A 52,688-nucleotide genomic window follows, 5' to 3' on the forward strand; every position below is an offset into this window, starting at 1 on the left:
ATCACGAACCTCCGCACCGATACGCACGATGCCACGCTCATCCAGATCGGCCAGAACCTCCTCCGAGATATTCGGGATATCGCGGGTGATCTCCTCGGCACCGAGCTTGGTGTCGCGAGCATCGACTTCGTGCTCCTCGATGTGGATCGAGGTCAGGACGTCCTCTTCCACGAGGCGCTGCGAGAGAATGATCGCGTCCTCGTAGTTGTAACCCTCCCAAGGCATCACCGCGACCAGCAGGTTCTTACCGAGCGCCATCTCACCGTTCTCGGTACTGGGCCCGTCGGCGAGCACCTGGCCCTGCTCCACCCGCTGATCCTCGTCCACGATCGGACGCTGATTCGCGCAGGTGCCCTGATTCGTCCGGCTGAACTTGTGCATCCGATACGAACGCCGGGTGCCGTCGTCGTGCATGACGGTGACGAAATCGGCCGAAACCTCTTCCACCACACCGGGTTTCTCGTTCACCACGACATCGCCGGCATCGATCGCCGCACGCAGCTCCATACCGGTGCCGACCAGCGGCGCCTCCGAACGAATCAGCGGCACAGCCTGTTTCTGCATATTCGCGCCCATCAGCGCGCGGTTCGCGTCGTCGTGCTCGAGGAACGGGATCATCGCCGTGGCGACCGACACCATCTGGCGCGGTGAGACATCCATATAGTCGGCCAACACCGGATCCACCAGCTCGACCTCGGAATCCTTGCGGCGCACCGCGACTCGCGACGAAATGAAACGGCCGTCGGCATCGAGCGGCTCGTTCGCCTGCGCGACGATATGCCTGTCCTCCTGATCGGCGGACAGGTAATCGATCTGCTCGGTCACCCTGCCGTCGACGACCCTGCGATACGGCGTCTCGATGAACCCGAACGGATTGACCCGCGCGTACACCGACAGATAGCCGATCAGACCGATATTCGGGCCCTCGGGCGTCTCGATCGGGCACATCCGGCCGTAGTGGCTGTAGTGCACGTCGCGAACCTCGAGACCGGCACGTTCGCGGGTCAGACCGCCCGGACCCAACGCCGACAGGCGACGTTTCTGGGTCAGGCTGGCGAGCGGATTGCGCTCGTCCAGGAACGTCGAGGACTGCGAGGTGCCGAAGAACTCCCGGATCGCAGCCACGACCGGACGGATGTTCATCAGCGTCTGCGGGGTTATCGCCTCGACGTCCTGTGTGGTCATGCGCTCGCGCACCACGCGTTCCATCCGGGACAGACCGAGGCGCACCTGGTTCTGGATCAGCTCACCGATGGTCCGCAACCGCCGATTGCCGAAATGGTCGATATCGTCGACCTCGATCGGCACCTCCTCCCCACCGGGCGCGGTCATCGCCCTATCGCCCGCGTGCAGACGCAGCAGATATTCGATGATCGCGGCGATGTCCTGCTCGGTGAGCACCCGATCGGCGGGATCGGCCGGCTGGATGCCGAGTTTCCTGGTGATCTTGTGCCGGCCGACGCGAGCCAGGTCGTACCGCTTGTCTTTGAAGAACAGATTCTCCAGCAGGACCTGCGCGGACTCCTTCGTGGGCGGCTCACCCGGGCGCAGCTTGCGGTGGATGTCCAGCAGCGCCTCGTCGGTGCCCGCCGTATTGTCCTTCTCCAGCGAGGTCATCATGATCTCGGAGAAGCCGAAACGCTCGGTGATCCGCTCGGCGCTCCAGCCGAGCGCCTTGAGCAGCACCGTCACCGGTTGACGGCGTTTGCGGTCGATGCGCACCCCGATGGTGTCGCGTTTGTCGATATCGAATTCCAGCCACGCGCCGCGGCTCGGGATGACGCGGGCACTGTGCAGCGTCTTCTCGGTGGTCTTGTCGACGGACTCGTCGAAGTACACACCGGGCGAACGCACCAGCTGCGAGACGATCACCCGCTCGGTTCCGTTGACGACGAAAGTGCCGCGATCGGTCATCATCGGGAAATCACCCATGAAAACCGTTTGGGACTTGATCTCACCGGTGTTGTTGTTGATGAACTCCGCGGTGACGAACAACGGGGCCGAGTAGGTCAGATCCTTGTCTTTACATTCCTCGACCGAGGCTTTGACGTCCTCGAAACGGGGATCGGACAGGGACAGCGACATCGTCGCGGCGAAGTCCTCGATCGGGCTGAGCTCCTCGAGCGCCTCCTCCAGGCCGCCCAGGACCGGATCACCCGCGGCGCCGGCCCGTTCCCGCCACGACCGCCCACCGATCAGCCAGTCGAACGACTCGGTCTGAACGGCCAGCAGATCCGGAATCGCCAGGGGTTCACGGAGTTTGGCGAACGAAACCCGCTCGGGCGCACCCGGAATGCGGGCAGCCGGCCCTGCGGTATCGACCTCGGTCTGACTCGAGACTGCCAAGATACGTCCTTCCAGCACCTCGCGACGACACGCCTGCACGCGAGCGTCGCGGTAGTAGCCGTCCTGTGGGTTGCATTCCTCATGGCGCACCGTGCCGGATACCGACCTAACCTGACTCGACACCAACAGGCGGAAAGCGACACGCAGACAGCGCCACTTTCCGCAGTTAATTCACTTTCGAGAGCTGGACAGTATGCGCCCCGGCGCGAAGTCCAAAATTACACCCGAATCGACGAGATGTCGAGGGCAGAAACATACAGACACCACAATCCGTGTGCCTTTCCCCTTTCAATAGTGACACCCGGAGAGACGCCGCGTCAAGAAGATTCGGATTTATTTCCCAAACGAGGTTGCGGTATCTCGACGGACTCGGCGGCGGACCGTGATTCCAGGGCCGGAGAATCCCGGTCGGCCGCATCGTCCTGCGCCGCGGCCGGTTGCGGCTCGGCGGCCTCGGACTCCGCGGTTTCCTGCCCCGGCGTCGAACGTTCCAGGAAACGCAGCAGCTCGACCGGGAAGGGCAGCACCAGCGTCGAATTCTTCTCCGCCGCAACCTCTACCACCGTCTGCAGCAGTCGCAGTTGTAACGCCGCGGGGGCGGCCGCCATCGTCCGGCCCGCGTCGGCCAGCTTCTGCGACGCCTGCAGTTCGCCTTCCGCGGTGATGACGCGGGCCCGGCGTTCGCGTTCGGCCTCGGCCTGACGGGACATCGAGCGTTTCATCGATTCGGGCAGGGCGACATCCTTGATCTCCACCCGATCGATGTGCACGCCCCAGGACAGCGCCGGGCTGTCGATCATGAGCTCGAGACCTCGATTGAGGTGCTCCCGGTTGGACAGTAGATCGTCCAGATCGCTCTTGCCGATGATCGACCGCAGCGAGGTCTGCGCCACCTGCGCGATGGCGAACAGGTAGTCCTGCACGTCCACCACGGCCTGCACCGGATCCATCACCCGGAAATACACCACCGCGTCCACCCGGACGGTGACGTTGTCGCGGGTGATGCCCTCCTGCCCCGGCACCGGCATGGTGACGATCTGCACTGGCACCTTGCGCATCCGATCGACCATCGGAATCAGCACCCGCAACCCGGGCTCGCGCACCTCACGCACCCGCCCGAACCGGAACACCACCCCCCGCTCGAACTGCTCGACCACCCGCAGACTCGCACCGAACGCGATCCCGGTCAGCACCACTCCCGCCCCCACCACGAAGCCGAAGATGCCCAAGATATCCATATCGCACCGCCACGCGAATCGCCCGGCACACGGAAAACCGGGCCCTGCATCGATCATGGCACCGGCACGGCGCGCTTGCGAGCATGATGTGCGGGCGCATCGAGCGTGCTGTCGCATCCAGTCACACCGAAAAGCCTTGTGGCAACACACTGCCGGACGTGCTCGCCGAACGCGAATACGCCACCGGAAGCCACGTCCGGGAAATCCCGCTCACCGGCCGTATCGAACGGCAGAATATGGCGATGCGATCATTTGCCCGCGTGATGCTTGCCGCCGCCTCCGGATTGCTCCTCGTGACGCCCGGCCCCGCCGTGGCCGCCCCCGCCGGGAATGTCTCGCACACCCGGGTGCCCACCCTTTCCGCCGAGCCGGACGGTGTGCGAGCCCCGTTCGCCGAACTCGCCGACGGGAACACCGGCGCGGTGCGCTGGTCGCGGCAGCCGAACACCCGGGCCCCGATGGGCAGCATCACCAAGGTGATGACCGCGCTGGTCGTCCTCGAGGCAGGCGACCTGGACCGGGCCGTCACCGTGCCGCGGGCGATCATCGCCTACGACCGCAAGTACGACGGCAGCACCGCGGGCCTGGTCCCCGGCGAGGTGCTCACTGCCAGACAATTGCTGTACGCCATGATGCTCCCCTCCGGCTGCGATGCCGCCTACGCCCTGGCCGAGTCGTACGGCCCGGGCCAGGCCGCCTTCATCGCCGAGATGAACGCCACCGCGGCGCGCCTGGGCCTGGCGAACACCCATTTCACCGACCCCAGCGGCCTGCCCGCACCCACCGGCTACTCCACCTATTCCACCCCGGCGGACCTGGTGAAGCTCGGCCTGCGCGCCATGTCCCAGCCGGTATTCCGCGACATCGTCAAAACGCAGACCTACCACCAGCCCGCCGGTCCCGCCAACCGCGACCACGTCTGGCGCACAACGAATCCGCTGCTGCGCGACTACCCCGGCACCGTCGGCATCAAGACCGGCTCCACCGACGCCGCGGGCACCTGCCTGCTGTTCGAAACCGTCCGTGCGGGCCAACCCCTCATCGGCGTCGTCCTGCACAGCTCCCCCACCAGCGACGCCGCGGCCGAGGCCGACGCCCGGCACATGCTCGACTGGGGCTTCGGCCCGATCCTGAGCCTCATCCCGATCCCCTGACGCCCCGAAGCCATTCGGCGATGGCGGCGAAGTCGGCATCCAGCAGCCCGGCCGCGCCGTCGACCCGATGGAGCAGCGCCCGGCCGGGATGATTACCGCGAACCCATATTTCGTCGTGGTGCCTGATCTCGTCATCGATCCAGATGAACGGACGACCGGCGGCCAGCTCTACCAAAGTCCTTGTCTTCCAATGCAACCCGTCATCGTAATAGTCTCCTTCGGGATATTCCGGCAAGGTCACCACCGGCAACCGCGGCAGTCCGAGAATCGGCGAGATGACCAGATTCGCATCCTCGGCCCACCCGGTAGCCCAGATCAATTCACACCCCAACGCCAATATTCGCTCCCCGAGGATGCGGCTGACCCGAGACAGCGCAGGGTTGTCCGGTCGCTGCCACGCTGACCAATCCACCTGTACCGCAGTCGAATCGGCCGCACCGTAGGGAAGCACCGTTCCGTCGACGTCCAGGAACAGCAACGCTCGATTCACGCCGATGGCCACCAGACCAGTCTGCGGCCACCCAGGCCGCAGCGGAAGCCGACGAGGTCGTTCACCGTCGGCACGCTGATGTACCCTTCCGAAATGGGGCCACGGTGGTTGGTTCGTTTCATGTGCGCCGCGACACTCGCGGCCGCCGTCTCGGTGGCCATGCCCGCACGGCAAGCGTCCGCGGTGGCGTGCCCCGACGTCGAGGTGGTCTTCGCCAGGGGCACCGCCGACCTCCCACCGGATTTCGGCGCGGTCGGAGTCTCGTTCATCGCCGCGCTGCGCGCCCGGGTCCCGGGGCGGTCGATCGCCGCCTACCCGGTCGACTATCCGGCGAGCAGCAACTTCAGCGATCGGCCGGCCTTCGTGCGGACGGTTGTGGACGGTATCCGAAATGCGCAGGGGCACATGGAGTCGACGGCCGCGAATTGCCCACGGACGCGGATCGTGCTCGGCGGCTATTCGCAAGGTGCGGTCGTCTCCGGTTTCGCCACGATGGCGAGCCTGCCCGCGGGCATACCGTCCCAGTTCGCCCGATACGAGTCGAACATGCCCGCGCCGATGCCGCCCGAGATCGCCGGGCACATCGCGGCGGTCGTGTTGTTCGGCAAGCCCTCGGACCGATTCATGCGGGACGTGGGCGCGCCGCCCATCGTCGTCGGCCCGCTCTATGCCGGGAAGACCGCCGAATACTGCGTCCCCGGCGACACGGTGTGCGACGGCTCCCCATTCCCCGGCCAGCCCAATGCGTTACACGCGCTCTACAGCGTCAACGGCATGACTCCGGCCGCGGCGGGTTTCGTGGCGAGCCGACTCTGACCGCACCCTTCCCCGGGGAGAGGTTCCTTCGCGACCGATTCGACATGTTTGCTGGATAGTTGCCATGTATCATGGTCGATCAGCGGGGGTGTGGGGTCTGGTCCCCCCGCGATTTCTACCTTTCGTCGTGAATCAGTTCTGCCGCAACGGGATACCAGGATCGAAAGGGGAAGTTCATGTCCACAGCTCGCCCGGATCAGTTCCGCCTGCTTTCTCCCGATCAGGAAGCCGACGCGCTCGCGGTGGCGAATGATCTGCTCACTGGTGACACCACCAGAGTTCCCGCCTATCTGGCCGAGGACATCGCCGCCGTCCGCACCGGAGCCCGGTTCCAACAGGTGCAGATACCCGGTGACGAAGGCGTTCTACTCGATGCCCTGGCCGCCTGGCCGTCCACCGGTGGCCCGCATCCGCTGATCGTGCTGCCCGCCGGTCTGGATCCGACAGGCTGGAAGATGTACTCCGGGGCGATCGTCAGGCTGCTCATGCGCCGCTATGCCGTGGTCGCCTACACCGAACGCGGCTTGCCCGGTTCCGACGGCGAGCTGACCGTGGCCGGGCCCGAAGACGTCAAGGACGCCAGGCGGGTGATCGACTGGGCGCTGGCGAACCCGGACCTCGGCGCGGACCCGGACCGGATCGGCATGGCCGGGATCTCCTACGGCTCGGGCATCAGCCAACTGGTCGCCCAGGCCGACCAGCGGGTCAAAGCCGTTGTCGCCCTGAGTACCTGGGCGGACCTGGGGCAAGCGCTCTACGACAACCGCACCCGCCACATCATGGCCGCGGAAGCACTGGGCGCCATCAGCGAGCACCCCAGTGCCGAACTGGAGAAGGTTCTCCAGGACTTCCGCGCCAACAGCAACATCGACGGGGTACTGAAATACGCGGAACTACGATCCCCGGCACACATCCCGGCCATCGAGCGCCGCCCGGTACCCACCTTCCTCACCAGCTACTGGCACGAAACCATCTTCCCCCAGAACCAGCTGCTGAACTACTTCGCCGAACTCCCCGGACCCAAGCGCCTGGACCTGGCGATCGGCGATCACGGCTCGGTGGAGATCCCGGGAGTGCTGTTCGGCATACCCACCCGCACCACCGAGGCCGCCTACGACTGGCTCGACCACTTCGTGTGCGGCGTGGACAACGGCATCGACGCCGACGGCGCCGTACATGCCGAGACCATGCACAACTTCACCATGACCAGCTTCCCCGACCTGGCGTCCTGGGCCGCACCGGCGCGCACCTTCCACCTCGCCGCACCCAACGGTGAATCCCCCGACGGCACACTGGTTCCCGAACCGCCGAAGAACTTCCGGCAGACGATCAGGACAGGCGATCCGCGCGTGCGCGCCGTGAACCAACTGATCATCGACGGCTTCCGGGAACGGCTCCTGATACCCGTGCGCCAGAAACTGGCCGACGTCGACCGATCCACGGCCGCGGTGTGGGCAACCGGTCCATTTCCGGAACCTCACCACATCACCGGCATCCCACGGGTCCACCTGACCGTGACGCCGTCGGCCAACGCCGCCACCGTCGTCGCCTACCTCTTCGACTCGAGCCCCACGGGCAATATGCAGATCATCACGCACGCCGCGCTGACCATCAACAACCCCGACCCGGCGCACCCCACCCCGATCGAACTGCGCCTGCAAGCCACCGACTACCGGATCCAGAAGGAGCACAGACTCACCCTCATCCTCGCCGCCGAGGATCCCCTCTACGCCGGGGAATCCGTGCCCAACAGCACGATCACCCTCACCGAACCGGCCAACCTCGACATCCCCATGGCCCCCTGAGCCCCGGCAGCCCGACGACGCCGGAGACCCTCGGGGTCTCCGGCGTTCGGCACGGTCCTGCCGCTGACCGCGCGAGATCGCTTACCGTGAGCGCACCCGAAGCCGAGAGGACCTCGAAATGATCGACCACGTCTACATCTCGGTGAGTGACATCGACCGGTCACGCGCCTTCTATGTCGCTGCGCTGCAACCGCTCGGATGGAAAGAACTCGGTGCCTACGACTCGAGCACGGGCCCGGCGAACGTCCCCGATCTGTTCGGGCTCGGTGATCGATCCTATGGGTCGGGCGAGATCGCCGGCGCCAGCATCTGGCTGCGTCAGCGCCGACCGGGTGAGACCGGGCTCTATCTCGGTCTCGTCGCCGACAGCCCGGCCGAAGTCGACGCCGCCTATGCCGCCGCGCTGGCCGCCGGCGGGCGGGACGACGGCGGGGCGGGCCCGCGGCCGCACTTCGGCCCCGGTTACTACGCCGCGAACGTCACCGACTTCGATGGGAACCGACTCGAGTTCGTCAACAAGAGCTGGAACCCGAAGCGTCCGGCCTGAGCTGTCGCGGTGGGACGAGGCGACGGTTCACGGAACGACGACCCGCACCAGCCCCGGTGAGCCCCAAGCACTTCCGTGTGGCAGGAAAGGGGACGAGTCGGTCTATAAGCCGGATTCAGGGTCGAATATATCCTGACCTGCCACTCAACCCCCATTTGTCCCGTGACTGTCCCGTGACAGCTCGGTCACTCCTTCGCAGCGGCCTTGCGCGCCTTCCGTTTCAGACCCTCATCCACGATCGTATTCGTCTTGGCAGCATTGCCCGGCCACAGGCGCGCGTAGCGCGTCAAGGTCTCTTCCGCACTCGCGTGCCCCATCCGCTCCATCACCACGCGCACGTCCTCGCCCCCATAGATCAGCAGACTGGCGTAGTAGTGGCGCAACTCGTGGAACCGAAGATTCGGCAGACCCCCCGCCGTGCGTATCCGGTCCCATCTCCACCCGAAAGTCGAACGCCGCCAAGCCAATCCAGACGGGTCACGAAATAATGTCTCGCTCGTCGACTGCACCGGGAACGCCTTCAGGTGCCGATCAATGGCCGCCTGCACCTCAGTCCCGATCGGTATCCGGCGCCGAGCCTTCTTCGTCTTCAACGGCCCGAACTTCCGCACCGACGCGCCCATGATCATCTGCTCGGTGACATGGATCTCCCCGTCACGAATGTTCTTCACCCGCAAGCCCATCAGCTCACCGCGCCGCATACCGGTGCCGGCCGCGACGATGATGACTTCGCGCAGGATGTTGTAGGAGTCGTTCGAGGCGACATCGTAGAGACGCCAGAGGTCTTCGTCTGTGGGGAGGGCGTCGGGATCCACGGGCGCGACTTCCACCTCACGCATGGGTGGTTTGACGCCTTTCATCGGATTCTTCGGAATCAGGCTCGCGTCCACTGCGGCAGTGAGGATGGTGGCGAGCATGTTCCGGCGGGTGCTGGCGGTGGAGACGGCCAGGGGGCCGTCTGCCCATTCCCGATCGTTCACCAGGTCGTGAACCCAGCTCTCGAGCATCTCTTTCGTCAGGTCCAGCAGTTTCGTGTCTCCGAGCCAGCTGTCCTTGATATCGACGTTCACCAGGGCGTTGTAGCCCCACATCGTGCCGTCCGCGACACCTACTCGTTTAGCTGTCCAGCGTTCGGCGAATTCGCTGAGTGTGGTGGAGTCGTTGGGGTTGACCCATCGCCGCTCGCGTATCGCTGAATCTTGCTGGTTGCGAAAGTATTCTGCGGTTCCCGGCTCGTTCACCGATCCGAGTTTGCGGAACGATTTGGAGTGTTCCTCGCCGTCTGGACCGATGTACCTAACCACGTAGCGGGTGGTCTTCTTGCCGGATTGCGCTGTGCGGGTCTTCTTCTGAATGTGACTCACGGGGCGGCCTACGTGATGATCATGGCGTCGACGACGTTCACCAACGCGGCGACACAGTGAGACGGGAGGGCTTGGGCACGTTCGGGGATGAGGTCGACAAGGCTGGACTGTGAATCGACTTGCAGACCAAGTGGCGTAGGGGTTTTTCGTCCGGACGGATATGCGCGCTCTTTCTGTATCCGGCTGTCACTCTTACTCATTGACGGGCCCCTGCAGCGTGAGCATGGCGTCCACGGTGGAGAGTACGGCCGCAACGCATTGCGGGGGTAGGTCGCGGGCGCGGTCGGGGATGAGGTCCACGAGGGTCGGACGGGTCTCCACTTCCAGGCCCAGCGATTCGGCGACTGCGAGAAGGACGGTGCGTTGGGGCACATGTAACGCCTGGGCGATCGCGGCGATAGACGCAGGGTCGGGGAACGCCAATAACGGTTTCGTTGCGATCTGTTGCCAGCGGGCTGCTCCTAGCTTGCCGCCTGTATCACGGGCGAGCGCCACATAGGAGCGTCCGCCTTTTGTCGTGCGGATTAACTCATCGAGCTTCAACAACCGCTCCGTTCTAATGCTGCTGGTAGGTGCCTACCATCCGGTTTTGCGCCACGTATCGGCACCTACCTGCTATCCGTCACACTAGCCGGATTATCAACGGTTATAAACTGCCTACCGACAGTTTGCCGATCCTGTACCAGCAGTTGACCTTTCCACTCGGAACGGGATAAATTCCACGGAAAGATGCCCTTTAATAGCGGAAGGTCATCGGACACAACGGAACGCGTGAGGGGAGGCAGGGTCGATGAGGCTGCGCTCACCGGAGACCCTCCGAGCATTGATGCACCAATCCGGTCTCTCGACCCGCGAGCTAGCGACGGCCGCGCAATGCCATAACAGCTTCATCGATCATTTGCTGCACGGCCGCCGGGACAGCTGCGCGTCACCGTTGGCGACGAAACTTGCTGAGGCCGTGGATGTCCCGGTCTCGGTGTTGTTCGCGGAGGAGGCGGACAAGATGGTCAGGAGCGGAAATTGACTGCGGCGGTGGCGAAGTGGATGACTCCGGCCGAAGTGGCTGCGGCGTGGCGGATCACGCCGAGGGAGGTGCAGCGGATGGCATCGCGCGGGGAGATCGCGCATATGCGGATCGGGAAGCGGATCCGGATCTCAGCGGACACGATGGAGTCGTACGAGCGGACGCATATGCGGAGGGCGCGGTCGCGGCTGCCGGGGCTGTAACCTCCGTGCATGGGTTTACCGCAGGGGCAGCAGAAGATCCTGGACGAGATCGCGGATGTGGTTCGTCAGCAGAAGGCCCTGAAGGACAAGCGCGATGCCCTGATCCTGAAGGCCGTGGAGGCAAAGATCCCTCGGGTAAGGATCGCTGAGACCGCGGAATTGTCTGAGCCGATGATCTACAAGATTCGCAGGGATGAACTGGAGAAACGCGACTCCGGACTTGCAGAGTAGCTATAATCAGTTATAGTTGTGAAGGGCTGGAGGACACCACTCCACCAGCCTCATCACGTAACCAAATTGCTGATGCGGAAGACGGGAAATCGGCCGCACCGGCGCTAGTCAGGCTATCAACGTGCCTACCGTGGGCGCAACACCACCGCCCTGGTCACGCAAGCACCGATAGGTCCACTGCCTACCGCCAGTAGGTCCGCGCTGCCCTCTTCCCATCTGGGAAGGGATAATTTCATGAAGTGGCTGACCAGCAAAGAAACTGCTGGGCGGATGGGTATCCACCCGATGACGCTGGCACGCTGGCGCACCGAGGGCAAGGGTCCGAAGTACCAGAAACTCGGGAACGCGAAGGCCAGCAGGGTCCGGTATCTCGAGAACGAGGTTGACCGGTATCTGCGCAACCCTGACGCGTATGGCTCGCCCAAGCCACAGGTGGAGGCGTCGTGAACTCCCCTGCGACGCCGGAAGATCTGGACATGCTGGTGGTGCGGGCCGCTGTGCTGCACGAACTTCATCGTGAGGTCGACGCCGAGAAGTCGAGGGTCAAAGCCGAACTGTCGCTGGCGATGTCGCGCGGTTCGAAGCTCACCGGCCACGACCCACGTACCGGTCGCTCGCTCGGCTCGGTGAGCAAGTCCGACCCCGATCCCATTGCGCGGGTGAACGATCCCGAGGTGTTCGAACAGTGGGTTCGTGAGCAGTACACGGCCCGGCTGGAGAAGCAGTTGGTATTCGGGCCGCCGGAAGAGGTCGCCGCAGTACTGCTCGAGCACGCCCCGCACCTGGTCCACGAGGAGACGGTGATCCCGGACCATGTGCGCACGTCCGCACTCGCTGCCGCGCTGAAAGAGGTTGTGCCGGGTACCAAGCGGGAGACCCCGGGCGCAACCCTGTCGGTGAGCACGACCAAGACCAAGGCCGCCGTGCGGGAAGTGGTGCGCGAGCTGCTGGCCTCCGCGCCGTTCGAACTGCTCGCCCTGGAGGCAAAGGCGTGAGCGACCCGAAACCGACTGCGGCCGAAGCATTGTCCCGGGTGATGGAGGACGTGCAGGCGATCGAGAAGGCCGACCGGAACCAGGACCAGGGGTTCATGTTCCGGGGTATCGACGCGGTGCTCGACAAGGTCGGGCCGGTGCTGCGCAAACACGGCGTCGTGATCATCCCGAAGGCGCTGAACATCACCACCGAGCGGTACGTCACCGGCAGGGGCACCGCGATGCGGAACGCCACAGTCACGATGGGATACACCGTCTACGGCCCGGCCGGGGACACCATCGAGGGCTCGGCGTTCGGCGAGGCCGCCGACAGCGGCGACAAGGCCGTGAGCAAGGCGCAGTCCGTGGCCTACCGCGTGTTCCTGTTACAGGGGCTGACGATCCCCACTCGGCAGGCCGATCCGGACGCAAACTCACACGAGCGGGCCACCTACACCCAGGAGGCCCAGGACGCCCGAGACGACTTGACCGAGGCGTGCCAGGAACTCGGCATCAACCCGCGCCAGGCCATGCGCGACTTCGCGAAAGCCAATGGCGGCCTGGACATCCGCGCCGCCACCGACCCGGGCCCGATCCGCGCGCTCGCCGCGAAGTACCGGGAGCAGAACCCCTTCGCGCCCACCGAACCGACCGACGAACCGACCCAGGAGCAGGGAGCCACCGATGACCAACCCGCGTAAGGCCCGTGAGGTGTGGTCACCGGTCGCCATCGAACACCGGCTGGCCGAACTCGATCACGCCATCACCGCCGGTGTGGACGAGCTGGCCGACGCGTACGAGACGTTCGCGACGCTGAAGAACGAGCTGGAGAAAGCCACCGCCCGCGCGTATCTCGCCTACAAGGGTCCGGCCCACGAGAAGAAGTACGCCGCGATCGTCGCCACCGAGGAGTTGCGGGACCAGCTGACCGTGGCCGACATCGCCTACCACTACGCGAAGACGCGTTCGGAGGCACTGACAAACGGCAACCTGAAGGCCATCCAGTCCATGAGCGCGTCCATCCGATCTCAATACGAGATAGCCGGACGGGGCGCGGCGTGACCACCGCAGTCGAAGGCCGCCGCCTCGTGGAGACACGGTGCGGCGGCCGGTGCGAACGCTGCGGCACCGCCGGGTACACGGTCCACCACCGTCGCAAGCGATCCCAGGGCGGCAGCTGGGACGCGTCGAACCTGCTGGCGCTCTGTGGGTCCGGCACGACCGGATGCCATGGCTGGGTGGAGGCACACCCGAAAGCCGCGCACGAGCAAGGGTTCTGGCTGTACGAAGGCGAACCATCCGACGCCACGGCCGTGCGGCTGTGGGGCCGAGAGGTGCTGCTCGGCAACAACGGCCGCTACCTATCCCCCGCCGACAACTGAACTGACCGCCCCGGGTGCTCACCGCCCCGGGGCGGTTCCAACCGCCCAGAGAGGCAACCCCTCCCATGACCGCTCGACGGATTGAACCGTCACCAGGTGGTGCCCAGTGAGCATCGCAGCGACCACGTGGGCGCTGCACGACGCGCCCACCACCTCAGCACAGGAACTCGTGATCCTGTGGGCGATGGCCGATGTCGCGCACAGCGACGGCACAGCCTCATTCCAGAAGCAAGCCACCCTCGCCAAGTTCGGCCGCTGCGATGAACGCACCGTCCGCCGGCATCTGAAGACGCTGGAGGAGCGCGGCCTGATTCGGCGCGGTGATCAGCGGTTGGTGGCACACCTGCCCGGCGACAAGCGGCCGGTGGTGTGGGACCTGAACATGTCGATGCGGCGTGGGGATGACGAGCCCGAACCTGTGGATAACCCCCGGGCGCGGGCGGACAAATTGTCCCCCCGCGCCCGGACATCTGCGGGGGGACAACCCGAACGGCCGGACACGGATGTCCCCTCGCCGGGGGACACCGGTGACCGGTCGCGGGGGGACACCCGTGTCCGACAGAACCGTCCTGCTGAACCGTCCAATGAACCAAGAGAAGGGGGTTACGTTCCCGACGTACCTCACCAGGCGGCCACATCGGCTGTGGACAACTCCCCCGATGAACTCCCAACCCCGCACTGCCCCAAGCATCCCGGCGGCACCACCGAAGCGTGCGGGGCGTGCGGGGAACGCCGCCGCATCCGCAAGGACCACCAGACGCGCCAGGCCTGCGCCCGCGCCGCGGAGCACCGCGCGGAAGTCGTGGCCCGCAACACCACTGCCGCGCAGCAGATCGCCGCGTGCAACCGATGCGACCGGCACGGGTTCGTCGCGCCCGGTGTGGCCTGTGTGCACGATCCGGCAGTACTCGAGACCGCCCGCCGAGGATCAGCGGCCGTGCGCGCCGTCCTGGCGCAGGTGCAGACCCGCGTAGCCGACCGCAAGGCCGCCACGCCGTCCCTGCCGCCGTTGCCCGGGGCGGTCGCGGCATGAGCGCGGACCAGAGGCCCCTGCCGATCGAACCGCCCGGCAGCTATATCGGCCCGAAAGAGCAGGTGTTCGGCCCCAACGGGTCTCGCACCTGCCAGCTGTGCGACGAGTACGGCTGGGTGCTCGATCCCGAGGACCGGCTGGGGTGGGCGGTGAAGTGCCGCCACGACCCGCACCAGCTGTTGCCGGTCAAACCCGCCGATACCCACGAAGCCGCGCGCATGATGCGCGACGGCCGCCGCCGCGAGGAAGCACAACCTGGGTTCTACCAGCGCGCCGATCCCTCCCGAACCCGTTGGAGCCGTTCATGACCCGCCGCGCCCCAGACCAACAAATGACCCTCCTGGAGGTGAACGTGATGGCCGATGTCGTACCGCTGCACCAACCACGCTGGGAGCCCGACGAGCATCTGACCGAAGCCGCGATAGCGGGCCGCCTACGCCTAGGGGATCTGCCGCGCCCCGAACGGGCCTGGCTCATAGCGCAATTGACCCACGCGGGGCACACCACCGACACCATCGCGGACTGGTTGCGCTGCTCGAGGAGAACCGTCCAGAACGTGCGCTGCGAACCCGTCGCAGTGCTGACGATGCTGCTGCTGGCCGCGCAACGCGCCACCGACCAGGCCGAGCACCGCGCCCGCGCAGCCCAGGTCACCCCGGCCTCCGTGGTGGACCTGGCTCGGGAAGTGGAGCGGCTGAAGACCACCCGGGCCACGCTGATCGACCAGCTGGCCGAGATGCGCCGCCGATGCGACACCCCCTGTCCGCCACAGATCGTGATCATCCACCCGCCGCGCCGCCGAACCCGCCGCGGACCGGAGGTCACGCTGCCGCTGTTCGAGACCGGGGGCACACCGTGCGATATCTGACCGTGGACAGAGGCCCGAGCCGGTTCGTGCCCAAGGGCCGCAAGTACGCCCAGTACGAGCTACGCACCCGATATGCGGGCGCGCCGGGGTATGTGCCGTATGAGCCGATCCGAGACCACATCGAGGAACTCGCCGCGTTGGGGTTGCCGATGGCGTCGATCGCCCGCGACGCGGGATGTCTGCCCAACACCGTCCGCAACATCCGCGCGGGATTGTCTGCGACGGTCCGTATCCGGCAAGCGACCGCGATCAGAGCGGTCACGGTGCATCCGAACGAGCGGCAGCAGATCGTCCTGGCGGTCGGTGCGATGCGCAGGCTACAGGCGTTGCACGCGATCGGCTGGCCCTGGAAGGGAATCGCCGAGTACGCCCCCAATGTAGCGGCGGCGGTGATGTCCCAGATGACCCGGCCGCGGCAGGGCCGCACCGTCATCGCCTGGTGGACGTGGCTCGCGATCCACGATGCCTACGAACAACTTTCCGGCACCCCAGGTGACTCGGACCGAGCTCGCCGCGTCGCGACCGAGCATGGCTGGTGGGCACCGCTGGATTGGGAAGGTCTCGATATCGATGACCCACGGGTAGAACCCTCCGCCGCGCAGGCGCCGAAGACTACGACCCGAGATATCGCAAACGCCCGCCGCCAGCACGTGCGCGCACTGCTGGGCCTGAACCTGACTACGCAGCAGATAGCGGACCGGGTGGGGGTTTCGGAGAGACAGGCGATGCGGTATCTGGCGGAAGTCCGCCGAGAAGATGCCGCGTAACCGAATTTACTTTACACATATTTATGTGTAACATTTCGCCTGTACGACGGACTGAACCGTCACGACCCGGAAGGACCCGGAACATGGAGAACTGGCCGAATCTGAGCGATTGGGCACCACTCGACATCCGACTCGTCAAAGACGGCGGAGGCCAGATAGCAGTCACCGACCTGGACAATAATGTACTGATCGGCCCCTACCCCATGCGCAACCCCAAACGGATGCAACAGCTCACGGACTGGGTACGCGACTACGTGCTCGACAGCGCGCGATCCAACAACTGACGACAACGGCACGCGGCCACGAAGATGCGGTCGCGTGCCGCATTGACCATACACAGAACTACAGGTAATGTGCTGCCTGTCAGACGGATTGAACCGTCACACCGCCGGAAGGAACCGGAAATGAATTCCCCCGATGCGCTTGTGCGCGCAGATCCCCAGATCACAAACCCCGACGTGTACCAAGACGAAGCGCCGGACTACACGCGCCCCGATATCGCTGCCGCCGCCGTCCGCCGCCTCCTCGAATTCGTAGGGGCGTGGGGCGACGGAGTGATCGATGAAGCGGTCGTCGTCCGCCAGCAGACTGCCCCAGATGCGTTGGGCGGCGGCATGATCGAGATGCTCGGCATCCATCGCCTGTACGCCCGCGACATCGAGGGAATCGCCCGCCTGGTGCTCACGCACCTGGAAGCGACCGGCGAGGCCGCGACAGTCCAGTACGGCGTCCAGTGGACTGACCCGCACGGCATCGTCCACGTCGACCCGGCCAGCAGCCGCGACACCGCCATCGATTCGGCGCAATCCCTTCGCGCTGTGCAGGTTCGGCAGAACCGCACCCCCGACGCCCGCGTGAAGGTGTGCGCGGTCGGCCCGTGGCGCAACGCCTCCGACTGATCTGCACCGCACCCGTCGACCATGCGCCCAGCCGGAACCCGGCTGGGCGCACTCGGCAGGAAAGAAGCTCCCAGCCACCAACCCCGCCCAATCCATCCCATCGAACAGGAGCAATCCCGTTGACCGACAACACAACCGACGACCAGGACGCCCGCATGCGGCCGTTCGTGGACTGGCTGACCGAACTGCGCAAGGGCGCAGTGGCCGCCGAGCTGACCCAGAAACTGCATGAGCTGGTCGGTGCGGTCCAGGCCACCGGCAAGGACGGCACTATCCAGCTCACCATCAAGGTCGGCGTCCACAAGAAGACCAATGCCCTGATGGTCGATGACCGCGTGGCCGCGAAAGTGCCTGCGCCGGACCGCAAATCGTCCCTCTACTTCGTGGACAACGACGGCAACTTGGTCCGCAACGACCCGAATCAGCTGTCGTTCTCCAGCATCCGCGCCGTCGATTCCGACCAGACCCGAGAGGCCAAACGCGCATGACCACCCCGACATCCTCCACCGACGCGGCAGCGGTCATCGCCACCGCGCAGGACGTAGCCCGCTACGACCAGGACCTCTACCCCGACACGGACAAGATCCACGTCAACGTGACCCGCGACGGCGAACGCGTCGACGCCAAGTCGTATGAGCTGTACCTCGCCGAGCCCCGCCGACCGCGCGGCGATTCGACCGTCACCGATGTCGACAGCTTCGCGACGATGCTCCGGCAGAGCGACCACCAGGGCGCGTTCATCTTCGCCGACCAGCCGCACGCGACCCTCACCGCGGTCGTGAACTTCGAGAGCTGGCGCGATCACCGCGTGAAGCTGACTCTGGTGCTGTCGGACCAGTTCCAGCGGTGGCAGCTGATGAACGGGCAACTGCTCGGGCAGGAAGGGTTCGCCGAGTTCATCGAGGACAACCTGGCCGACATCACCGACCCGGCCGCCGCCGACATGCTGGAGATGGTCCAGAACATCGTGGCCACCACGAACATGGATTTCCAGTCGGGGTTCCGGATCGACTCGGGCAGCGTGCAATTCATGTTCGTGGAGAACACGGAGGCTCGCGCCGGTCGCGGCGGCGAACTCGAGGTGCCCAAGACATTCGACATCGCCATCCCCGTGTGGCGCGGCGGCCCACTGGTGCCGATGCGGGCGAGTCTGCGATATCGAGTCAACAAGACCGGTCTGCTGCTCGGCTTCAAAATCGCGCAGCTCGAGGAATACCAGCGGCAGGCGTTCGACTCCGCCGTCCACGATCTGATCGACTCCGTCGATCTGGACGAGCTGGGGCACGTACTCGTGAACGGCCCGGCCCCGGCCGCGATCACCCCGCTGTCCTGACCTGTTCTCCGGCGGCCCCTCCTCGTTGGGGCCGCCGGACCACACGAGAGCCAAACACCGTGAATCCGAACGATTTCAGCCGCCGGGTCACCGGCGGCGTGCAAGAACCCAACGCCCAATCGCGGCAGTTCGCACGCGGCTGCCGCGACACCTTCAACGCCCTGGTAGCGGAGGGATTCTCCGAACCCCAGGCCCTGCACATCATCGGCGTGATGATCAGCGCCAACGGTCGGCGGGGCGATACCCCGTGACCGATATCAGCGACCACCTGGACGCACTGCACGCGGACCCGTCCCCGGTGGCGCGCATCGTGTCCCGCCTCCTGGATGACGTGACCGGCCGCAACGGCTGGGACGGCGAATGGGAAGCGATGGACTCCGACACCCAGGCCGAGATCCTGACGGACTGGCAGCAGATCGTGAACGACGTCCTGGCCGAAGCCGACACCACCGTCTCCCCCACCGGCATGGTCCGCGTCTACGTCCACCCCTCCGGCGGTGACCGCGAGCGCATGGCCGCCGAGGTGCGGACCGTAATCGCCGCGCTGACACAGGCTTTCGTACCGGCCGCCGAATCGAACCCGTCGTGATCATCACGTTCTGGTTCGCGATCACCCTGACCATCATCTTCGTCGGCCTGGCGAGTCTCGGGCGACTCGTCACCGACACGTTCCTCGGCGACACCCTCCTACCCCTGATCGTCCTGGCGGCCGTCCTCGCGTTGGCCGTCTGGTCGGTGTTCGTCGGCTGGTTCGCCCTCCACTCCATCGGCGCCGTATCCGCGGTACGGATCACTCCCCTCGAAAGGAATCTCTGATGCTGGAACACCTGTTGCGGTACTGGTTCGGCCATCACCCGATCGGCACCCTCGAGCAGCATGTCCCCGTCTACCAGACCCCGATCCTGTTCGAGCAGCCATGGGGATGAACTCACCGAAAATGGTGGCGTACCTGCTGATCCCGGTCGTGTTCGCGGCCGGGGCAGCGGCAGCGCTGGCGAGCTGCACCAGCCTGAACCAGGACACGCACGCGAATTGCCTTGTGCTGTCCAGGGACCGGCTGATCGAAAAGGGCACGTCCGGTCAGAAGCGCGTCACGACCAGCTGCGGCACGTTCGCGGTGGAAGACAACATCACCAGCGGATTCAACTCCTACGACGTGTTCATGTCGCTGGAGCCCGGCCACCGCTACGACATCCGCACCGGCGGGTACCGACTCGGGCCGCTGTCCTCGTTCCCCACCGTCATCAAGGTGACCCCACGATGACCACCGAACCGCGCTGCCGATGCCTGCACACCGCACACCAGCACTCCGCGATCTTCGGTGTGTGCCGCGCACCCGCCGCGTACGCGGGCCTCGCCGGTATGGCCCCGATCACCGGCCGGATCTGCCTGTGCGGCGAATACGAGCCCGAGAGCGGTCCGCGTCTCGGCTGGCGGGAACGGATCGCGCGCATCTTCCGGCGGGTGATCCGGTGAGCCGCCCCCGTACGCCGGCCAAATTCCCGCGCATGAAGTGGCGGGGAGCGAAGCGCCGGTTCCGGCGCGGCGGGATCATCCTGGGCCGGGAGATTCGCGTTCGGCTCGCCCCGGATGAATGCGTGGTCGCGATCCGAGACGGGCAATGGCAGTGCCTCCGTACCGATCCCGCCCACACGGCCACCGAGCAGCACCAGACGTTCCCGGCTCGCCTGAACCTGGCCGGACAGCTCGGGAGCCGATCGTGACCGTCATCGAATTCAGACCGCGCCGCGGCCCCGGCCAACATCCGGACGACGTGAGCCCGTCCGGGCTGTGGTGGCTGTCGTTCGTCGACCCCTCCACGTCGGCACCGCTCGACCAGCAGCGGCCCGGCGGCAGCGGATTCCTCGGCGCCTGCATCGTGCACGGCCCCACGTTCATCGAGGCCGTGAAGAACTCGCACCTGATCGGCTGCAACCCTGGTGGCGCACTCATGGCCATCCCCACCAACCGGCCACCACACCGCCTGTGGATCGGCCGACTACTCACCGCGGCCGACATCGACCACCTGGAGGCGACCGAGGCCGGACTCACCGCCGGACAGACAGCCAATTATCTGGGCAGGGAACTCTGGACACGGAAGTACGGCTGAAGACCGAGAGGATACGACTGTGGGGACGATGCCGTTGGCATCGTCCCCACAGTCCAAGTCAATCGGCTGCTCTACCGCTGAGCTACAAGCCCTCGAAGTGGACCAGGTGGGATTCGAACCCACGACCTGCCGAACAGTGGATTACATGATTCGACTCGTTGAGCCGCAACCGTTTCCAGCCGCGCTCGGTAACCCTCCGTAACCCAGTATAGCGGAGTGTGTGCGCCCTGTCTTTCAGGTCTACCGCGACCTCCCCTGCACCCCGGGACCATTCAGCCCCCAGCGCGCACGCCATCGGTTTCCACGTCCGAAACCTCGTGCCAGCAACCACTGTTCTGGGTGGCCTCGATACCGAAAACCGTTCTGCTGGAGCACAATGCAGAGATGCTCGATCAACGCCAACTCTGCTCATGCCACGATCCGGAGACCGAAGTCCTCACAAGGCATGGGTGGCTCCCGTTCCCAGCGCTCACGATGGAGAATGAGCTGGCGACGGTAGATCCCGAATCCCGCGAGGTCACGTTCGAGCGGCCGCTTCGCGTCGTCGCCAAACGCTATACCGGCGATCTTTGCCGTGTGTCGAATACCTCGAAAGACTTTGCGGTCACGCCAGACCACCACATGCTCGTCCGGAAGTGGAACGAACGCTACCGCCGCCTCGATGACCGATACAGCTTCGTGAATATGGCCGACATTGGTTGGTACTCCGGCCTGATGGCAAGCGTCCACCAGGCTGGCGGCACGGAGAGCTACACCATACCTGGTATCCCCGGCTACAAGCGGGCCAGCCAGCGCGAAGACCTCACCGTCTCCATGCCAGCCTGTCTTCGGTTCCTCGGCATCTATCTCGCCGAAGGCACGATGATCAAGCCGACAGGTAAGTCTCCGAACAAGATACAAATCGCAGCGTTCAAGGATCGCGAGAAGACATTCGTGCGCGCGGTTCTCTCCGAGCTGGGCGTCCGCGCCTGCGAATTACGTGACCGCTTCACCTTCGAGAACGGCCGCATCTATCGGCACCTCGAGGGACTCGGATTGAAGGGCGTGCACGCGGCCGACAAGTTTGTTCCCCGGTTCGTCTTCGAGCAGTCGTCTGAGTCGATCGAAGAGCTTCTACGCGGGCATCGGGAAGGCGATGGATCGTTGCAGAACGACGCGTGGACCCATCACACGACCTCGCCGCAACTGGCCGATGACTTGCAGGAGTTGGCGTTCCTCGCTGGCTATAAGACCGGCCGTAGTGTGCGTGCGCCGCGCGTCGCCGTCATGCGGGATGGCCGAGAGGTTCGAGGCAAGCGACCTGAATACTCGGTGCGTGCACTCAAGGGGTCGCAATCGTCGATCGAGCGGAACAAGGAAGTTTCCAGCGGGGCGTACGACGGCATGGTCTACTCCGCCGAGGTATCGACGTTCCATACACTCGTCACCCGCCGAAACGGCCGCATACTGATCTCAGGGAGTTGCACCCACAACGCGCCAGCTCGATCGACCATGGGGCGGACGCCTCAGTAATAATCAGTCACGGCCAGCGCTTCCACTGGGCTTGCTAGTCAGGCGAAACGCTCTGCCGCTCTGCCGCTTTCGCTCAAGGCCTGACTTTGGTGTGCTGGACACTCTGTGTTGCGGCACAATCGCGGCCTGCTTCAGCGCAGCCTCCACCAGCGCCTGATACTGCTTCGGACGCTCTGACTCAGGCATCTGCGTCACGAACCGTTCAGCGGTAAGGAGATAACTCTGCACGAGGGGCTGCTCGAAGTAGTACCGCACTTGGTCCTGCGTTGAGGAATTCAACCGGATGAACGTCTGCGCGATATAGCCGCCCGTCGCCGTACCGACCGCCGCCACGATCGCCGCAGAGTACTTGGTCGCGGCCTGGTCCGCTGCCACCGCAATCCAGAACCCAGCGGCAACGATTCCCAACCCGATTATCATCGCCGCGATGCTGATCCAATGCGAGGTCGAGCCTTGCGTACGCGCCTGAGCGTCGTAGGCATCCATTTGTTTTCTGTTGGCTTGAATCAACCCCAAAAGATCATTCGGCCCGTGGATGTCCTTTATTGCTGACTCAAGCTCGGCCCTGGCCTGTATCAGCTCAATCTGACGGCGACGGATACTAGCCTCGACTTTCGCTATTGCTCCCACCCCGAGGGCGAGGCCGGCAAAACTGGGATAGACCCAGGTCATCCACACACTCCGGTGCGCTTCGCTGGGATACATTGTGGTGGCAACCACCACGATCGCAGCCATGCCGATACCACCGGCCAGCGTCAACGTGGACAACAGCCGCATCCGCATTTCAACGACCCACACCGGTTTTCGAGACCTACGCCTCATGCCCCTGGTAGAGCGACCCCGTCTCGGGACGGCAGGCTGTCGCGGACTGCTCGGTAAAGCCGTCACCGGTGAATCTTCGACCAAATCGTCACCAGATGCCTGGACCGTATCCATCGAAACCCCATATCCGAGATGATTCAACGCTGCGACGAACTCCTATACATCGCCATATCCTGCTGTGCGTTACGCCTCACTTCAGCCGCTGCACCTCGTCCTCTTACCGTTCATCAGGTGAAGATCACCGTTAGCTCTGCGTACAAGGTCAGTGCGTCCGATGACTGATGGGAAACGCCGCCGCGGCAACGCTTCCCCGGCTCCGGACACGATGGCAAAGCAGCAACGCTGCCTCGATCTGGCTGTCCGGGGCCTCACGTACGCGGAGATCGCCGAGGAAGAGGGTTACGCGGGTGAGTCGGGGGCACGCGCCGCTGTGCACGCTGCGTTGAAGCGGGCGGCCACGTCGGCGGCGGAGACGGTGCGGCCGTTGATGATCGCCCGCGCGGAACAGCTGTGGACGCACGGGTTCGGGGTGATGCTCGAGGGTCGTGACGAGCGGGATATCGACAAGTTCGTGAAGGGCGCCAGCGTCGCGGACAAGGCCCTGGCCCGCCTGGTGCGCCTGCACGGCTTGGACCAGGTGCCAGCGGTGCAGGTGACCGTAGAGGGTGCGCCGGATCTGGCGCAGCTGAAGCGGGAGTTCGCGGAGCTGCTGGACGGTGCCGGCGGGGATGTCGTGGACGGGGAGGTGGTCGACGGCGACGCGCCGGATGGTGAATGACGGTGCGCTGCCTACTGATTCGGGTGGGCGCGACCTGGGGGAAGTCTCCGGATTTTCGGGGGTAGACCGGGCGACTGCCTACCACAATCACCTATTGACTACACACATGTGAGTGTGTATTGTCAGTGGTGTTCGACGGATTCAGCCGTCACTTTCCCGGAAGGAACCGGACTATGCGCAACCCCAACAACACCCAGCGACAGCAGGGAACGTGGCTGTTCGACGCCCTGATCCTGATCGTCGCCGGGACCATTTCCATGCTGGTCGTGACCGGCCTGCTGCTGGCCTGGGCCGCCGTCGCCCTCTAGGCCACCCGCCCCCGAGACTCCCCGCGCGCTGGCCCCGCGCGGGGACACCGGCCGCCGGGCGTGCCTCCCATCCCCAGCCACGCCCGGCGGCCACCCATTCACCAAACCAGCACCCGCGCACCGCATCCCCGCGCCCGCCGACAGGAGTCCCATGACCATCATCAACGCCGGAAGCCACATCGCCCCCACCCAGCCGGACGAAGGCTGGACCAACACCCGCGAGAAAGCCGCCCAGTACGCGCGAGAGTGGTTCTGGGACCAGATAACCCGCGACGGCTTCACGGACATCGAGTTCGTGGACACCGGCCGGGAGGACGAGGGCCGCTGGGTGTTCGAGGTCAGACACAAGATCACCGGAGTCGTGGTCGAAATCGAACAGCACGGCATCGACAACCTGGACGCCTACCGCAAACGGCACCTGTTCACGCCGCGCGTCTACTGGAACGGCTCCAGCAGCGCCAACCCGCGCCTGGAGGACTTCGCCGCAGACGGTTTCGAACCCGTCATGACGTACCGCCGCACGGCCGCCGCGACCGAGAACACGGAGGCCCGGCGGTGACCGCGCCCCTGCACTGGGCCACCATCCGATACGACATCACGCCAACCAAGGACGTCTGCGACTGCCTGATCGGCCGCGACCACGACGCCGAGGATCGCGACCCGCGCGCCGAACTCATCGAGCGCCTGGCGCACGCGAACCCCGCGCCCGCGCAGCATCCGCAGGTGTTCTTGGTCGTCACCAGGACGCGCCCCGGCGTCACGAAGTGCACTACCGAATTCGTCTGCACCGCACAGGACGCCGCGTTCGAGCGGCAGGAACACCTCGTGCCGCGCACCCCCGCCGGATGGTGCGTGGACGTGGAGCTGTGGGCCACGTGGCCGCACAACCAGAGCGGCGACTACCAGGACGCGCTACTGATCCGCCACCTGTCCGGCACCAAACCGATCGAGGAAGGGAACGCCTGATGTCCACCTACACCGGCCGCCACCGCGCCACCGTCTCCATCTACCGCCGCGCCCTGTTCGCGGTGACGTTGCACCTGCGCGAATGGCTCACCCTCATCGCACCGACGATCCGCTACCTGTTCGAGCCCGCGTCCGGGATCCTGGCGTCGATCGTCCTGCTGTCGCTCCTGCCGACCCCAGCCGCGGAACTGCTGCACGCGTTCGCGGTCGGCGGGGCCGCGCTGATCCTGGCGTTGTCGGCAATCCTGACCCTGGACACGGCGATCCGATGAGCGTCACCGAGCCGACCGACACCTTGCTCACCTCGTGCGTACTCCCCGGCTGTCGTACGCCCGTCGCGCTGGTCGGCGATGCGTGCGACGGCTGCATTCAGGCGTTCGGGCCGATGCTCCGACACGACCCGGACGGCCAGCGGATGACCGCCGATGAAATCGCCGAGCGCGATCGTTCGATCCACAACGTCTACACCTGGCAAGCCCAGCAACGAAAGGCGAATCAGCTCACCCAGTCCGCAGAACAGCCGCGGCCGTGAACGCGCCCGCCGGCCAATTGCGCCTGGAGCTGTTCGACGCGCGTGACGCCGCGTTCCTCGAGCTGGTGCGCCCGGCGATGTCGGGGCCATGGCGGTGCCCGGCGTGCGACCGGACAGAGCAGCACGAGCAGGGGATAGCGAACAACCACGGCATCACCCGCCGATACCTGCGGCGCCTGCCGGATGGCGAGTGGGTCAACGATGGCGCACCGTATGGCCGGGCCTGGTGTCTGGGGTTGGAGTTGATCGCGAATCACGTTGCGGGCGGGCATGTCCCACATCCGCGTCAGCGAGATGTGTTGGGGCAGCCCAGACCGGATGTTCGGGCGATCTTCCGGGATCGCGTCAATCAGCTTGCGCGTACACACATATAGGTGTAGAGTCGTAGTTGTTCGAGGGAGAAGCCCTCACCCGCCGGAAGGAACCGGACATGCGCAGCACCATCTACAACCCCGCCCAGGCCGCCCGCGTCGCCGACGCCAAAGCGATCCGCCGCCGCGTCCGCGCCCTCCAGGCCCCCGCCCTGGCCCGCTTCAACAACGGCCCGCAGGTCGCCGCCGAACTCGCCACCGGCACCATCGCGACCATCGGCAACCACATGCTGCGGTTCGGCGCGGACAGCGAACTGTGCCGCCGGTACGCCTCGCAGGCGGGCAAGCGCGTGAAGGCCGCCTACATGGCGCGCACCGGCACCGCGCCGCGCAAGGTGTGGACCGTCCGCAACGGCCGCGCGATCGAGGTGTTCGCGTACGCGGCCGACGACGCGGCCGTGGCCGCGGGGTTCGCCTCCTACGCGCAGACCGCCCACCTGGTCGCCGCATAGCCACCCACCCCGGCCCCGCCACCACGGCGGGGCCGGACCGATCGACGGACCGAACCGTCACACCCGGAAGGAACCCCGATGCGCACGCACACCATTCGCCTCGCCGATCGCCAAGATGCGGTCGGCACTGTTCGCGGCGTCACGCCCGTCTTCTACGGGACGGCCAAGCACATTGGGATCGCGCCCGGCACCAACATGCTGATCTTGTACAACGCGGGCCGGGGCACCGCCTACCTGCGCGGGTGGCCGTACGGCGAACCGGCCGGGGATTACGCCGCGCGCATCCTCCACGGCGACGTGCTCGCCATCGGCAAGGACCGGTTCCGGGTGCACTGCCCCGAGAACTGGCCGCGCCGCGAACCCGACCTCCACCTCATCGCCACGACGGAACACGCCGTCACCTACCCGGAAGGAACCGGAATGCCGGACACCGACACGCAGGCACGGATCGCGATCACTGTGCGCCAGGAACCGCGCACGATCGAGGCCGCGCACCTGGATCTGCACGACTACCTGGACGAACTCCGCCTGGACGATTTGCGACGTCTGGTGGAGGCGACCGCGCACATGCCGGCGGAAGCGATCGTGCGTCCTCGTGACACCGGCGTGGATGTCCTGTGGGTCGCCAGCGTGACCAATACGATCCCGGCCGACCGGGGAGACGACGAGGAGACCGAAACCGCGGTGTTGGAGAGTGACGCTGCGTTGGCCGAGTTGCGGCAGCGGCTGGCCGGGGAGGGAGTCATTCCCTCCACCGATTGACGTACACACGTATATGTGTGTATTGTTGGTGTTGTTCGACGGATGAGCCGTCACCCGACCGGAAGGAACCGGCCATGCCTATCCACCTCACCCATTCCCAGGCCGCCATGTTCGCGGACGCTGCGGCCGAGTCCCCCGATTTCGTGGCGTGCGTCTGCTCGTGCGGCGGGGACGGCTGCCAGGCGTGCGGCGGAAGCGGGGAGGTGTGGGTGCACGTCGACGCGTTCGCGCGTCGGTGAGCTTGCGCGGGCCGCTGGCATGATGTCGGCGGCCCACCCCACTTGACGAAACACACACATGTGTGTATTGTAGTTCATGTCAGACGGATCAAGCCGTCACCCAACCGGAAGGAACCGGACCATGACCGCCACCATCGCCACCCCGATCCGCACCGCCGCCCAGCTGGTCGCCGAAGCTCTCGGCCTGGTCGACGACACCCGCATCCGCGTGGAGATCACCCGGGGTGCCAACTGGGACTTCGTGTGGTGCGAGGAGACCGGCCGTCCCGCCGCCGTCACGGTGTCCTGGTGCACCTGGGACGGAGACGAAGCGTCGTTCGCGCCCACCGACCGCACCGTCGCCGGTGACATCGCGGGCGGGTTCATCAACACCATCGCCGCGTCGGACCAGACCGACCCCTGCGAGACGATCACCGTGGAGGTGTCCCGCCAGTGGGTCCGCTACATCCACCCGAACATCGCGGACGCCCTGTGACGCCTACAGGGCTCCGCACCCGCCCCGCCTGGTGGCACGGAACCCCGTGCCACCATTGGGTCCACAACTGCCTACCAACCCGGCGGGCAGTCGCGGACGAGAGGGGCACCAGCGTGGCGGACCAGAAATACGATTTCGGGCGCGGGGGACGGATGCTCGTCTCCCGCGCCTATCTGGGCCTGCAACGCGACGAAATGGCCGCCGCCCTGCGCGTATCCCCCTCCAGCTATCAACGCTGGGAGAACGGCCAGGGCGGTATCCCGCAAGGCGTCTGGACCGAAGTCGAGAAACTGACCGAAGCGTTCGACCAGCGCGTGAACGATCTCCTCGAGCAGGCAGGCGGCGGAGCGCTGAAGGTGCGGATATGGCGCGGGAAGAAACCCGACGCACCGTTCCCGGGTATGTGGCACCGCATCGTCAGTGAGGCCATGCGGGAGAACCCGCAGATCGAACCCGTGTTCCCCGAGGACGACAAGGAGTGACGTGACCGCCGTCGCCGATCGCCTCGCACAGCTCATGGCGCACGCCGAAGGGCTCCCCCCGGAGCAGCGGCGCGCGTTCGAGGTGTGGGCGGCGCAGGAGACGGCGCGACGTACAGCGTTGCGGGCGTGCGCGAACGCGGCCGAGCTGGCGCACCGCATCGATCCCGCCTACGTGATCACTCCGGCCGTGCAGCTGATGGCCGAGCACATCGAACGCGCCGTCACCACACGCGGCGGCCGACTCCTCATCACCTGCCCGCCACAGGAGGGCAAGTCGACACTGGTGGCGGTGTGGACTGTGCTTCGGCAGCTACAGCGGCGGCCCGATTCCCGCATCCTGATCGCCTCCTACAGCGAGGATCTGGCGCGCCGGTCATCGCGGGAGGCCCGCAACGTCCTGATGTCCTACGGGACCGACGCACGGGATCCGCTGTCGGGTGTGCCGCTACCGGACCGGCTGGGCCTGGCCCTGGCCGAGGACCGTTGGGCCGCAGGGAACTGGCAGCTGAAGGGACACAAGGGCGGTGTGGTCGCGGTCGGTATGGGCGGCACCATCACCGGCCGCGCCTGCGATCTGCTGATCATCGACGACCCGCTGAAGGGCATGCAGGCCGCGGACTCCCCCACCGAACGCGCCAAGGTGATCACCGGGTTTCAAGGTGACCTGTCCACGCGTCTCGCCCCGGGTGCGCCGATCATCCTGATTCAAACCCGCTGGCACGAACAGGACCTGGCCGGGCACCTGCTCGAGGAGGACGCGAACCGGCCGCCCGAACACCGAGAGTGGTTGCACGTCAACATTCCCGCTGTCGCGACCGCTGGAGTACCGGACGCGCTGGACCGCCCGGAAGGCGTCCCGCTGGTGTCCGCGCGGGGCCGCACCGCCGAGGACTGGGACCGCACCCGCCGCGCGGTCGGCGAACGCGTCTGGGCCGCCCTGTATCTCGGCGTCCCGACCCCGGTCGGTGGCGCGTTGTTCGCGCCGGAGTGGTTCGACCGCTGGCGATTCGACCAGGCACCGACCATGTATCGACGGCTGGTCGCGATCGACCCTGCAGAAACCGGCACCGGCGATGAAGCGGGAATCATCGGCGCCGGAGTCGCTAGGGACGGCACGGTGGTTCTCGCGGACGACTGGTCCGGGCAGCTGTCGTCGGCCGAGTGGCCGCGCCGGGCCTGCCTGCTCGCGCTCACGACGGGCGCGGATGAGGTGGTGTTCGAGGCATACAACGCGCCCGCCACGTACGGGCAGCTGATCCGCCGCGCGTACAGCGATCTCGCGGCCGAAGCGCTCGATGCCGGCGGATTGGTGGATGGCGTTGTGGTGCCCCAGGATCGGCCGTTCCATGTGACGCCCTGGAAGGGCTCCGGTAATGCGCTGGTGCGCTCTGTGGGCCTGCGGAACGCGACCGCGGTTGGTCGGTGCCGGGTGGTCGGTCATCGGTTGGCGACGATGGAGGCGCACGCGATCCGCTGGCAGGAGGGGCAGCATCAGCCGGACCGGGTGGCCGCCGCGACGATCGCGTATGACGTGCTCAGTGGTGGGGATGGTGCGCAGATGTCCGCGCCGCGCCAGGGCGGTTGGGGCGATATCCCGTCAGGGTTCAACTCCTACCGTTGACAACGCACACATTGGTGTGTATTGTTGGTGTTGTTCGAGGGAATCAGCCCTCACCAACCGGATGGAGCCGGACAGCATGACCCACACCCTCACCTTCGCCACCGGCGGCACGATCACGACCACCGACGCCGAGGAGGCGGCCGAGATGGCCGACTACTACCGCGCCAAGGGCACCGCCGTCACCGTCACCACCAACTGACCACCCCGGGGCCGCCCACACCGGGCGGCCCCACCGCGACGGACCGAACCGTCACCAACCCGGAAGGAACCGGATTCTCATGAGCACCGAACAACTCCCCGCCGTCAACCACGCACTGCTGATCTTCGCTCTCCCGGAGCTGTCGGTCGGCGACGTGGTCACCTACCACGGGTCGATCCGCGCCCATCACGGCGACGAGTTCGTGATCACCGGCAACACCGGTGGCCGCCTGCGGATCCGCGACCGCGCCACGCAGGAAATCTCGATGAGCCAGGTTCGCCGCACATCGGTCCACCCGACCGGCGATGTCGTGGAACTGTGCGACGACTGCCACCACATCGCCGAGGACGCCTACGGCAACGGCCCGTCGTGCCGCAAGGTCAGCTGCCAGTGCCGCAAGCACGGCAGCAACCCCGACCCCACCCCGGCCGTCTCGATGGCCGGGCGGCTGCTGCTGCTCCAGATCAACCGCACCGCCAAGCAGGCTCAGGAGGGCGTCGAAAAGGCCGCGGAGACCCTCGCCAAGGGCCACGCCCACGTCGACGGAACGATGCAGCTGCATCGCGCATCGCACGCCGTCAGACTGTCGGCACTGTTCGAGCTGGCGTCGACCCTGCTGCGCGAATGCCCCGAGCTGGGTCTCACCCGCGATCTGACGCGCGCGGCCCTTCTCGGCAGCCTCGACATCGAACAGTTCGACAACTAGACCCCAGCGCGCGGGCGGCCCGCTTACCGCCGCCCGCGCCCAGTCCTGCAGGGTGTAGCGGTTTCACTCGTCCAACCGAATAATTCGCCGGGCGCCGTATCCGGCGCAACCGAGATGCGCCAAGGAGGACTCGTTGGACGTTGTTGCTGTTGGCGGCCTGGTGGTGGGCGTTGGCTCGCTCGGCGTCGCAGGGTGGGCATTGCGAGTTGCCATTCAATCCAAGCAAGAGAGCGGGAAGGCCAACCAGACGTCGGAACAGGCCCTCGGCGTCGCGAACGAAGCCAACACCATTGCCTACCGATCCGAGGCACGCGAGACCGAGCGGCATGACGTGGACTGGGGCTGGGACTGGGCGGGGCCTGGGTTCCTGGTTCTGACGAATACCGGTGATGATGAGGCCCGAGAGGTCCGCGCCGACATGACAGTGGATGGGGAAACGGTCACAGCTCGAGAGGATGCCGTTCCCGGTCGAGGCGGAGACTTGCGGTTCCGCTTCCCTCTCGCTGCCGCGCGTCGCGCCGATGAGGTTCGTAAGCGACAGGAATACGAGAGGGAAATTACGAGGCAGATAGAGAACCACAAGGAGGCTGAGAGGCAGGCGAAGGAGCGGTACGGCGTTACTCTCTCGGCACGCAACCCATTACAGGACGATTTCCAACGCCAAGCCCTCGCCACCGACGAACAAATGCATCGCTGGTCTCTGCGCGTCGTCTGGGTGAGCCCGCTAGGCCAGCCGCGAACGCACGAGGACGAGGGCTTTTGCGGTCTCAGCCCTCGTCGCGGTTAGCTCCCCGGAACTGCACGCCCAGCAACTACCGTCCGCGCCATGCCGCATGCCCTGACCTCCATTCTCACGCTCGCTGTGTTCGTGCTCTCCGCGGCTCGGTTGACGCGCATCGTCACCACGGACAGGATCGGGGAGCCGATCCGCAAGGCCATCGTGGACAAGTTCGGGAACGCCTCGATGATCACGTATCTGTCGTTCTGCCCGTGGTGTTTGGGCTGGTGGGTGTGCGCGGTGCTGGCGTGGCCTACTGCGGTCGTGGCTGGTTTGCCGTGGTGGTGGGGGTTCGGGTTGTGGCCTGCGGGTTCGTATCTGGTGGGTGTGCTGGCGCGGTGGGATTCTGACTGAAAACGCTTGACTGTACACACATTGGTGTGTAATGTGATTGGTGTTCGAGGGACAAGCCCTCACTCACCGGATGGAGCCGGATATGAGCACTCACACCCACTACCCGTTCTCGGCGCACGTCACCTACCCGGACGGCACCACCCAGGACCTTGACCGGTGGGGCGACTCCGCGACCTTCGCGATCGTCGGCCGCGACATGGTGGGCAAGCGCAACGGGGAGCCGTTCACTGTCGCCCAGATGTGCACCGGCACGCGGGAATTCGCGGAGCTGGCCGCCAAGCGCGATTGGCTGGATCGGTTCGGCGGTGAGTGGTCGGTGGTTCCGGTCACGCACACCAGCCCCGGCAACCTCTGCCACTGACCCACCCCGGCCGCCCCCAGTTGACGCGGGGCGGCCACCAGTTCGACGGATCGAGCCGTCACCCACCGGAAGGAACCGGAATGCCCACTCTCGCTGTCAATTTCCGCCAGCTTGCCACGCTCACCGACGACGGGCTCACCGTCACGGTCGTCCACAACGGCGAACCCACCACGCTGCTGATCCAGGGCATCACCCTGGACAATCTCGCGAATTTCGCTGCCGCCGAACACATGCGATAGCCCCACGCCGGGGCACCCTGCCCAGGTGCCCCGGCCCGCCTTCATCAGACGAAGGCCCGCCGTCAACAAAAGGAAATGAACTAGATTTGCCCACCACAGCCGCAACGATCGCGACCGGTGATGTGTTCCACGACTACCGCCGCTGGCTAGCGCCCGTAGACACCGATCTACTCCCCAGCTGAGCTGTCGAGCGCAATCCCGACTAGTTGACCGAACCTGCGCAGTGCGAGACGAAACCAACTGCGACGACGGGTAACCGATTCGTTGGCGGCGGGTGTTGCCGGAGTCGGGGGCCAATCCTGCGGGCCAACGTTGGATGGCTTCAGGCTGATATCTTGGGACCAGTCGAAGATCGGTTCCGGCGGCCCCCATTGTCTGAGATCGGCGAACAAGATTGGTCGAGTACCGAAGTTCACCATCTTGAATGTGATGAAACCGGAGAATGTTGCGTCACTGAACGAGGCAGGGCCGGAGAATACGGCGCGGTCGAACGAGGCAGTTAAGGTAAACCTAGCGCTGTCGAACGAAGCGTTGCCCAAGAACGTCACGTCGCGGAATCGGGCAGCACCGGAGAACGTCGCGTCGCGGAACTGGGCAGTGCCGGAGAATGCCGCGTGGCTGAACACGATGGTACCGGAGAACATCGCGCTTCTGAACGAGGCGGGATCGGAGAACATCGCTTCGCGGAACGAAACGGGGGAAAAAAACATCGCGCCGTCGAAATAGGCGCTGTCGGAGAACTTCGCGCCGTCAAACGAGGTGGTACCGGAGAACTCTGCCATGTTGAACAATGCGCGGCTGGAAAACGTCGCGTTGTCAAAATAGGCGGTGCGGAAGAACCTCGCACCCTCGAACCAGGCGGTGGAGAACATCGTCTGAGTGAACGCGACGCCGTGGGAAAACGTCGCGCCGGGGAACCGAGCACTGGCAGAGAACCTCGCGCCGCTGAACAGGGCGGTACTCGAAAACGTCGCGTCGTCAAACCAGGCGGTGCCGGAAAACGTCGCGTTATCGAACCGGGCGGCGCCTGAGAACCTCGCAGCGGTGAAGTTCACGTCTTCGAGGTAAGCGGCGCGGAAGTTGAAGTTGGATGTTGACCAACTGTATTCAGCGGTGGGCCGTAGGTGGTCGGCGATGACAGTGACGATGGTTTTGCGAACTTCGCTGTCGTTCTGCCGGTATTCGATGTGTTCTTCGGTCTCACCACGAACTCGGCCGTGGTCGACCCGCGGCGCTTTGATCACGAACTTGGTGCGACCGCTGGCTCCGTGCTCGGTCTTGTAAGGCAGTCGCAGATAGCCACACAGCACGTCGATGCACTGCTGACGGCGCAATCCACGAGATTCGTCGGCGACGCCAGCCATCGCGTAGACCCCGGCGATGCGGACCGCGACGTCAGTGTTGCCGAGTTGTGCTGCCGCAGCACCGAACCGCTCCACGAACCGACCTTGCTCAAGGTCGCGCTGGCGGCGGTAGGCAACGACCAGGGCCACGATGCCGCCGACCCCGGCCACCACGGTGAGCGAGAGTTTGGTGAGGTCGATCGGCGCGGCCCGGGCGGTGCTGGTGGCGATGAATCGATGCAGAACCCATTGCGCACCGAGCGCGATACCGAGACCGAGACAGAGGGCGGCGACGATGGCCGGGAACAGCCCGACTCCGCCCATGAACAGGCCCAGTAGCTTGCGTATCCGAGTGGGCCGGAGCACTGCAACCCAACGTGCGATCTGTGCGCCAGCGCGGCGCAGCCTCCCCATCATCGCTCGATTCTCACCCGAAAAGATCACCAGCGCATCATCATTCGTGCTCTCGTATCCGCGTTCGATCGCGCCCGGTCACCTGCGAGCCCCTGGGCCGAACTCCGGCCAGCCAAGCTGTACTGCGCGCGATTTCAGCAGCAGTTGCATCCGCGACTGGGTGACCCATTCCGCTGGGTCGTCCGGGTCGAGGCCAGCAGCGTGCAGGGCTTCGTAGTCGATGGATTCCATACCTATATGACGCTGGTTGGTTGCTGACGGTGCCGTAGGCGATGTGACTCGCCGGTGGTTGTCCTATCAGGGGTTCGCCGTCCGGCGACGGTAGGCAGCATCTAGGATTCGAAACTATGTTCGAGGCGTGGCCGGAGGAGTTCAGTCCGCCGCTGCGCCGCGCCGTGACCCCTCCGGTGCCGGTCGTGGTCGACCTCAGCAAAGCCATGCCGACCAGGCAGCCGGGCGGATTCGGCCGCGACAAAATCGCCATGAAGATCAAGGTCGGTGGCCTGGACCTCACCGGCCAGGTGCCGGGCCTGCTGCACGCCTGGGCGCGCGTGAACAACGGCAGCTGGCTCGGCCTGGTCGAAATGGTGCTGTGGACGAACAACGGCCACGGGCAACTCCCCGTGATGCAGTGGTGTCCGGCCCCCGCGCTGTCACCTCGGCCGTCTACCGGCTGAGTTCGCCGAGTACATCGAGGATCAGCCGCCGGGCCTGCGGGCCGTAGACCGCTGATTTTTTCAGTTCCTCGAACATCCGCGCGTACAGGTTGCACTCTGCGGGTTGGGTGACCTGGATAGCTGCGGTCGGTGTCTCCAACGCCACCATGTCGTCGTCGAAGATCCAGAACCCGGCCGATGCGACCGCTTCCCGCTCCACCATGAGCGGGATGATGCCGATGGAAATGTTCGGCAGCGCCATCAGCTCGAGGAGTCGCCCCAGTTGCCCGGCCTGCACCTCCGCCGACCCGAACCACGTGCGCAGCGCCTGTTCCTCCAACAGAGCTACGAATCGTTTCCCGCCGCGCTGGAGGATTCGTTGTCGTTCGGCGCGCACCGCTACGGCCTCGGCCACGTCGTTCGGTGTGCCCAGGAACCGGATCCAGAAGGACAGCATGGCCGCGGCGTACTCGGCCGTCTGGAACAGGCCGGGGATCACGTTGTGCTCGTAGATGCGGAACACCTTGGTCTGCTCGTACCGCTTTTGCGTGTGCGCGCCGAGCACTCGTTTCATTCCGGCGCGGCTCTGGCGCCGGAACTCTACGTACGCTTCATCGACCGTGCGGAGTGTGGCGACCAGATCCGGGATCTGATCTTCGGCGGAGCAGGCCCGACACCACAGCCGGATATCGCGGTCGGTCGGGGCCTGCACGCCGTTCTCGATTTTCGACACCCGGGCGAAGTGCCACTCGTTGGCGGCCCCGAGTTCGCGGACCGTGAGACCGGCGGCGTTGCGGAGTTCGCGTAGCCGCCGGCCGAGTGCACGTCGCGCTTCTTGTGCAGCGCTAGACGGGCTTGTAGTCACGGTGCGGGATTGCCAGCTTCCACACTGCGTCGAATGCTGTGCGGCACAGCGTGATGTCGTGCGGGTCGGTCGAGGTGGTCTTGTCGACTCCTAGACCGTCGCCGGAGTAGTGCAGGAATATCACCAGCCGATCATCGAGCAAATAGAAGTCGTTGCCGGGGATGGCGACTGATGACACGCGGTGGCGTGGCACCCATCTGATGTCTTCCCCGGCGTCGACCATCGGTTGAGCGATGCTGTGCGACCAACGTTGGTAGTCGCTCAGCGGCTCGGAGACGATGCGGGCGCGCCGCACGGAGCGTCCGGCAGCAACGTGGGCGCGGAGTGTGGCGCACCAGCCTTGCAGCCATTCGAGATCGTCGGGTTCACCGTTGGCCCACTTCGCCATGTACGGCAGTTCGGTGGCGGTGCCGTATGCGTCGCGGGTTTCGAGGTGAATCGAGGTGTTCCCGAATTCGGTGAGTAGCCGGTCGAATTCGTCGTCACTTATTGAGGTCAATGTCTCCCTGCCCGAAAAACGGAACCAGCCTGTCCGGGATCTCTACACACAGTTCGCCCTCGGGAATGTCCATCTGCGCGAGGGTTTCGGGATCTGTGACCGCCCAGCCCTGCACCACCCACGAGTCGCGGTCGGTGCGGTAGAGCGTCGGTGAGCCCGTTGGATTCGAGCCCGGGTCCTTGGCCACAAACGTTAGACGCATGGTCGATCCTCCACCTACGTTGTTGCGAGTTGTTGCGGACTATCGACCTCATCGTCTCGCGCGACTGGTAGGCAGTCAACCGGTCAGATCGCTCACATATTCGAGCGTACGTCCAGTGCAGCAGGACATCCCACCGTAGGCAGGCGTCACCGTCGCGCTGGACGGCTGTATTCGCAACATTTCGCAACAAGCTTCCGTCCCGGGACAAGCCGCTCATAGCGTGAGATTCGGCCCCACCGCCGGAAGCACCCCTCTCGGTCGCTGATTTGCCGCCAACACCACGCAGCGAAACAGCGAAGCCACCGGCGGCGGGTGCCCTCCAACAGACCGGACCCAAACGAGGCGGACTGCCAAATGAGCACAGGCGCAACGTCACCGGAAGCACTCGCCATTCGGTGTATTCGACCCGACCTGACCACGAACCGTGCTGCGGACGAACAAGCCATGAGCGAGATCGGCGCGCTACTCGGTTACACGGTCGGTGAAGTCGTGGTCATCACCCCGACCATCGAAGGGCCGCTCGTCACGGTCATGGACGCTCTAGCAGCGGCCGGTGCCGACACGGTGATCGTTCCCACGTGGGACCACCTGTACGGCATCGACCGCTACTTGCGGGACATCGTGGGCCTGATCAGCGTCGCCTCCGAACGCACCCGCCAGCGCGCGGGCCAACTCCCCGAACCGGAGGCGTCATCGTGAACGCCACAGAGGACGACTGGTGCGACTGGTGCGGCAAGGAGATCCCGGCACAGACCCGACGCCGCCGCAACGGCCGCGTGTTCTGCGGCGACCAATGTGTCGCCGCCTTCCGCATCAAGGCTGATCCGCCCACGGTCGTCGAGTTGCCCGACCGAATTCAGCGCGGATGAGTCCTAACCTGCCGCACCGCACGCCCGGCGCAACCCACATCCCTCACCCCATCCACCAAACCGCGGCACCATCTGCCGCGCTGCTGATCCGTGTCGCGCAGGGTCTCGACCAGTGGGCCGAGCGCGACCGGAATACCCAGGGGCAATCGAGATCCGAATAGCCCCAGCACAATTCAGGGAGGAAACAAATGAAGATCGTCACCAGCACCGTGCGCGCCGTAGTGGTCGCGACTCTCCTCGGTGGGTCCATGCTCGCCGGTACCGGGTCCGCGCACGCCGAGTTCCAATGCGTCATGGATTTCATGCCGGTCAGACCGTTCGTCGGCGTCGGGACGGTCAACGGCTCCGCGTGGGCATCCTGCGACCGACCACCCGAGCAGCACGAGATGAGGCTCGGGCTGGATTTCCGCGAGGGCGGCCAGTGGCAGGGCGTTCGACTGATCAGCGACCACCGGATCCCAGGCACCTCGCGCATGGCTTACGGCGTGAAGGTGGATCAATGTCGGCCGGGTTACTGGCGCATTGAGGCCGAAGTGGTCGGTACCATGCAGGGGCATCCGTTCGATTACCGGAAATTCTCGATGGCCAAGTCTGTGACCGCCGAAGAATGCGCCCGAGGAGGCCGCTAATGCCGTGGACGACAGGTAGTTACGCCGAGTCCGGTCGCCCCGCGACGGTGCGGTCACGCCTGTTCTGGTTGCGGCACAATCTCGGCACCGCCGCGATGAAGGTGCGTGAGGGATTGTCCGCGGATACCGGCGACGGCGAGTACCTGTGTCGGGACTGGGGCGTATGGGTGGTCCGGCCCTGCCACGGTTTCCGGTCGCGGCGTTGGATCAGCCTGCCGCTTCGCATGACCCGATCGATAGCCGCCGACGACAACGAAGCCGCTACCGAGTGGTTCATCGCCTCCGCCACCATCTGACAACCGACCCTCGACAACATGCCCCGGCCCGCGCGGTCGGGGCGTTTCGCGTCATAGGGCACACGGCCAGCTATCGATGATCCGATCTGGTGAGCGAGTACGCTCACCTAGTGGCTTTAGAGGTTGGTTCGCTGGTCAAGCTGGTAGCGGGTGGGGTTCATGTATTCCGCGTCGTAGAGGTTGACGTCGACGGCGATCCCGATCTCGGTCTGGTGGAGTACGTCGAGGAGACACCAGGCACCTACCCGTTCATTGCCCGGCTCTCCAGACTCGTACCAACCGACGAATAGGCCGCAATTCGTGGCCTGAGTGCTGCACCCACGCCGGATAGCGTGCGCGCACGATGGCACGGATCTTCTCACGACAGCGACCCGCGACCGGCCCGGACGATGCTCCGGAGCCGGTGGCGCTGTCGTCGCTGTCCGCGCTCACCGCCGCATCCACGCGCGTCCAGCCCGAACGGTGGGGCAAGGTCACCAAACCGCCCGCTGACACCGGCAAATGGCAGGCCGAAGCCTGGGACATGGTGGACGCGGTAGGCGAACTGTCGTACGCGCTGCTGTGGAAAACCGCGCTGCTCAGTCGTTTCCGGCTCGTCGCATCCGACATCGACCCGGAGACCGGCCGCCCAACCGGCAGCACCGACAACCCGGCCGCGAAGGACCTCGTGGCCCGCATCGCGGGCGGGGTCGCCGGCCAATCGCAGATGCTCGGCAGGCTGGCCCCGTTGATGACGATTCCCGGTGAAGGCTGGTTGGCGATCATCTACCCGCCCGGCGGTGTGGAGGAATGGCACATCCTGTCGAAGGATGAGATCAAGGTCCGCGGCGAGCGCATCGAGATCACCCGCGATGACGGCACCAAGTACGAAATGGATCCACGGGTTGACACGCTGTCGCGTATCTGGCGGCCGGACCCGCGCGTGTCGTATCTGGCGTGGTCGCCGGTCAAAGCCGCGTTGCCGATCCTGCGGCGGATCGTGCGCATGGAACAGAACATCGAGGGCGCAGGCAAGTCCCGCCAGGCCGGTAACGGCCTGCTGATCCTGCCGCGTGAGGTGTCGATGCCGGTGAAACCGGCCCCGACCGGTGCGCCCGATCCCGACGCCCCGAACCTGCCGCCGATCCCGCCTCCGCCGTCCCGTTTCGTCAGCGCGGACGAGATCCGGTCCGCGCTGCAAGAGGCGATGTCGACGGCGATCGAAAACCCGTCCAGCGCTGCGGCGTTGGTGCCGATCATCCTCACGGTGGCCGGGGAGTACGTCGACAAGATCAAGCACATCAAGTTCGACTCCGAGGTGTCGGAGAAGGCGCAGGCCGCGCAGGAGAAAGCGGTGCGCCGCCTCGCGATGACCCTGGACATGCCGCCGGAAGTCCTGCTCGGCCTGGCGGACCTGAACCACTGGTCGCTGTGGGGTGTGGAGGCCGAAGCGGTCCGGTGGCACGCGTCGCCGGAGATGGAAACGATCTGCGCCGCGCTGACCGAGCAACTGCTGGTGCCGATGCTGCCGGAAGCCGCGGGCAGGGTGGTCATCTGGTACGACACCAGCGATGTGGAGGCTGAGCCGGACCGGCTGGAGAAGGTCCGGAGCGGATACACCGATGGCATCGTGCGCGCCGAAACCTACTTGAAGGAACTCGGGCTGTCCGTCGAGGAAGACGGCTACGACCTCACCAGCGTCAACGGCTGGACATCGTGGGCCATGGACCAGGTACGCCGCACCCCGGAGATGCTGCCCGATCTCCTGCCCGTGCTGCGCGCCCTGGTCCCCGCGCTGTCCGTGCTGCCCGAACTGCCGATCCCCGGCAGCACCGCCCCCGCCCCGGCGGATGACGGCGCGCCGGAAACGATTGACGCACCCTCGATCCCGGACACCCAGGACAACGCGGCCCGCGCCGTGGTCCGCATGTGCGTGAACGAAGCCCTGCGCCGCGCCGGACAACGGCGCCGGTCCCGTTCGGACCACGCCCGCCTGCGGGACGTGTCCGCGATCGAAGTGCACCGCGTCCTCGGACCGTGCCACGACGGCGATGTGGAACGTCTGATCGACGGCTGGGACGAGCTGGTGGACGAGCACGTGTGCGCGTCGGCGGGTATCGACCGGGCACGGTTGCGGGCGTTGGTGTTCGCAATCTCCCGGGCCGCGCTCACCAGTGCGCGCGAACCGGTGTTGCCTGCGCAGTTGACCGCTGGGGTGCGGGTATGAAGCGCGGGGCGCTGACGTCGATCCTGTCCACCGAGAACGCGATCCGGGATCTCGCGCTCGCCTCCTATCGGCGGTGGGCCAACTATGCCCGCAATCTGGTGCTGCCGGTGCTCGGCGCGGCGACGGCCGGGACGATCGCCGAGCAGGTGCAAGACGACAGCGGGCAGCCGGTGATCCCGCCCGATGTCGCGGCGCTGGTTGCCGCGTATGCGTTGTGGGACAACGAACTCGATGAATCGTTCCTGCCCGGGTTCGGTGCGCTGCTGGACGGCCTGGTGGCCGCCGCGCTCACCGGCCACGGGCTCACCGAGTTCGAAACGACGGTCGACGGACAGCGGCGCACGGTCACCGCGGAGGAAGCAACTCACCTCGTGCCGCAGCTGATGAGTTGGCGGGCGTCGTATCTCGCTGCTGTCCGCGACCGCCTCACCGGCATGCCCGCCACCACGCAACGCGAGCTGTCCCGCACGATCGACCAGCACGCCGCGCAAGGCGCGACCGTGCGCGAGTTGCGGCAGCTGGCGGCTGAGGAGCTGACGGTGCGGCACGGTTCGCGGTGGGATCGCCGCGCGGACAACGTGGCTCGCACCGAAGCCACCGGGGCCCGCAACAGCGCGGTGCAGGCGGCAGCCGTGACGGTCCGAACCGTCACGGCGTCCACGCAACAGACAGCGGACAACCAGACCGACGAGTCGGGGCAGCCCGGACAGGGCGAGACCGGACAGTCCGCGAACCAGACCAGCCAGTCGGGGCAGCCCGGACAGGCACCCGCCGCGCGGTCCGGACAGTCCGCTATCCCCGAGTACGAGAAGGTGTGGCTGTCCCTGCACGACGGCCGCACCCGCCCGACCCACGCCGCAGCGAACGGACAACGCGTGCCGCTCGATGCCCAATTCCGTGTCGGCACAGCGGATCTCGCGTATCCCGGTGACCCGACCGGACCGCCGGGCGAGGTGTGCGGCTGCCGGTGCGCGATCCACGTTGTCCGCGTTGGCGATCCGCTGCCGATCCTCGAGAATGGAATCACCGCGTCAGCGGCACCCGAAGGAGTACAGATCATGGCCCGCACATTCGAGGCGTTGCTCATGCCGACCGGGGTCATCGGCCGCTCCGGCATGTCCATGCTCTCCCCCACCGTCAAACTCGTCGACACCGCGCTCCCCCTCGCCCTGAAGTGGCAGCGCGAAGACCTGCCCGCACACGACGGCGGACTGACCGTGGGCGCGATCGAGGCCCTGGAGATCCGGGACAACGGCCTGTACGCGACCGGAACCCTGCTGGACGGCCCAGACACCGAGGATGCGCTACAGCAGATCGCGGCGGGCGTGACCCGACCGTCCGCCGAGCTGGTGGTGCGGGAGGAAACCCTGACCGACGATCAAGGCACCGTTCTGACCCCGCAGGCCGCCGAAGAGGTGTGGATGGACGGCGGTATGGTCGTGATGCGGATGGATCAGGTCGAGATCGTCGGCGGCACACTCGTTTCCGTCCCCGAATTCCGCGACACGTCGATCACCGTGTCGGACGCGACGGACAGCGAAGCACCGGACCTCGCGTTGGTGGCCGCTGCGACCACGCGCCCGGACCTGTTCGACGCCAGCATGTTCGAGGACCCGCGCCTGTCCGAACCGACCCCGATCCACGTCACCCCGGACGGCCGCGTTCTCGGGCATATCGCCGCGTGGGAGTCGGTGCATCGGGCCGTGCGTGACCGGTGGGGCGGCCCGGTCCACCCGTTCCGCTCCAACAGCGGATACAGCGAGTTCCACCAGTCCAAGGCGTATCTGGAGCCGGACGGCCAGATCCTGCGCGTCGGCCGCCTCACAGTCGGTGGCGGACACGCCACACCGGGCCGTGGCGTGCAGGCAGCGATAGCGCACCACGACGATGTCTCTACATGCTGGGCGTACGTGCGCGCCGGAGAGGACGCACACGGAATCTGGGTCTCCGGCGTCGTCAATCCCCAGGCCGACCCAGCGATGGTGAAACAGGCTCTCACCGCGCCGATCTCGGGACACTGGGAACCGGTCGCCGGACATCCGGAACTGATCATCGCCCACTCCGTGAACAACCCCGGATTCGCGTTCCGCGCCGCGCGGGACCGCGACGGCGACCTCGCGATGGTCGCCAGTTTCGCTCCGCGCCAGTCCATCCCGCCGGTGAGCACGGCGCTGCTAGAGGACGTGGCGCGCCGCGCGGTCGCCGAATACGCGGAGCAGCAGGCCGGGCAGCAACGAGCAGCAGCCGCCCGCGAACTCGTCACCGCGGCGTCAGGGCGTCGGCGCCGGGTGTTGGCGGATGCGATCAGGGAATCGGAGGTGCGTCGTGGGGTGCGCGTGTAGAGGTAGCCGCCCGACCGGGCAGGCCACCCAGTACGAAGCGGTCGGGATGGATGGGACCCGCTATGGGCCGTTCCTGACGCAACTGGAAGCGAAGATCAAGCTCACCGAAATCGGCGGCGGAGTAGTCAAACCGATTACGAAGCCCGCGTAGATCAACCCAGAGCTGTATCGTGACTCAGACACATCGCCGACACTAATAACGAAAAAGCATAGGGGGCAGGTCGGTGGCTCGGTTTACGGTGGACAAGGAAGGCACCGCTTCAGACGCGGGAGGTAAGCAAGGTGGCCTCGGCAAGATCGACGAGGGTTTCGAGAAGAGTAGCGATCGGATTGCAGAATCTCAGCCGGACAAGAACGGTCGGTCGTGGACTGACATAATATCCCGATGGTCCGCTTATCTCGCTTTTGCGGTATTCTTTTTCGGCGCTGGTAGCTTCACTGATTTTAAAGACGCATTTCTACAAAAGAATCATACCGACCAGGCAGCACACCAGCATGACCTGGCAGTCTACTTCACGACTCTCAACAATAAGTGCTCGTCGGGGCCATTTCCGACCACCGCGTCAGGGCTACGCGGCGAAGCCAAGGAGCAGGACGCTCTCATAAACACATGGCTCAGCATTAACGACGATAAGCTCAGCAAGACCGAGAAAAACGACATGGGAACCGCGCTTGATCATTTAGTTGACGCCGAACAGAGCCTACTGTCTATGGCTACCGACCTAGACCAGAACAACATCGCCTCTTATAATATTCAGCTCGGCGAATACCGCCAAGATATTACAGCAATGAACGCGCTGGTCCGGCCACTCACACCAATTGGGGGAAGTCTTTCCATCTGCACTATTCCTCCCTACACCCTGCCCATAGAGTGATTTGTGCATAAAGGAGGATCTCAGTCGAGAATAGCACTATTGAAACGTGCGCCCGGCCGTGCCACGAACCGGGCGTCAACGTAATCGAAAATCAGGCGAGATACTTGTCGATCCAGCCCAGGCCGCCACGGTCCAGCCGGTGCATCGCCCGCGTCACCGACACGTACGCCAGCATGGCATCCGAGTCCGGGACAGTCTCCCACTCGCCATCGTCCCCGCGCTCTGGTTCGGGGAAGTCGTCCGCGATCTTCACCGCCGACCACTCACGGCCCTTGCTCTTGTGCGCGGTGGACACCACCACATCGGCGCGGCGTTCGTCGCTGAGCGAGTCCGCCGCCGCAATGATCGCGTCGACGCCGTGCGTGTCGATCAAGTCCACCAACGGTTTCAGGTCGCGCCCGGCCGCTTCGTCGGCGAATTCCTGTACCTCACCCCAGGATCCGAACACCCACAGTTCCGGGTGGCTGGTGCGGCGGCCGTCCTTCAGATCCCGCGCCGCTTCGGCGAGCCGTTTGATCGCGGCACCGCCACCGACCAGAGCGACCCGGATATCGGCGGCCAGGAGTTTCATCACCTGCCCCATCGCTTCGGCGTTGGTGCGGCACAGGATCGCGCCCGGCCGGTCCAACCGGGTGATCTCCGATGCGAGTTGCGGGTTACCGGTCAGGCGCAGCGGTGTGGACAGCAGGGACAGCCACTTGTTCGCCTCCTCGGCGATCTTCGGGCCGAACCGCCACGACTGGCTGAGGTACAGGTGCCGGTCGGCGGGCCACGTGTCCAGGGCATCGACCGCGCCACGCCACGCGTACAGCTGCTGCGCCGAATCACCCACAGCGATCTGCTGCGCGTGGTCCTGGTCCTGGACCAGCTGGGCGACAAGCGGGTTCGAGTCCTGGCACTCGTCCAGCATCACCACTTCGGCGGCCAACTCCGGTTTCCGCAGTGCCCAAATCTTGAGGTAGTGGTCGTGCTCGAAACGGAGCTTGCCGTGGATGCCGAGGATGTCACCCCATGCTTTCTGCGCCAACGGCAGAACCACGCGCTGAATCGCAATGTGGTCGTCCACCGACATGCCGGTCTGGCGCGGCACGTGATGGATACCGATCTGGTCGTCCGCCGAGTAGCAGAACCGCTGCACCGCCTCCAACGCAATCCGGGCCTGCTGCGCCGGGGCAACCCGCACCGCGCCCAAGTCCAACCACGAACGGATGCCGAGGAGTTCGGCGGCACGCTTGGCGGGCTGGCGCGGCCCGTTGAGCCGGTGCCGGTAGTTGCGGCCCACGGCGGCCATGGCGAGCCCGTGAGCTGTCTTGCACAGCACGTTGTCTGGGAACGATGCGGCAGCCTCATCGGCAATCGCCCGGTTGTACGCGATATAGATGGTCTTCTTACCGCCGGTCGCGGCGGCCACCATCTTCAGGGTGCTGGTCTTGCCGGTGCCTGCGCCCGCCTGAACGACGAGCGAATGACCTTCCACCGCAGCGTCGATGATCGCGGCCTGCTCGGGAGTGGGTGCGTAGCTGGGCATTCCGGTTCCTTCCGGGTGCGTGACGGCTTATTCCGTCGAACATCCACAACAATACACACAATGATGTGTATCGTCAAGATAGGGTATCCCCCGCGAAAACTATTGCGGGGGAACCAGATTCAGCGCTTGAAAGTAGAGAAATCGCCCTGCCAGATCACCGAACCCGCGGTGACCACCGCCGGGGTCAGCTCCGCTTTGCTCACCTTGTAGGCGTGTTTCACCGTCTGGCGCGACCCGGGCGGGATGGATCCCTGGACACCGGCGCCGTACCCCTCCGACAGTGAGGTGATCGTCTCGGCGGGCGTTCCGGCCGGGCCGTAGACGACACTCGGCGTCGACCAGTTGTAGCCCTCCCACACTGCGCCGGTGGTGTTGACGACCTGGAAGGTGATCACCGTGCCCGGCCCGTACCGGGTGTTCGCGTCGTCCACGGCCAAGATCGACGCTTCCAGCCCGGACCGGGATTTGCCGGTGTCCATCGGCGCGTACACCCCTGGTGCGCTGCTGGTGGTCGAGGCGACCGGCTGCGCCTGGGATTGGGTGGCGCTGGGCAGGATCGGTGTCGATTGGGCCGCCGGGCGGTCGTTGCTGCTGCACGCTGCGAGGCCGACCGCGACCACAGCGGCAGCGACGACAGCGATTGAACGAGCTACTCTCACGGACGTTTCCGCTCTGCATGGGCGGGGTACCCCTTAGTCCCCCACCGGTACAGGTGTGGATCGTACGGCGCGTGCACCCCCGGTCTATAGCTTTCCCGCCAGATACGGGGTATGGCTTCGGGCCTCCCGGCATCAGACCTTCGGGGTATGGCTGCGGGCCTCCCGGCATTGACCCATGTCATCTGGGAGGAACCCCAATGGAATTCGAGATGCCCGAGGATCTGACCGGGCTGTCCCTCGCCGAGCTGCGCGACCTGCTGGCCAAGGCTGAGGCCGCGTTCGACGCACTGACCGCCGGTGTCACCGAGGACGGCGCGACCGTCTCCGCCGCTGCTGTCGAGCAGATGCGGGACCTGAACTCGGCTGCTGATGCGATCAATACCCGCATCGGTGAGGTGGAGGCCGAGGACCAGGCCCGCGCGGATGAGGCTCGCGCGCTGATCCAGGCCCGTACCGAACGCGGCCAGACCGTCACCGAGCCCGAGGACACCGACACCGGTGAGGACGAGGGCCAGGAGGACAACGACACTGGCGACGCCGGTGACGTGGTGGCCGAAGCGGAGCAGGTTACGGCCGACGCCGCACAGGAGGCCCTCACCGCGTCGAATCGTCCTGCGGCGCGGTCGTTCCGCGGCCTGGGTGCGCGGCGCGGCAACAACAACGCTGGCGTGCCTCCGGCTGAGCAGGTCGGGTTCCGGATGCGTTCGCAGATCCCGGCGTTCAAGGACGGCGTGGTCGGGTTCAAGGAGATCGCCGCGTCGATCGACGCGATGGCGGTCGGTTCGCGTGTCCATGCCAACCGGGCACCGCACCGCAAGCGCGGCACCATGGTTCCGCTGTCACTGGCCACGATCGACCGCGGTTTCGGCCCCACTCACCAGTTCGATCCCCAGAGCCGCGAAGAGATGAAGGCGGCCATGGATCAGCTGGTCGCACAGACCGAATGGCGGCCGAGCCAGTTCACCGACAAGGGTGCGCTGGTGGCGTCCGGCGGTCACTGCGCGGTTCCCGAGACGATCTACACGTTCTGCGACGTCACCCCCGCGTCCGGTCTGCTGACGCTCCCGGCCGCGAACTTCGGCCCGCGCGGCGGCCAGCGCCGCCCGGTCGACCCGGATTTCACGGAGCTGTACAACACGCTCCCGTTCCGGTTCACCGAGGAAGAACTCACCGCCGTCGACAGCAACGGCGACCCGGTGGTCACCAAACCGTGCATCGAGATCCCGTGCACGGACTGGGAGGAAATCTACGTCGAAGCGATCGGCCTGTGCGTCACCGCTGGCATTCTGCAGAAGCGTGGTTTCCCCGAGGAGATCGAGCGGTTCCTGGCCGAGGTCACCAAGGCGCACCTGATCAAGGTGTCGCTGTGGTCGATCCTGGATATGGTCGCGGTCAGCACCCCGTACACCATCCCGGCGGCTGGCGGCATCGGTGCGGCCGGGGCGTTCCTGTCCGGTCTCGCGTTGCGCGCCACCCTGATCCGCCAGCAGGAACGCCTCCCCAGTGACGCCATCATCGAGGGCGTGTGCCCGGCGTACGCGCTCGAGGTCGCCAAGGCCGACATGGGTTTCCAGCAGGGCCTGGACGTCAAGGGCGTGACCGATGCCCAGATCGATAGCTGGCTCGCCAGCAACAACATTCGGATGCAGTGGGTTCAGCACTGGCAGGCACTTCCCACCGCGGCCGTGCGGTGGCCCGACCACGTGTCCGCGCTGCTGTATCCGGCCGGCGCTTTCGTCCAGCACCTCGAGAACGTCATCGAGGTCGGCGCGCTCTACGACAAGGCGCAGTTGCAGAAGAACCGCTACACCGAGCTGTTCACCGAGGACGAATACAAGGTCGACAAGCGGTGCCGGGTGTCCGAGCTGGTGACCGTTTCGCTGAACGCGTCGGGTTCGGTGGGTGCGCGGGAGCAGATCACCGTGGCCAGCATGACGAACGAAGTCCAGACGATCACCATCTCCGGTTCGCCGACTGGTGGCACCTGGACCGCGACGTTCAAGGGCGACACCACGTACCCGATCGCGTACAACGCGACCCCGGCGAAGGTGGCAACCGAGCTGGCGGGCCTGAAGACGATCGGCATGGGCAACGTGGCCGTGTCCGGCTCGGCGGGGGCGTGGGCGGTGACGTTCCAGGGTCTGTTGGGTGCCACCAACGTTCCGGCGATGACCGTTACCGGCAGCCTGTCCGGCGGCACGACTCCGTCGATCGCGGTCGCTCAGACCACGGCGGGCGCGCCGAACTGATCTCCGGTTCGGGGCGGGTGAGTAGTCCCTGTTGGTGGCTGCCCAGCTCACCCGCCCCGGCCGGGTTTTTCCCTTCCAGCGCAATCACTTTCATCGGAGGAAGCATGGCCGAGGTGTACACCCCGCCACTGGCGAACCCGCTCGGCGGCGGCCTGTACGGCGCGGCCACCCTCACCGACGCCGGAGACCCGTCACGACTCGCTCAGGGCATCGTCGTGGACACGTGGAACTGTGGCCCGTCGTGGATTTGGCCGATCGACTGTGACGCCGAGATCCCGGCCCCGTCGCCGAAAGGCGCAGAGCCGCGCAACGACTGGCTGTCGCACGAATTCACTGGCGATGTCATCGGCGCCGACGATGAGTGCTCCGCGCTGGTCTCGCAGGATGAGGCGGCCGGGCGGGCGCAACAGCTGTTGCGGATCCAGGAACGCGTCCAGGTCGAAACACAGCTGGTATCACGGCTACTCACCGCGGCCGGTACCCCGGAAACGGTGACCGGTCTGGTGGCGGCCGTGGGCGCGCTCGAGGAGTCCATGGCGCTGTTCGGGTTTCCGGGTGTCATCCATGCTGCGCCGCACGTGGCCGCCGCGTTGCAGGCCGCGCAGCTGGTCACTCGCTCGGGTGCGTATCTGCTGTCCCCGATGGGGCACCGGTACGCGTTCGGCACCGGCTATTCGGGTCTGGACGACACCTTGGTCGGCACTGGCCCGGTCGCGGTGTTCCAGGGGCCGGTGGGGATGACCCACGGCCCGGATTACCCCACCAATCAACGGCTCTCGGTCGCTGAGCGTGAAGTGCTCGTGGCATGGGAGTGCTTCACCCTCGCAGTCACGATCGGAGCATAGGCAATGAAGGCAATCACAGAGGTCGACGGCGATATCGCCACCGTCCGCGCGTTCTCCACAGGCGGCCACGAGCGACTGGCGGCGCTGCTGATCAAAGCCGCAGGGCCCGAACGGGTTCGGGAAGTTCGCGGAGTGTCCACGGGCGGGCGCGGGTTCCGGGTGCCGGTCGATATCGCGCAGGCGGCGGGGCTGGTCCCGGATCCTATGGGCGACATCGCGTTCCCGGAGCCGCAGGGCACCCCGAGCGCCGAGCTGAGCCCAAACGCACAGGCGTTCATGGAGACCGTCAGCCAGACCGCACAGGAGACACCCCAGGCCGCCACCCAGCCGGAGCAGGAGGCCGCCAGCGAGGCCGCGCCGGAATCGGCCAGCGAACCGGAGCAGGACGCCAGCGCCGCAACCGAATCGGAGGACACCTCCGAGCCAGAGCCGGAGACTGCCAGCGAGCCGGAAGCACCGGCCGCGAAAGCTCCCCGCAAGTCCACCAGCCGCTCCCGCGCCAAGGCCGCCGACGCTCCCGCTGGTGAGTGATGGCCGAACCGAAGAACGTCGTGGACCTGGTGACGGCCAACGTCCTCGAAAAGCTCGCCGAGCACATCGAGGACGCCACCCGCACCGTGCAGGCCGCCGCCGAGAAACAGATCAGCGAGTCCCTGGCCGCGCTGACCCCGGTACCGATGTCGGCCAATGCCGATGCGCGGGATCGGGCGCAGCGCACCGCGATTCAGGGCGCGGTAGCGACGGTGGTGGTGGCGGTGCTGCTGGCGGTCGCTGGGGTGATCGGCGGCAGCGGGTTCGACATCACGAACGCGGGTGACTGGAAGGCGGTCGGCGGGGCCGCGCTCGGCGCGGTGGTCACGGTCGTCGCCGCGTACGTGCATCGGCTCGTCGCACCGCCCCAGGAGCTACCGCCACCGACCGACGCGGGGTGACCTCGTGGCGTTGATGAGTGTGTGGGAGGTGGTCGGCGCAGGGCTCGGTGGCGGCACCCTGACGGCGGTGGTGTCTGGGGTGACGAATCGGCGGTTGGTCGCGGCGCAGGCCCGCGATCACGATGCGGCCACGTTGGTGAAGGTGACAGAGGCGTACGACCAGTTGGTCGAAGAGTTGCGGGAGGAGCGGCGGGACCTGCGGGAGGAACGCCGCAGTTTGCAGGGCGAGCTGGTGGCGGCGCACTCCGACAACCGCATGTTGCGGGAGGAAGTAGCCGCATCGCGCAGCGAGATCGCTGCTCTGCGTTCGGAAGTCGGCGCGCTGAAGTCCGATCTTCGGCGCGTCCTGCAAGGTGAGCAGCCGCTGGCGGACTGGCTCACCACATAGGGGTCTGCACCCCCGAACTCTATCGTGCGCGGCGTGGACCTGGGCAGCCACAGAAAACGCTCTGAAGTGCGCGTATAGAGGAGAGTTGAAAGTGGCCGAATTCGCGGTCGTGAAGGGGAAGCGCCTGCGGGCGACCCTGGTCGACGCATGTGGCATGCCCCTGCACGGTCCGCGTAGCCGGATCGTCACATCCGGTTTCGTGACGTTGAAGGCGTCCCCGGTGATGCGGGACGCCGACGACATCGAGCAGACCAACGCTGAGGGCCGGGTGTGCGTCTCGGATCGCACTCCGCCGGAACGCAAGTGGTGGGCGCTGTCCATCGAACTCTGTGGTGTGAACACCGACCTGTTCAACATGCTGCTGGACTGGGAAGTGGTCACCAGCTGGGACGGCAAGCCGATCGGTTTCTCCGATCAGAAGGAAGTCCCCGATCAGACCGGTGTGGCGATCGAACTGTGGTCCGGTGTCGGCTCGGACGACGAGTGCGACGTCCCCACCTCGGACGACATCCTTGTCGGCGCGGGCGGTGATCTGGTGCTCCCGTACGGGTACATGCTGTGGCCGGTGCTGAAGGAAGCACAGGTTGGCGATGTCGAGATCGGCGCGAAGGCCAGCACTTTCACGCTGTCCGGGATCACCGCGGCCGGTACCCGTTGGGGCCGTGGCCCGTACAACGTGATGCCGATCGACGCGGACAACACGCCGGGGCGTCTGCTGAAGGAGATCAAGGTCGGCCAGCATTACCGGTCGTTCAAGACCACCATCGCGCCGCCGGACGTCACCGATGGCGCGTGCCCGCTGGTGCTGCCCACCCCGTACTACGGGGACACCGCGATCGACACCGCACCGGATCAGCCGTCGTGCGATGCGGTCGCGACGAACGAGAAGCAGACCGTCACCATCTCCGGCACTCCGACCGGCGGAACGTTCACCGTCGCCTACAAGGGGCAGTCGACTGCGGGTATCGCGTTCAACGCGGCGAACACGGCCGTGAAGACGGCGCTGGAGGGTCTGTCGACGGTCGGCACGGGGAACGTGAACGTGACCGGCACCGGCCCGTACGTGGTCGAATTCGTCGGCGACCTGGCGGGCCTGGATCTGCCGCTGATGACCGCTTCCGGGACCGGCCTGACCGGCGGCACCACCCCGGGCGTCGCGGTCACCGAGACGCAGGCGGGCGGCGTCTACAGCTGATGACGCTGACTCTCGGGTCATGGACACCCGGCGCGCTGCGCCTGGCCCTGAAACCCGGTACGGCGTTTGCGGGCCGGGTGGAGTACCAATCTCCACCCGGCACCCCCGCACCGTGGCCGACCGGGGTTACCGCGTGGCTGCGGCTGTCGGTGCGGGGCAGCAGTTTCGAACGGATCTGGAACGCCACCATCACCGACGCGGTGATGTCGTGGCTGGTCGACCCCGACGACGTAGACCAGATCCCGTTGAACGCCTGGGCCGAGGTGTGGCTGCAATACCCGTCCGCACCGGCGTTCGTGTGGATGGAAGGCCCCATTCAAACCGGCTGTGTCGGTGGCGGTTTCGGATACATCGCGGCCGTCCCGCTGCCGGACAGCGGCGCTGTGGCCGTCCCCGTTCCCGGCCTGGCCGGACCGCCCGGCAGCGGTGACGGTTCGTCGGTAACCGTTAGTGGCGCAGCAGGTACCGCCCTGTCCGGCCACCAGGCCGTCGTCCGCCAGGCGGACGGCGCGTTCGTGTATGCGGACAACACCAACCCCGACCATCTGGGACTGCCGATCGGGATCACCAGCGGCGCAGCAGCATCCGGCGATCAGGTGCAGGTGGTCATGTTCGGCGAACTCACCGAACCGTCTTGGACATGGGCGCCGGGTCCGATCTTCCTCGGCGCTGGCGGGGCGCTGACCCAATCCGTGCCGGACAGCGGGTTCCTGGCGCAGCTGGCCGCCGCGACCGGGGCCACGACCGTTTTCGTCGACCGCTCGCCGAGCGTCGCACTGACATAGGAGAGGCCGAAACATGGCTGGCAACAAGTACATCAAGCTCGACACCACCACCGGGTCACTGACCGAACAGGCCGCGATCCAGGCATCCGCTGGCTCGGGCGACGCGGGGAAGATCCCCGCGCTGGACGGGTCCGGCCGCCTCGACTCGTCCATGATGCCCGCCGGTATCGGCGCGGACACTGCGGTCATCGCGGCGTCGGAGGCTTTGGCGGCCGGTGACTTCGTGAACATCTGGAATTCCTCGGGCGCGAAGGTCCGCAAGGCCGACGCCACCACCCAGGGCAAGGAAGCCCACGGGTTCGTCCTGGCCGCCGTGCTCAGCGGCGCGAACGCCACCGTCTACTTCGAAGGCCCGAACACGGCCGTCACC

General features: G+C 66.0%; 78 protein-coding genes (1 of these 78 running past the window's edge). 65 read left to right on the plus strand and 13 right to left on the minus strand.

Going from position 1 to position 52,688, the window contains the following annotated elements; all coding sequences use genetic code 11:
- Positions 1 to 2,364 (minus strand): DNA-directed RNA polymerase subunit beta (rpoB, locus tag NM2_RS21435; RefSeq protein ID WP_067671865.1); only part of this gene is annotated, 2,364 nt, incomplete at its 3' end.
- A 299-nt stretch (positions 2,365 to 2,663) separates the two neighbouring features.
- On the minus strand, positions 2,664 to 3,584 hold the full coding sequence (locus NM2_RS21440) for a slipin family protein (protein WP_067671654.1): 921 nt from the start codon (positions 3,582 to 3,584) through the stop codon (positions 2,664 to 2,666).
- Between the two features lie 158 nt (positions 3,585 to 3,742).
- Here NM2_RS21440 and NM2_RS21445 point away from each other — a divergent pair, with 158 nt between their 5' ends.
- Positions 3,743 to 4,738 carry a D-alanyl-D-alanine carboxypeptidase family protein gene (locus tag NM2_RS21445; protein ID WP_245718148.1) on the plus strand — a complete coding sequence of 332 codons (996 nt, stop codon included), beginning with the start codon at positions 3,743 to 3,745 and terminating at the stop codon, positions 4,736 to 4,738.
- Here NM2_RS21445 and NM2_RS21450 read toward each other — a convergent pair.
- Positions 4,722 to 5,240 carry an HAD domain-containing protein gene (locus NM2_RS21450; protein ID WP_169816215.1) on the minus strand — a complete coding sequence of 173 codons (519 nt, stop codon included), beginning with the start codon at positions 5,238 to 5,240 and terminating at the stop codon, positions 4,722 to 4,724. The two genes, NM2_RS21445 and NM2_RS21450, sit on opposite strands and share 17 nt — an antisense overlap.
- A gap of 81 nt (positions 5,241 to 5,321) precedes the next feature.
- Here NM2_RS21450 and NM2_RS21455 point away from each other — a divergent pair, with 81 nt between their 5' ends.
- From NM2_RS21455 to NM2_RS21465, 3 genes are all read left to right on the plus strand, one after another.
- Entirely contained in the window at positions 5,322 to 6,044 is a 723-nt protein-coding gene (locus tag NM2_RS21455; RefSeq protein WP_067671657.1) for a cutinase family protein, read from the plus strand.
- A 176-nt stretch (positions 6,045 to 6,220) separates the two neighbouring features.
- The gene (locus tag NM2_RS21460) at positions 6,221 to 7,849 is read left to right on the plus strand and encodes a CocE/NonD family hydrolase (protein WP_067671660.1); all 1,629 of its coding nucleotides are present in this window, start codon (positions 6,221 to 6,223) and stop codon (positions 7,847 to 7,849) included.
- A 118-nt stretch (positions 7,850 to 7,967) separates the two neighbouring features.
- Positions 7,968 to 8,396: a VOC family protein gene (locus NM2_RS21465; protein ID WP_067671663.1), complete on the plus strand. Its 429-nt coding sequence runs from the start codon at positions 7,968 to 7,970 to the stop codon at positions 8,394 to 8,396.
- Positions 8,397 to 8,581: 185 nt separating this feature from the next.
- Here NM2_RS21465 and NM2_RS21470 read toward each other — a convergent pair whose 3' ends face one another.
- Together NM2_RS21470 and NM2_RS21475 are read right to left on the minus strand one after the other, a co-directional pair.
- Complete coding sequence (locus tag NM2_RS21470) at positions 8,582 to 9,760, minus strand: tyrosine-type recombinase/integrase (RefSeq protein ID WP_067671666.1); 1,179 nt, start codon at positions 9,758 to 9,760, stop codon at positions 8,582 to 8,584.
- Between the two features lie 192 nt (positions 9,761 to 9,952).
- On the minus strand, positions 9,953 to 10,303 hold the full coding sequence (locus NM2_RS21475) for a hypothetical protein (protein ID WP_157121217.1): 351 nt from the start codon (positions 10,301 to 10,303) through the stop codon (positions 9,953 to 9,955).
- A 247-nt stretch (positions 10,304 to 10,550) separates the two neighbouring features.
- Here NM2_RS21475 and NM2_RS53015 point away from each other — a divergent pair, with 247 nt between their 5' ends.
- The 24 genes from NM2_RS53015 to NM2_RS21595 all read left to right on the plus strand — a co-directional run bounded on the left by NM2_RS53015 (position 10,551) and on the right by NM2_RS21595 (position 22,096).
- On the plus strand, positions 10,551 to 10,784 hold the full coding sequence (locus tag NM2_RS53015) for a helix-turn-helix domain-containing protein (RefSeq protein WP_067671672.1): 234 nt from the start codon (positions 10,551 to 10,553) through the stop codon (positions 10,782 to 10,784).
- Positions 10,785 to 10,861: 77 nt separating this feature from the next.
- Positions 10,862 to 10,987, plus strand: a complete 126-nt coding sequence (locus NM2_RS53020) for a hypothetical protein (protein ID WP_369690328.1) — start codon at positions 10,862 to 10,864, stop codon at positions 10,985 to 10,987.
- Between the two features lie 9 nt (positions 10,988 to 10,996).
- Positions 10,997 to 11,218 carry a hypothetical protein gene (locus NM2_RS21490; RefSeq protein ID WP_067671678.1) on the plus strand — a complete coding sequence of 74 codons (222 nt, stop codon included), beginning with the start codon at positions 10,997 to 10,999 and terminating at the stop codon, positions 11,216 to 11,218.
- Positions 11,219 to 11,452: 234 nt separating this feature from the next.
- Entirely contained in the window at positions 11,453 to 11,665 is a 213-nt protein-coding gene (locus tag NM2_RS49185) for a helix-turn-helix transcriptional regulator (protein ID WP_067671681.1), read from the plus strand.
- On the plus strand, positions 11,662 to 12,213 hold the full coding sequence (locus NM2_RS21500; protein WP_067671684.1) for a hypothetical protein: 552 nt from the start codon (positions 11,662 to 11,664) through the stop codon (positions 12,211 to 12,213). Before NM2_RS49185 ends, NM2_RS21500 begins: the two co-directional genes overlap by 4 nt.
- Positions 12,210 to 12,893, plus strand: a complete 684-nt coding sequence (locus NM2_RS50940) for an ERF family protein (RefSeq protein WP_067671687.1) — start codon at positions 12,210 to 12,212, stop codon at positions 12,891 to 12,893. The genes NM2_RS21500 and NM2_RS50940 overlap by 4 nt, the downstream gene beginning before the upstream one ends.
- Entirely contained in the window at positions 12,877 to 13,254 is a 378-nt protein-coding gene (locus NM2_RS21510) for a hypothetical protein (protein ID WP_067671690.1), read from the plus strand. The genes NM2_RS50940 and NM2_RS21510 overlap by 17 nt, the downstream gene beginning before the upstream one ends.
- Positions 13,251 to 13,574 (plus strand): HNH endonuclease, encoded by a 324-nt coding sequence (locus NM2_RS21515; RefSeq protein WP_067671693.1) that lies wholly within the window; start codon positions 13,251 to 13,253, stop codon positions 13,572 to 13,574. The genes NM2_RS21510 and NM2_RS21515 overlap by 4 nt, the downstream gene beginning before the upstream one ends.
- A 106-nt stretch (positions 13,575 to 13,680) precedes the next feature.
- Positions 13,681 to 14,607, plus strand: a complete 927-nt coding sequence (locus NM2_RS21520; RefSeq protein ID WP_067671696.1) for a helix-turn-helix domain-containing protein — start codon at positions 13,681 to 13,683, stop codon at positions 14,605 to 14,607.
- Entirely contained in the window at positions 14,604 to 14,915 is a 312-nt protein-coding gene (locus NM2_RS21525; RefSeq protein WP_067671699.1) for a hypothetical protein, read from the plus strand. The genes NM2_RS21520 and NM2_RS21525 overlap by 4 nt, the downstream gene beginning before the upstream one ends.
- A 47-nt stretch (positions 14,916 to 14,962) precedes the next feature.
- Positions 14,963 to 15,475 (plus strand): helix-turn-helix domain-containing protein, encoded by a 513-nt coding sequence (locus tag NM2_RS21530; protein ID WP_169816216.1) that lies wholly within the window; start codon positions 14,963 to 14,965, stop codon positions 15,473 to 15,475.
- Between the two features lie 2 nt (positions 15,476 to 15,477).
- Complete coding sequence (locus NM2_RS21535; RefSeq protein WP_157121219.1) at positions 15,478 to 16,242, plus strand: hypothetical protein; 765 nt, start codon at positions 15,478 to 15,480, stop codon at positions 16,240 to 16,242.
- An 83-nt stretch (positions 16,243 to 16,325) separates the two neighbouring features.
- Positions 16,326 to 16,526 (plus strand): hypothetical protein, encoded by a 201-nt coding sequence (locus tag NM2_RS21540; RefSeq protein ID WP_067671708.1) that lies wholly within the window; start codon positions 16,326 to 16,328, stop codon positions 16,524 to 16,526.
- A gap of 120 nt (positions 16,527 to 16,646) precedes the next feature.
- Positions 16,647 to 17,141: a hypothetical protein gene (locus tag NM2_RS21545; protein WP_067671711.1), complete on the plus strand. Its 495-nt coding sequence runs from the start codon at positions 16,647 to 16,649 to the stop codon at positions 17,139 to 17,141.
- A gap of 119 nt (positions 17,142 to 17,260) precedes the next feature.
- Positions 17,261 to 17,629 carry a YfdP family phage-associated protein gene (locus tag NM2_RS21550; RefSeq protein WP_245718150.1) on the plus strand — a complete coding sequence of 123 codons (369 nt, stop codon included), beginning with the start codon at positions 17,261 to 17,263 and terminating at the stop codon, positions 17,627 to 17,629.
- A complete protein-coding gene (locus NM2_RS21555; protein WP_067671714.1) occupies positions 17,626 to 18,474 on the plus strand; it encodes a DUF2303 family protein in 849 nt (282 codons plus the stop codon). The genes NM2_RS21550 and NM2_RS21555 overlap by 4 nt, the downstream gene beginning before the upstream one ends.
- 59 nt (positions 18,475 to 18,533) lie before the next feature.
- Entirely contained in the window at positions 18,534 to 18,725 is a 192-nt protein-coding gene (locus NM2_RS21560) for a hypothetical protein (RefSeq protein WP_067671717.1), read from the plus strand.
- Positions 18,722 to 19,063: a hypothetical protein gene (locus tag NM2_RS21565; RefSeq protein ID WP_067671720.1), complete on the plus strand. Its 342-nt coding sequence runs from the start codon at positions 18,722 to 18,724 to the stop codon at positions 19,061 to 19,063. Before NM2_RS21560 ends, NM2_RS21565 begins: the two co-directional genes overlap by 4 nt.
- Positions 19,060 to 19,290, plus strand: coding sequence for a hypothetical protein (locus tag NM2_RS21570; protein WP_067671723.1), 231 nt, complete (start codon positions 19,060 to 19,062; stop codon positions 19,288 to 19,290). The genes NM2_RS21565 and NM2_RS21570 overlap by 4 nt, the downstream gene beginning before the upstream one ends.
- Before the next feature lie 106 nt (positions 19,291 to 19,396).
- Positions 19,397 to 19,738 carry a hypothetical protein gene (locus NM2_RS21575; protein WP_067671726.1) on the plus strand — a complete coding sequence of 114 codons (342 nt, stop codon included), beginning with the start codon at positions 19,397 to 19,399 and terminating at the stop codon, positions 19,736 to 19,738.
- A complete protein-coding gene (locus NM2_RS21580) occupies positions 19,735 to 19,950 on the plus strand; it encodes a hypothetical protein (protein WP_067671729.1) in 216 nt (71 codons plus the stop codon). Before NM2_RS21575 ends, NM2_RS21580 begins: the two co-directional genes overlap by 4 nt.
- Before the next feature lie 32 nt (positions 19,951 to 19,982).
- A complete protein-coding gene (locus NM2_RS21585; protein WP_157121220.1) occupies positions 19,983 to 20,198 on the plus strand; it encodes a hypothetical protein in 216 nt (71 codons plus the stop codon).
- The gene (locus NM2_RS21590) at positions 20,195 to 20,584 is read left to right on the plus strand and encodes a hypothetical protein (RefSeq protein WP_067671736.1); all 390 of its coding nucleotides are present in this window, start codon (positions 20,195 to 20,197) and stop codon (positions 20,582 to 20,584) included. Before NM2_RS21585 ends, NM2_RS21590 begins: the two co-directional genes overlap by 4 nt.
- A gap of 384 nt (positions 20,585 to 20,968) precedes the next feature.
- A complete protein-coding gene (locus NM2_RS21595; RefSeq protein ID WP_067671739.1) occupies positions 20,969 to 22,096 on the plus strand; it encodes a hypothetical protein in 1,128 nt (375 codons plus the stop codon).
- A gap of 3 nt (positions 22,097 to 22,099) precedes the next feature.
- Here NM2_RS21595 and NM2_RS21600 read toward each other — a convergent pair whose 3' ends face one another.
- Positions 22,100 to 22,879 carry a TRADD-N-associated membrane domain-containing protein gene (locus NM2_RS21600; protein WP_067671742.1) on the minus strand — a complete coding sequence of 260 codons (780 nt, stop codon included), beginning with the start codon at positions 22,877 to 22,879 and terminating at the stop codon, positions 22,100 to 22,102.
- A gap of 313 nt (positions 22,880 to 23,192) precedes the next feature.
- Between NM2_RS21600 and NM2_RS21605 the strand changes: the two genes are divergently transcribed.
- The 19 genes from NM2_RS21605 (at position 23,193) to NM2_RS49200 (ending at position 32,541) form a co-directional block, all read left to right on the plus strand.
- The gene (locus tag NM2_RS21605; protein WP_157121222.1) at positions 23,193 to 23,696 is read left to right on the plus strand and encodes a hypothetical protein; all 504 of its coding nucleotides are present in this window, start codon (positions 23,193 to 23,195) and stop codon (positions 23,694 to 23,696) included.
- Between the two features lie 173 nt (positions 23,697 to 23,869).
- Complete coding sequence (locus NM2_RS52605) at positions 23,870 to 24,004, plus strand: hypothetical protein (RefSeq protein WP_281182521.1); 135 nt, start codon at positions 23,870 to 23,872, stop codon at positions 24,002 to 24,004.
- Positions 24,005 to 24,155: 151 nt separating this feature from the next.
- Complete coding sequence (locus NM2_RS21610; protein ID WP_067671748.1) at positions 24,156 to 24,563, plus strand: hypothetical protein; 408 nt, start codon at positions 24,156 to 24,158, stop codon at positions 24,561 to 24,563.
- Entirely contained in the window at positions 24,560 to 24,970 is a 411-nt protein-coding gene (locus NM2_RS21615; RefSeq protein WP_067671751.1) for a hypothetical protein, read from the plus strand. Before NM2_RS21610 ends, NM2_RS21615 begins: the two co-directional genes overlap by 4 nt.
- A complete protein-coding gene (locus tag NM2_RS21620) occupies positions 24,970 to 25,242 on the plus strand; it encodes a hypothetical protein (RefSeq protein ID WP_067671755.1) in 273 nt (90 codons plus the stop codon). The genes NM2_RS21615 and NM2_RS21620 overlap by 1 nt, the downstream gene beginning before the upstream one ends.
- Entirely contained in the window at positions 25,239 to 25,502 is a 264-nt protein-coding gene (locus tag NM2_RS21625) for a hypothetical protein (RefSeq protein WP_067671758.1), read from the plus strand. The genes NM2_RS21620 and NM2_RS21625 overlap by 4 nt, the downstream gene beginning before the upstream one ends.
- Complete coding sequence (locus NM2_RS21630; protein ID WP_067671761.1) at positions 25,499 to 25,876, plus strand: hypothetical protein; 378 nt, start codon at positions 25,499 to 25,501, stop codon at positions 25,874 to 25,876. Before NM2_RS21625 ends, NM2_RS21630 begins: the two co-directional genes overlap by 4 nt.
- Before the next feature lie 56 nt (positions 25,877 to 25,932).
- Positions 25,933 to 26,325 carry a hypothetical protein gene (locus NM2_RS21635; RefSeq protein WP_067671764.1) on the plus strand — a complete coding sequence of 131 codons (393 nt, stop codon included), beginning with the start codon at positions 25,933 to 25,935 and terminating at the stop codon, positions 26,323 to 26,325.
- 78 nt (positions 26,326 to 26,403) lie between these two features.
- Entirely contained in the window at positions 26,404 to 27,087 is a 684-nt protein-coding gene (locus NM2_RS21640; RefSeq protein WP_067671767.1) for a hypothetical protein, read from the plus strand.
- A gap of 74 nt (positions 27,088 to 27,161) precedes the next feature.
- Positions 27,162 to 27,326, plus strand: coding sequence for a hypothetical protein (locus NM2_RS49195; RefSeq protein WP_157121223.1), 165 nt, complete (start codon positions 27,162 to 27,164; stop codon positions 27,324 to 27,326).
- Positions 27,327 to 27,447: 121 nt separating this feature from the next.
- Positions 27,448 to 27,801, plus strand: coding sequence for a hypothetical protein (locus NM2_RS21645; RefSeq protein ID WP_067671770.1), 354 nt, complete (start codon positions 27,448 to 27,450; stop codon positions 27,799 to 27,801).
- A 113-nt stretch (positions 27,802 to 27,914) separates the two neighbouring features.
- A complete protein-coding gene (locus tag NM2_RS21650) occupies positions 27,915 to 28,283 on the plus strand; it encodes a helix-turn-helix domain-containing protein (protein ID WP_157121224.1) in 369 nt (122 codons plus the stop codon).
- Position 28,284: 1 nt separating this feature from the next.
- Positions 28,285 to 29,904 (plus strand): terminase large subunit domain-containing protein, encoded by a 1,620-nt coding sequence (locus tag NM2_RS21655; RefSeq protein WP_084531399.1) that lies wholly within the window; start codon positions 28,285 to 28,287, stop codon positions 29,902 to 29,904.
- A gap of 76 nt (positions 29,905 to 29,980) precedes the next feature.
- A complete protein-coding gene (locus NM2_RS52610; RefSeq protein ID WP_281182525.1) occupies positions 29,981 to 30,103 on the plus strand; it encodes a hypothetical protein in 123 nt (40 codons plus the stop codon).
- A gap of 79 nt (positions 30,104 to 30,182) precedes the next feature.
- A complete protein-coding gene (locus tag NM2_RS21660; RefSeq protein ID WP_067671776.1) occupies positions 30,183 to 30,809 on the plus strand; it encodes a hypothetical protein in 627 nt (208 codons plus the stop codon).
- Positions 30,810 to 30,942: 133 nt separating this feature from the next.
- Positions 30,943 to 31,596 (plus strand): hypothetical protein, encoded by a 654-nt coding sequence (locus tag NM2_RS21665; protein WP_067671779.1) that lies wholly within the window; start codon positions 30,943 to 30,945, stop codon positions 31,594 to 31,596.
- Positions 31,597 to 31,635: 39 nt separating this feature from the next.
- A complete protein-coding gene (locus NM2_RS21670) occupies positions 31,636 to 31,941 on the plus strand; it encodes a hypothetical protein (RefSeq protein WP_067671782.1) in 306 nt (101 codons plus the stop codon).
- An 82-nt stretch (positions 31,942 to 32,023) separates the two neighbouring features.
- A complete protein-coding gene (locus NM2_RS21675; RefSeq protein ID WP_157121225.1) occupies positions 32,024 to 32,302 on the plus strand; it encodes a hypothetical protein in 279 nt (92 codons plus the stop codon).
- An 80-nt stretch (positions 32,303 to 32,382) separates the two neighbouring features.
- Positions 32,383 to 32,541, plus strand: coding sequence for a hypothetical protein (locus NM2_RS49200; protein ID WP_157121226.1), 159 nt, complete (start codon positions 32,383 to 32,385; stop codon positions 32,539 to 32,541).
- A 167-nt stretch (positions 32,542 to 32,708) separates the two neighbouring features.
- On the opposite strand, the gene NM2_RS21680 is transcribed toward NM2_RS49200, so the two are convergent.
- Together NM2_RS21680 and NM2_RS49205 are read right to left on the minus strand one after the other, a co-directional pair.
- Positions 32,709 to 34,328 carry a pentapeptide repeat-containing protein gene (locus NM2_RS21680; protein ID WP_157121227.1) on the minus strand — a complete coding sequence of 540 codons (1,620 nt, stop codon included), beginning with the start codon at positions 34,326 to 34,328 and terminating at the stop codon, positions 32,709 to 32,711.
- Between the two features lie 48 nt (positions 34,329 to 34,376).
- Complete coding sequence (locus NM2_RS49205) at positions 34,377 to 34,529, minus strand: hypothetical protein (RefSeq protein WP_157121228.1); 153 nt, start codon at positions 34,527 to 34,529, stop codon at positions 34,377 to 34,379.
- Between the two features lie 116 nt (positions 34,530 to 34,645).
- Here NM2_RS49205 and NM2_RS21685 point away from each other — a divergent pair, with 116 nt between their 5' ends.
- The gene (locus NM2_RS21685) at positions 34,646 to 34,975 is read left to right on the plus strand and encodes a hypothetical protein (protein ID WP_245718151.1); all 330 of its coding nucleotides are present in this window, start codon (positions 34,646 to 34,648) and stop codon (positions 34,973 to 34,975) included.
- On the opposite strand, the gene NM2_RS21690 is transcribed toward NM2_RS21685, so the two are convergent.
- The 3 genes from NM2_RS21690 to NM2_RS21700 are packed head-to-tail and all read right to left on the minus strand — an operon-like array spanning position 34,965 to position 36,520.
- Positions 34,965 to 35,819 (minus strand): DUF5753 domain-containing protein, encoded by an 855-nt coding sequence (locus tag NM2_RS21690; RefSeq protein ID WP_067671792.1) that lies wholly within the window; start codon positions 35,817 to 35,819, stop codon positions 34,965 to 34,967. The genes NM2_RS21685 and NM2_RS21690 overlap by 11 nt on opposite strands.
- Positions 35,800 to 36,318 (minus strand): DUF6879 family protein, encoded by a 519-nt coding sequence (locus NM2_RS21695; RefSeq protein ID WP_067671795.1) that lies wholly within the window; start codon positions 36,316 to 36,318, stop codon positions 35,800 to 35,802. Before NM2_RS21695 ends, NM2_RS21690 begins: the two co-directional genes overlap by 20 nt.
- Positions 36,302 to 36,520: a hypothetical protein gene (locus NM2_RS21700; RefSeq protein ID WP_067671798.1), complete on the minus strand. Its 219-nt coding sequence runs from the start codon at positions 36,518 to 36,520 to the stop codon at positions 36,302 to 36,304. Before NM2_RS21700 ends, NM2_RS21695 begins: the two co-directional genes overlap by 17 nt.
- A 444-nt stretch (positions 36,521 to 36,964) precedes the next feature.
- On the opposite strand from NM2_RS21700, the gene NM2_RS21705 reads away from it, so the two are divergent.
- From NM2_RS21705 to NM2_RS21735, 9 genes are all read left to right on the plus strand, one after another.
- The gene (locus NM2_RS21705; RefSeq protein WP_067671801.1) at positions 36,965 to 37,219 is read left to right on the plus strand and encodes a hypothetical protein; all 255 of its coding nucleotides are present in this window, start codon (positions 36,965 to 36,967) and stop codon (positions 37,217 to 37,219) included.
- A complete protein-coding gene (locus NM2_RS49210; RefSeq protein ID WP_157121229.1) occupies positions 37,216 to 37,389 on the plus strand; it encodes a hypothetical protein in 174 nt (57 codons plus the stop codon). Before NM2_RS21705 ends, NM2_RS49210 begins: the two co-directional genes overlap by 4 nt.
- A 188-nt stretch (positions 37,390 to 37,577) precedes the next feature.
- Entirely contained in the window at positions 37,578 to 38,018 is a 441-nt protein-coding gene (locus NM2_RS21710) for a hypothetical protein (RefSeq protein WP_067671803.1), read from the plus strand.
- Positions 38,018 to 38,314 carry a hypothetical protein gene (locus tag NM2_RS21715; RefSeq protein ID WP_067671806.1) on the plus strand — a complete coding sequence of 99 codons (297 nt, stop codon included), beginning with the start codon at positions 38,018 to 38,020 and terminating at the stop codon, positions 38,312 to 38,314. Before NM2_RS21710 ends, NM2_RS21715 begins: the two co-directional genes overlap by 1 nt.
- Positions 38,315 to 38,403: 89 nt before the next feature.
- Positions 38,404 to 38,604 carry a hypothetical protein gene (locus NM2_RS21720; RefSeq protein WP_067671809.1) on the plus strand — a complete coding sequence of 67 codons (201 nt, stop codon included), beginning with the start codon at positions 38,404 to 38,406 and terminating at the stop codon, positions 38,602 to 38,604.
- Positions 38,605 to 38,657: 53 nt separating this feature from the next.
- On the plus strand, positions 38,658 to 40,520 hold the full coding sequence (locus NM2_RS21725) for a hypothetical protein (protein ID WP_067671812.1): 1,863 nt from the start codon (positions 38,658 to 38,660) through the stop codon (positions 40,518 to 40,520).
- On the plus strand, positions 40,517 to 42,862 hold the full coding sequence (locus tag NM2_RS21730) for a putative phage head morphogenesis protein (RefSeq protein WP_067671815.1): 2,346 nt from the start codon (positions 40,517 to 40,519) through the stop codon (positions 42,860 to 42,862). The genes NM2_RS21725 and NM2_RS21730 overlap by 4 nt, the downstream gene beginning before the upstream one ends.
- 46 nt (positions 42,863 to 42,908) lie before the next feature.
- Positions 42,909 to 43,013, plus strand: coding sequence for a hypothetical protein (locus tag NM2_RS53425; protein ID WP_439956905.1), 105 nt, complete (start codon positions 42,909 to 42,911; stop codon positions 43,011 to 43,013).
- Between the two features lie 88 nt (positions 43,014 to 43,101).
- Positions 43,102 to 43,737 (plus strand): hypothetical protein, encoded by a 636-nt coding sequence (locus NM2_RS21735; protein WP_157121231.1) that lies wholly within the window; start codon positions 43,102 to 43,104, stop codon positions 43,735 to 43,737.
- Positions 43,738 to 43,828: 91 nt separating this feature from the next.
- On the opposite strand, the gene NM2_RS21740 is transcribed toward NM2_RS21735, so the two are convergent.
- Positions 43,829 to 45,265 carry an AAA family ATPase gene (locus NM2_RS21740; RefSeq protein ID WP_067671821.1) on the minus strand — a complete coding sequence of 479 codons (1,437 nt, stop codon included), beginning with the start codon at positions 45,263 to 45,265 and terminating at the stop codon, positions 43,829 to 43,831.
- Positions 45,266 to 45,384: 119 nt separating this feature from the next.
- Entirely contained in the window at positions 45,385 to 45,924 is a 540-nt protein-coding gene (locus tag NM2_RS21745) for a hypothetical protein (RefSeq protein ID WP_157121232.1), read from the minus strand.
- Between the two features lie 197 nt (positions 45,925 to 46,121).
- Here NM2_RS21745 and NM2_RS21750 point away from each other — a divergent pair, with 197 nt between their 5' ends.
- The 8 genes from NM2_RS21750 to NM2_RS21785 form a co-directional block, all read left to right on the plus strand.
- Positions 46,122 to 48,173: a major capsid protein gene (locus tag NM2_RS21750; RefSeq protein WP_067671827.1), complete on the plus strand. Its 2,052-nt coding sequence runs from the start codon at positions 46,122 to 46,124 to the stop codon at positions 48,171 to 48,173.
- A gap of 104 nt (positions 48,174 to 48,277) precedes the next feature.
- Positions 48,278 to 49,018, plus strand: coding sequence for a hypothetical protein (locus NM2_RS21755; protein WP_067671830.1), 741 nt, complete (start codon positions 48,278 to 48,280; stop codon positions 49,016 to 49,018).
- Between the two features lie 3 nt (positions 49,019 to 49,021).
- A complete protein-coding gene (locus tag NM2_RS21760; RefSeq protein WP_067671833.1) occupies positions 49,022 to 49,549 on the plus strand; it encodes a hypothetical protein in 528 nt (175 codons plus the stop codon).
- The gene (locus tag NM2_RS21765) at positions 49,549 to 49,950 is read left to right on the plus strand and encodes a hypothetical protein (protein WP_067671836.1); all 402 of its coding nucleotides are present in this window, start codon (positions 49,549 to 49,551) and stop codon (positions 49,948 to 49,950) included. Before NM2_RS21760 ends, NM2_RS21765 begins: the two co-directional genes overlap by 1 nt.
- 4 nt (positions 49,951 to 49,954) lie before the next feature.
- A complete protein-coding gene (locus tag NM2_RS21770; RefSeq protein WP_067671839.1) occupies positions 49,955 to 50,338 on the plus strand; it encodes a hypothetical protein in 384 nt (127 codons plus the stop codon).
- A gap of 91 nt (positions 50,339 to 50,429) precedes the next feature.
- Positions 50,430 to 51,533, plus strand: a complete 1,104-nt coding sequence (locus tag NM2_RS50670; protein WP_067671841.1) for a hypothetical protein — start codon at positions 50,430 to 50,432, stop codon at positions 51,531 to 51,533.
- Entirely contained in the window at positions 51,533 to 52,318 is a 786-nt protein-coding gene (locus tag NM2_RS21780; protein ID WP_067671844.1) for an LtfC-like domain-containing protein, read from the plus strand. Before NM2_RS50670 ends, NM2_RS21780 begins: the two co-directional genes overlap by 1 nt.
- A gap of 13 nt (positions 52,319 to 52,331) precedes the next feature.
- On the plus strand, positions 52,332 to 52,688 hold the 5' portion of the coding sequence (locus NM2_RS21785; protein WP_067671847.1) for a hypothetical protein. 156 nt of this gene lie beyond the right edge of the window; the window shows 357 of its 513 coding nt (coding positions 1–357); its start codon is at positions 52,332 to 52,334; its stop codon lies beyond the right edge, outside the window.

The organism is Nocardia miyunensis NBRC 108239 (assembly GCF_001613065.1).
Taxonomy (GTDB): Bacteria; Actinomycetota; Actinomycetes; order Mycobacteriales; family Mycobacteriaceae; genus Nocardia; species Nocardia miyunensis.

Excerpts from the sequence above, each read along its gene's own strand:
- NM2_RS21440 (WP_067671654.1), bottom strand. The coding sequence starts at position 3,584 with ATGGATATCTTGGGCATCTTCGGCTTCGTGGTGGGGGCGGGAGTGGTG.
- NM2_RS21455 (WP_067671657.1), top strand. The coding sequence starts at position 5,322 with ATGGGGCCACGGTGGTTGGTTCGTTTCATGTGCGCCGCGACACTCGCG.
- NM2_RS21460 (WP_067671660.1), top strand. The coding sequence starts at position 6,221 with ATGTCCACAGCTCGCCCGGATCAGTTCCGCCTGCTTTCTCCCGATCAG.
- NM2_RS21465 (WP_067671663.1), top strand. The coding sequence starts at position 7,968 with ATGATCGACCACGTCTACATCTCGGTGAGTGACATCGACCGGTCACGC.
- NM2_RS53015 (WP_067671672.1), top strand. The coding sequence starts at position 10,551 with ATGAGGCTGCGCTCACCGGAGACCCTCCGAGCATTGATGCACCAATCC.
- NM2_RS53020 (WP_369690328.1), top strand. The coding sequence starts at position 10,862 with ATGGCATCGCGCGGGGAGATCGCGCATATGCGGATCGGGAAGCGGATC.
- NM2_RS21490 (WP_067671678.1), top strand. The coding sequence starts at position 10,997 with ATGGGTTTACCGCAGGGGCAGCAGAAGATCCTGGACGAGATCGCGGAT.
- NM2_RS49185 (WP_067671681.1), top strand. The coding sequence starts at position 11,453 with ATGAAGTGGCTGACCAGCAAAGAAACTGCTGGGCGGATGGGTATCCAC.
- NM2_RS21510 (WP_067671690.1), top strand. The coding sequence starts at position 12,877 with ATGACCAACCCGCGTAAGGCCCGTGAGGTGTGGTCACCGGTCGCCATC.
- NM2_RS21525 (WP_067671699.1), top strand. The coding sequence starts at position 14,604 with ATGAGCGCGGACCAGAGGCCCCTGCCGATCGAACCGCCCGGCAGCTAT.
- NM2_RS21530 (WP_169816216.1), top strand. The coding sequence starts at position 14,963 with ATGGCCGATGTCGTACCGCTGCACCAACCACGCTGGGAGCCCGACGAG.
- NM2_RS21540 (WP_067671708.1), top strand. The coding sequence starts at position 16,326 with ATGGAGAACTGGCCGAATCTGAGCGATTGGGCACCACTCGACATCCGA.
- NM2_RS21545 (WP_067671711.1), top strand. The coding sequence starts at position 16,647 with ATGAATTCCCCCGATGCGCTTGTGCGCGCAGATCCCCAGATCACAAAC.
- NM2_RS21555 (WP_067671714.1), top strand. The coding sequence starts at position 17,626 with ATGACCACCCCGACATCCTCCACCGACGCGGCAGCGGTCATCGCCACC.
- NM2_RS21575 (WP_067671726.1), top strand. The coding sequence starts at position 19,397 with ATGAACTCACCGAAAATGGTGGCGTACCTGCTGATCCCGGTCGTGTTC.
- NM2_RS21580 (WP_067671729.1), top strand. The coding sequence starts at position 19,735 with ATGACCACCGAACCGCGCTGCCGATGCCTGCACACCGCACACCAGCAC.
- NM2_RS21585 (WP_157121220.1), top strand. The coding sequence starts at position 19,983 with ATGAAGTGGCGGGGAGCGAAGCGCCGGTTCCGGCGCGGCGGGATCATC.
- NM2_RS21595 (WP_067671739.1), top strand. The coding sequence starts at position 20,969 with ATGCTCGATCAACGCCAACTCTGCTCATGCCACGATCCGGAGACCGAA.
- NM2_RS21600 (WP_067671742.1), bottom strand. The coding sequence starts at position 22,879 with ATGCGGATGCGGCTGTTGTCCACGTTGACGCTGGCCGGTGGTATCGGC.
- NM2_RS21605 (WP_157121222.1), top strand. The coding sequence starts at position 23,193 with ATGACTGATGGGAAACGCCGCCGCGGCAACGCTTCCCCGGCTCCGGAC.
- NM2_RS52605 (WP_281182521.1), top strand. The coding sequence starts at position 23,870 with ATGCGCAACCCCAACAACACCCAGCGACAGCAGGGAACGTGGCTGTTC.
- NM2_RS21610 (WP_067671748.1), top strand. The coding sequence starts at position 24,156 with ATGACCATCATCAACGCCGGAAGCCACATCGCCCCCACCCAGCCGGAC.
- NM2_RS21620 (WP_067671755.1), top strand. The coding sequence starts at position 24,970 with ATGTCCACCTACACCGGCCGCCACCGCGCCACCGTCTCCATCTACCGC.
- NM2_RS21625 (WP_067671758.1), top strand. The coding sequence starts at position 25,239 with ATGAGCGTCACCGAGCCGACCGACACCTTGCTCACCTCGTGCGTACTC.
- NM2_RS21635 (WP_067671764.1), top strand. The coding sequence starts at position 25,933 with ATGCGCAGCACCATCTACAACCCCGCCCAGGCCGCCCGCGTCGCCGAC.
- NM2_RS21640 (WP_067671767.1), top strand. The coding sequence starts at position 26,404 with ATGCGCACGCACACCATTCGCCTCGCCGATCGCCAAGATGCGGTCGGC.
- NM2_RS49195 (WP_157121223.1), top strand. The coding sequence starts at position 27,162 with ATGCCTATCCACCTCACCCATTCCCAGGCCGCCATGTTCGCGGACGCT.
- NM2_RS21645 (WP_067671770.1), top strand. The coding sequence starts at position 27,448 with ATGACCGCCACCATCGCCACCCCGATCCGCACCGCCGCCCAGCTGGTC.
- NM2_RS52610 (WP_281182525.1), top strand. The coding sequence starts at position 29,981 with ATGACCCACACCCTCACCTTCGCCACCGGCGGCACGATCACGACCACC.
- NM2_RS21660 (WP_067671776.1), top strand. The coding sequence starts at position 30,183 with ATGAGCACCGAACAACTCCCCGCCGTCAACCACGCACTGCTGATCTTC.
- NM2_RS21670 (WP_067671782.1), top strand. The coding sequence starts at position 31,636 with ATGCCGCATGCCCTGACCTCCATTCTCACGCTCGCTGTGTTCGTGCTC.
- NM2_RS21675 (WP_157121225.1), top strand. The coding sequence starts at position 32,024 with ATGAGCACTCACACCCACTACCCGTTCTCGGCGCACGTCACCTACCCG.
- NM2_RS49200 (WP_157121226.1), top strand. The coding sequence starts at position 32,383 with ATGCCCACTCTCGCTGTCAATTTCCGCCAGCTTGCCACGCTCACCGAC.
- NM2_RS49205 (WP_157121228.1), bottom strand. The coding sequence starts at position 34,529 with ATGGAATCCATCGACTACGAAGCCCTGCACGCTGCTGGCCTCGACCCG.
- NM2_RS21685 (WP_245718151.1), top strand. The coding sequence starts at position 34,646 with ATGTTCGAGGCGTGGCCGGAGGAGTTCAGTCCGCCGCTGCGCCGCGCC.
- NM2_RS21700 (WP_067671798.1), bottom strand. The coding sequence starts at position 36,520 with ATGCGTCTAACGTTTGTGGCCAAGGACCCGGGCTCGAATCCAACGGGC.
- NM2_RS21705 (WP_067671801.1), top strand. The coding sequence starts at position 36,965 with ATGAGCGAGATCGGCGCGCTACTCGGTTACACGGTCGGTGAAGTCGTG.
- NM2_RS21710 (WP_067671803.1), top strand. The coding sequence starts at position 37,578 with ATGAAGATCGTCACCAGCACCGTGCGCGCCGTAGTGGTCGCGACTCTC.
- NM2_RS21715 (WP_067671806.1), top strand. The coding sequence starts at position 38,018 with ATGCCGTGGACGACAGGTAGTTACGCCGAGTCCGGTCGCCCCGCGACG.
- NM2_RS21725 (WP_067671812.1), top strand. The coding sequence starts at position 38,658 with ATGGCACGGATCTTCTCACGACAGCGACCCGCGACCGGCCCGGACGAT.
- NM2_RS21730 (WP_067671815.1), top strand. The coding sequence starts at position 40,517 with ATGAAGCGCGGGGCGCTGACGTCGATCCTGTCCACCGAGAACGCGATC.
- NM2_RS53425 (WP_439956905.1), top strand. The coding sequence starts at position 42,909 with ATGGATGGGACCCGCTATGGGCCGTTCCTGACGCAACTGGAAGCGAAG.
- NM2_RS21740 (WP_067671821.1), bottom strand. The coding sequence starts at position 45,265 with ATGCCCAGCTACGCACCCACTCCCGAGCAGGCCGCGATCATCGACGCT.
- NM2_RS21750 (WP_067671827.1), top strand. The coding sequence starts at position 46,122 with ATGGAATTCGAGATGCCCGAGGATCTGACCGGGCTGTCCCTCGCCGAG.
- NM2_RS21755 (WP_067671830.1), top strand. The coding sequence starts at position 48,278 with ATGGCCGAGGTGTACACCCCGCCACTGGCGAACCCGCTCGGCGGCGGC.
- NM2_RS21760 (WP_067671833.1), top strand. The coding sequence starts at position 49,022 with ATGAAGGCAATCACAGAGGTCGACGGCGATATCGCCACCGTCCGCGCG.
- NM2_RS21765 (WP_067671836.1), top strand. The coding sequence starts at position 49,549 with ATGGCCGAACCGAAGAACGTCGTGGACCTGGTGACGGCCAACGTCCTC.
- NM2_RS21780 (WP_067671844.1), top strand. The coding sequence starts at position 51,533 with ATGACGCTGACTCTCGGGTCATGGACACCCGGCGCGCTGCGCCTGGCC.